At 63.1% G+C, this 55,749-nt stretch carries 56 protein-coding genes and 2 pseudogenes (1 of these 58 only partly in view); 24 read left to right on the top strand and 34 right to left on the bottom strand.

The features are described from left to right. A protein-coding gene (locus SE92_RS33470) for an ABC transporter permease (protein ID WP_063202968.1) crosses the window boundary here: on the bottom strand, window positions 1–115 show its start. It extends 1,022 nt beyond the left edge of the window; only the first 115 of its 1,137 coding nucleotides appear in the window; it begins with the start codon at window positions 113–115; its stop codon lies off the left edge, out of view. Between the two features lie 175 nt (window positions 116–290). Between SE92_RS33470 and SE92_RS33465 the strand changes: the two genes are divergently transcribed. Together SE92_RS33465 and SE92_RS33460 are read left to right on the top strand one after the other, a co-directional pair. Further along, the gene (locus tag SE92_RS33465; protein ID WP_063203898.1) at window positions 291–566 is read left to right on the top strand and encodes a hypothetical protein; all 276 of its coding nucleotides are present in this window, start codon (window positions 291–293) and stop codon (window positions 564–566) included. Next, window positions 567–1,067, top strand: a complete 501-nt coding sequence (locus SE92_RS33460) for a hypothetical protein (protein WP_063202966.1) — start codon at window positions 567–569, stop codon at window positions 1,065–1,067. A gap of 10 nt (window positions 1,068–1,077) precedes the next feature. Here SE92_RS33460 and SE92_RS33455 read toward each other — a convergent pair whose 3' ends face one another. Continuing rightward, entirely contained in the window at window positions 1,078–3,771 is a 2,694-nt protein-coding gene (locus SE92_RS33455; protein WP_063202964.1) for a bifunctional acetate--CoA ligase family protein/GNAT family N-acetyltransferase, read from the bottom strand. 65 nt (window positions 3,772–3,836) lie between these two features. Beyond that, window positions 3,837–4,676, bottom strand: coding sequence for a universal stress protein (locus tag SE92_RS33450; RefSeq protein ID WP_063202962.1), 840 nt, complete (start codon window positions 4,674–4,676; stop codon window positions 3,837–3,839). A gap of 174 nt (window positions 4,677–4,850) precedes the next feature. On the opposite strand from SE92_RS33450, the gene SE92_RS33445 reads away from it, so the two are divergent. From SE92_RS33445 to SE92_RS33435, 3 genes are read left to right on the top strand one after another with little or no spacing between them, the layout of a single operon-like run. After that, window positions 4,851–5,834, top strand: coding sequence for a zinc-dependent alcohol dehydrogenase family protein (locus SE92_RS33445; protein ID WP_063202961.1), 984 nt, complete (start codon window positions 4,851–4,853; stop codon window positions 5,832–5,834). A gap of 24 nt (window positions 5,835–5,858) precedes the next feature. Further along, complete coding sequence (locus tag SE92_RS33440; protein ID WP_063202958.1) at window positions 5,859–7,382, top strand: bifunctional aminoglycoside phosphotransferase/ATP-binding protein; 1,524 nt, start codon at window positions 5,859–5,861, stop codon at window positions 7,380–7,382. A gap of 25 nt (window positions 7,383–7,407) precedes the next feature. Then, window positions 7,408–8,379: a CHAD domain-containing protein gene (locus SE92_RS33435; RefSeq protein WP_063203897.1), complete on the top strand. Its 972-nt coding sequence runs from the start codon at window positions 7,408–7,410 to the stop codon at window positions 8,377–8,379. On the opposite strand, the gene SE92_RS33430 is transcribed toward SE92_RS33435, so the two are convergent. Then, entirely contained in the window at window positions 8,376–10,220 is a 1,845-nt protein-coding gene (locus tag SE92_RS33430) for a PHA/PHB synthase family protein (RefSeq protein WP_063202956.1), read from the bottom strand. The genes SE92_RS33435 and SE92_RS33430 overlap by 4 nt on opposite strands. Before the next feature lie 210 nt (window positions 10,221–10,430). Between SE92_RS33430 and SE92_RS33425 the strand changes: the two genes are divergently transcribed. Next, window positions 10,431–11,159 (top strand): CBS domain-containing protein, encoded by a 729-nt coding sequence (locus SE92_RS33425; RefSeq protein WP_063202954.1) that lies wholly within the window; start codon window positions 10,431–10,433, stop codon window positions 11,157–11,159. A 6-nt stretch (window positions 11,160–11,165) separates the two neighbouring features. On the opposite strand, the gene SE92_RS33420 is transcribed toward SE92_RS33425, so the two are convergent. The 3 genes from SE92_RS33420 to SE92_RS33410 all read right to left on the bottom strand — a co-directional run bounded on the left by SE92_RS33420 (window position 11,166) and on the right by SE92_RS33410 (window position 13,996). After that, window positions 11,166–11,624: a RidA family protein gene (locus tag SE92_RS33420; RefSeq protein ID WP_063203896.1), complete on the bottom strand. Its 459-nt coding sequence runs from the start codon at window positions 11,622–11,624 to the stop codon at window positions 11,166–11,168. Window positions 11,625–11,643: 19 nt separating this feature from the next. Next, on the bottom strand, window positions 11,644–13,335 hold the full coding sequence (locus tag SE92_RS33415) for a benzoate-CoA ligase family protein (RefSeq protein ID WP_063202952.1): 1,692 nt from the start codon (window positions 13,333–13,335) through the stop codon (window positions 11,644–11,646). Between the two features lie 142 nt (window positions 13,336–13,477). Continuing rightward, window positions 13,478–13,996 carry a MarR family winged helix-turn-helix transcriptional regulator gene (locus tag SE92_RS33410; protein ID WP_063202950.1) on the bottom strand — a complete coding sequence of 173 codons (519 nt, stop codon included), beginning with the start codon at window positions 13,994–13,996 and terminating at the stop codon, window positions 13,478–13,480. Window positions 13,997–14,247: 251 nt separating this feature from the next. Here SE92_RS33410 and SE92_RS33405 point away from each other — a divergent pair, with 251 nt between their 5' ends. Both SE92_RS33405 and SE92_RS33400 read left to right on the top strand, forming a co-directional pair. Then, entirely contained in the window at window positions 14,248–15,423 is a 1,176-nt protein-coding gene (locus tag SE92_RS33405) for an ABC transporter substrate-binding protein (protein WP_063203895.1), read from the top strand. Window positions 15,424–15,453: 30 nt separating this feature from the next. Further along, window positions 15,454–15,912 (top strand): cupin domain-containing protein, encoded by a 459-nt coding sequence (locus SE92_RS33400; protein WP_063202948.1) that lies wholly within the window; start codon window positions 15,454–15,456, stop codon window positions 15,910–15,912. A gap of 7 nt (window positions 15,913–15,919) precedes the next feature. Here the strand turns inward: SE92_RS33400 and SE92_RS33395 are convergent, their stop codons facing one another. The 4 genes from SE92_RS33395 to SE92_RS33380 form a co-directional block, all read right to left on the bottom strand. Beyond that, window positions 15,920–17,170: a flavin-dependent oxidoreductase gene (locus SE92_RS33395; protein WP_063202946.1), complete on the bottom strand. Its 1,251-nt coding sequence runs from the start codon at window positions 17,168–17,170 to the stop codon at window positions 15,920–15,922. A 51-nt stretch (window positions 17,171–17,221) separates the two neighbouring features. Next, window positions 17,222–19,573, bottom strand: coding sequence for a bifunctional salicylyl-CoA 5-hydroxylase/oxidoreductase (locus SE92_RS33390; protein WP_063202944.1), 2,352 nt, complete (start codon window positions 19,571–19,573; stop codon window positions 17,222–17,224). Window positions 19,574–19,671: 98 nt separating this feature from the next. Continuing rightward, window positions 19,672–20,508: an enoyl-CoA hydratase family protein gene (locus tag SE92_RS33385; protein ID WP_063202941.1), complete on the bottom strand. Its 837-nt coding sequence runs from the start codon at window positions 20,506–20,508 to the stop codon at window positions 19,672–19,674. Window positions 20,509–20,539: 31 nt separating this feature from the next. After that, window positions 20,540–21,301 (bottom strand): SDR family NAD(P)-dependent oxidoreductase, encoded by a 762-nt coding sequence (locus SE92_RS33380; protein ID WP_063202939.1) that lies wholly within the window; start codon window positions 21,299–21,301, stop codon window positions 20,540–20,542. A gap of 214 nt (window positions 21,302–21,515) precedes the next feature. Between SE92_RS33380 and SE92_RS33375 the strand changes: the two genes are divergently transcribed. The 5 genes from SE92_RS33375 to SE92_RS33355 are packed head-to-tail and all read left to right on the top strand — an operon-like array spanning window position 21,516 to window position 27,225. Further along, on the top strand, window positions 21,516–22,313 hold the full coding sequence (locus SE92_RS33375; RefSeq protein WP_063202937.1) for an alpha/beta fold hydrolase: 798 nt from the start codon (window positions 21,516–21,518) through the stop codon (window positions 22,311–22,313). 12 nt (window positions 22,314–22,325) lie between these two features. Further along, a complete protein-coding gene (locus tag SE92_RS33370; protein ID WP_063202935.1) occupies window positions 22,326–23,615 on the top strand; it encodes an acyl-CoA dehydrogenase family protein in 1,290 nt (429 codons plus the stop codon). A 2-nt stretch (window positions 23,616–23,617) separates the two neighbouring features. Continuing rightward, a complete protein-coding gene (locus SE92_RS33365; RefSeq protein ID WP_063202933.1) occupies window positions 23,618–25,144 on the top strand; it encodes a class I adenylate-forming enzyme family protein in 1,527 nt (508 codons plus the stop codon). Beyond that, window positions 25,141–26,229 (top strand): NAD/NADP-dependent octopine/nopaline dehydrogenase family protein, encoded by a 1,089-nt coding sequence (locus tag SE92_RS33360; protein WP_063202931.1) that lies wholly within the window; start codon window positions 25,141–25,143, stop codon window positions 26,227–26,229. Before SE92_RS33365 ends, SE92_RS33360 begins: the two co-directional genes overlap by 4 nt. 3 nt (window positions 26,230–26,232) lie before the next feature. Then, complete coding sequence (locus SE92_RS33355; protein ID WP_063202929.1) at window positions 26,233–27,225, top strand: 3-hydroxybutyryl-CoA dehydrogenase; 993 nt, start codon at window positions 26,233–26,235, stop codon at window positions 27,223–27,225. Here the strand turns inward: SE92_RS33355 and SE92_RS33350 are convergent. The 6 genes from SE92_RS33350 to SE92_RS33325 all read right to left on the bottom strand — a co-directional run bounded on the left by SE92_RS33350 (window position 27,222) and on the right by SE92_RS33325 (window position 33,509). Then, window positions 27,222–28,268 carry a 2,5-dihydroxypyridine 5,6-dioxygenase NicX family protein gene (locus tag SE92_RS33350; RefSeq protein WP_063202927.1) on the bottom strand — a complete coding sequence of 349 codons (1,047 nt, stop codon included), beginning with the start codon at window positions 28,266–28,268 and terminating at the stop codon, window positions 27,222–27,224. The two genes, SE92_RS33355 and SE92_RS33350, sit on opposite strands and share 4 nt — an antisense overlap. Before the next feature lie 35 nt (window positions 28,269–28,303). Then, window positions 28,304–29,068 (bottom strand): ABC transporter permease, encoded by a 765-nt coding sequence (locus tag SE92_RS33345; RefSeq protein WP_063202926.1) that lies wholly within the window; start codon window positions 29,066–29,068, stop codon window positions 28,304–28,306. Further along, window positions 29,068–29,853 carry an ABC transporter permease gene (locus SE92_RS33340; protein ID WP_063202924.1) on the bottom strand — a complete coding sequence of 262 codons (786 nt, stop codon included), beginning with the start codon at window positions 29,851–29,853 and terminating at the stop codon, window positions 29,068–29,070. Before SE92_RS33340 ends, SE92_RS33345 begins: the two co-directional genes overlap by 1 nt. After that, the gene (locus tag SE92_RS33335; protein WP_063202922.1) at window positions 29,850–30,695 is read right to left on the bottom strand and encodes an ABC transporter ATP-binding protein; all 846 of its coding nucleotides are present in this window, start codon (window positions 30,693–30,695) and stop codon (window positions 29,850–29,852) included. Before SE92_RS33335 ends, SE92_RS33340 begins: the two co-directional genes overlap by 4 nt. 82 nt (window positions 30,696–30,777) lie before the next feature. Continuing rightward, complete coding sequence (gene ilvD / locus SE92_RS33330) at window positions 30,778–32,472, bottom strand: dihydroxy-acid dehydratase (protein ID WP_063202920.1); 1,695 nt, start codon at window positions 32,470–32,472, stop codon at window positions 30,778–30,780. Between the two features lie 53 nt (window positions 32,473–32,525). Continuing rightward, entirely contained in the window at window positions 32,526–33,509 is a 984-nt protein-coding gene (locus SE92_RS33325; protein ID WP_063203894.1) for an ABC transporter substrate-binding protein, read from the bottom strand. A gap of 166 nt (window positions 33,510–33,675) precedes the next feature. On the opposite strand from SE92_RS33325, the gene SE92_RS33320 reads away from it, so the two are divergent. Next, window positions 33,676–34,584 (top strand): NAD(P)-dependent oxidoreductase, encoded by a 909-nt coding sequence (locus SE92_RS33320; RefSeq protein WP_063202918.1) that lies wholly within the window; start codon window positions 33,676–33,678, stop codon window positions 34,582–34,584. A gap of 25 nt (window positions 34,585–34,609) precedes the next feature. Here SE92_RS33320 and SE92_RS33315 read toward each other — a convergent pair whose 3' ends face one another. The 5 genes and pseudogenes from SE92_RS33315 to SE92_RS37495 form a co-directional block, all read right to left on the bottom strand. Continuing rightward, the gene (locus SE92_RS33315; protein ID WP_063202916.1) at window positions 34,610–35,173 is read right to left on the bottom strand and encodes a flavin reductase family protein; all 564 of its coding nucleotides are present in this window, start codon (window positions 35,171–35,173) and stop codon (window positions 34,610–34,612) included. 9 nt (window positions 35,174–35,182) lie between these two features. Then, window positions 35,183–36,412, bottom strand: coding sequence for an acyl-CoA dehydrogenase family protein (locus tag SE92_RS33310; protein ID WP_063202914.1), 1,230 nt, complete (start codon window positions 36,410–36,412; stop codon window positions 35,183–35,185). A gap of 118 nt (window positions 36,413–36,530) precedes the next feature. Next, the gene (locus SE92_RS33305; RefSeq protein WP_063202912.1) at window positions 36,531–37,793 is read right to left on the bottom strand and encodes a CaiB/BaiF CoA transferase family protein; all 1,263 of its coding nucleotides are present in this window, start codon (window positions 37,791–37,793) and stop codon (window positions 36,531–36,533) included. Between the two features lie 234 nt (window positions 37,794–38,027). Then, on the bottom strand, window positions 38,028–38,456 hold the full coding sequence (locus SE92_RS33300; protein WP_063203893.1) for a GNAT family N-acetyltransferase: 429 nt from the start codon (window positions 38,454–38,456) through the stop codon (window positions 38,028–38,030). Between the two features lie 406 nt (window positions 38,457–38,862). After that, window positions 38,863–39,441 (bottom strand): annotated as a pseudogene (locus tag SE92_RS37495) (phage terminase large subunit); the annotation flags it as partial. A gap of 418 nt (window positions 39,442–39,859) precedes the next feature. On the opposite strand from SE92_RS37495, the gene SE92_RS33290 reads away from it, so the two are divergent. Beyond that, a complete protein-coding gene (locus SE92_RS33290) occupies window positions 39,860–40,792 on the top strand; it encodes a hypothetical protein (RefSeq protein WP_157095793.1) in 933 nt (310 codons plus the stop codon). Window positions 40,793–40,988: 196 nt separating this feature from the next. On the opposite strand, the gene SE92_RS36395 is transcribed toward SE92_RS33290, so the two are convergent. From SE92_RS36395 to SE92_RS33275, 3 genes are all read right to left on the bottom strand, one after another. Then, on the bottom strand, window positions 40,989–42,269 hold the full coding sequence (locus SE92_RS36395) for a hypothetical protein (protein WP_157095792.1): 1,281 nt from the start codon (window positions 42,267–42,269) through the stop codon (window positions 40,989–40,991). Between the two features lie 54 nt (window positions 42,270–42,323). Then, a complete protein-coding gene (locus SE92_RS33280; RefSeq protein ID WP_063202904.1) occupies window positions 42,324–42,704 on the bottom strand; it encodes a hypothetical protein in 381 nt (126 codons plus the stop codon). Between the two features lie 269 nt (window positions 42,705–42,973). Continuing rightward, the gene (locus tag SE92_RS33275; RefSeq protein ID WP_063202902.1) at window positions 42,974–43,303 is read right to left on the bottom strand and encodes a hypothetical protein; all 330 of its coding nucleotides are present in this window, start codon (window positions 43,301–43,303) and stop codon (window positions 42,974–42,976) included. 455 nt (window positions 43,304–43,758) lie between these two features. Between SE92_RS33275 and SE92_RS33270 the strand changes: the two genes are divergently transcribed. The 3 genes from SE92_RS33270 to SE92_RS33260 all read left to right on the top strand — a co-directional run bounded on the left by SE92_RS33270 (window position 43,759) and on the right by SE92_RS33260 (window position 46,098). Further along, a complete protein-coding gene (locus SE92_RS33270; RefSeq protein ID WP_063202900.1) occupies window positions 43,759–43,947 on the top strand; it encodes a hypothetical protein in 189 nt (62 codons plus the stop codon). Between the two features lie 57 nt (window positions 43,948–44,004). Continuing rightward, window positions 44,005–44,349, top strand: coding sequence for a response regulator (locus SE92_RS33265; RefSeq protein WP_063202898.1), 345 nt, complete (start codon window positions 44,005–44,007; stop codon window positions 44,347–44,349). 225 nt (window positions 44,350–44,574) lie between these two features. Continuing rightward, window positions 44,575–46,098, top strand: coding sequence for an FAD-dependent monooxygenase (locus tag SE92_RS33260; protein ID WP_063202896.1), 1,524 nt, complete (start codon window positions 44,575–44,577; stop codon window positions 46,096–46,098). A 125-nt stretch (window positions 46,099–46,223) separates the two neighbouring features. Here SE92_RS33260 and SE92_RS35415 read toward each other — a convergent pair whose 3' ends face one another. The 5 genes from SE92_RS35415 to SE92_RS33240 form a co-directional block, all read right to left on the bottom strand. Further along, a complete protein-coding gene (locus SE92_RS35415; protein ID WP_084251935.1) occupies window positions 46,224–47,834 on the bottom strand; it encodes an AHH domain-containing protein in 1,611 nt (536 codons plus the stop codon). A gap of 364 nt (window positions 47,835–48,198) precedes the next feature. Further along, complete coding sequence (locus SE92_RS35410) at window positions 48,199–48,843, bottom strand: imm11 family protein (RefSeq protein WP_084251934.1); 645 nt, start codon at window positions 48,841–48,843, stop codon at window positions 48,199–48,201. Window positions 48,844–49,218: 375 nt separating this feature from the next. Next, entirely contained in the window at window positions 49,219–49,839 is a 621-nt protein-coding gene (locus SE92_RS33250) for an imm11 family protein (RefSeq protein ID WP_063202892.1), read from the bottom strand. 60 nt (window positions 49,840–49,899) lie between these two features. Further along, a complete protein-coding gene (locus SE92_RS33245) occupies window positions 49,900–50,712 on the bottom strand; it encodes a DUF4261 domain-containing protein (protein ID WP_245324774.1) in 813 nt (270 codons plus the stop codon). Window positions 50,713–50,770: 58 nt separating this feature from the next. Next, window positions 50,771–50,968: a hypothetical protein gene (locus tag SE92_RS33240; protein ID WP_157095791.1), complete on the bottom strand. Its 198-nt coding sequence runs from the start codon at window positions 50,966–50,968 to the stop codon at window positions 50,771–50,773. A gap of 324 nt (window positions 50,969–51,292) precedes the next feature. Here SE92_RS33240 and SE92_RS33235 point away from each other — a divergent pair, with 324 nt between their 5' ends. Further along, a complete protein-coding gene (locus SE92_RS33235) occupies window positions 51,293–51,493 on the top strand; it encodes a hypothetical protein (RefSeq protein WP_063202888.1) in 201 nt (66 codons plus the stop codon). Next, complete coding sequence (locus SE92_RS33230; protein WP_063202886.1) at window positions 51,490–51,717, top strand: hypothetical protein; 228 nt, start codon at window positions 51,490–51,492, stop codon at window positions 51,715–51,717. Before SE92_RS33235 ends, SE92_RS33230 begins: the two co-directional genes overlap by 4 nt. Here the strand turns inward: SE92_RS33230 and SE92_RS33225 are convergent. After that, window positions 51,711–51,980, bottom strand: coding sequence for a DUF6894 family protein (locus SE92_RS33225; protein ID WP_063202884.1), 270 nt, complete (start codon window positions 51,978–51,980; stop codon window positions 51,711–51,713). The genes SE92_RS33230 and SE92_RS33225 overlap by 7 nt on opposite strands. 133 nt (window positions 51,981–52,113) lie before the next feature. Beyond that, complete coding sequence (locus tag SE92_RS33220) at window positions 52,114–52,362, bottom strand: hypothetical protein (protein WP_063202881.1); 249 nt, start codon at window positions 52,360–52,362, stop codon at window positions 52,114–52,116. Window positions 52,363–52,717: 355 nt separating this feature from the next. Here SE92_RS33220 and SE92_RS33215 point away from each other — a divergent pair, with 355 nt between their 5' ends. Then, complete coding sequence (locus tag SE92_RS33215; RefSeq protein ID WP_063202879.1) at window positions 52,718–53,488, top strand: EAL domain-containing protein; 771 nt, start codon at window positions 52,718–52,720, stop codon at window positions 53,486–53,488. Between the two features lie 235 nt (window positions 53,489–53,723). Here the strand turns inward: SE92_RS33215 and SE92_RS33210 are convergent, their stop codons facing one another. After that, on the bottom strand, window positions 53,724–53,951 hold the full coding sequence (locus SE92_RS33210) for a hypothetical protein (RefSeq protein WP_063202877.1): 228 nt from the start codon (window positions 53,949–53,951) through the stop codon (window positions 53,724–53,726). 129 nt (window positions 53,952–54,080) lie between these two features. Between SE92_RS33210 and SE92_RS33205 the strand changes: the two genes are divergently transcribed. Then, a complete protein-coding gene (locus SE92_RS33205) occupies window positions 54,081–54,275 on the top strand; it encodes a hypothetical protein (RefSeq protein ID WP_063921274.1) in 195 nt (64 codons plus the stop codon). Between the two features lie 14 nt (window positions 54,276–54,289). Here the strand turns inward: SE92_RS33205 and SE92_RS33200 are convergent, their stop codons facing one another. Continuing rightward, window positions 54,290–54,481 (bottom strand): Myb-like DNA-binding domain-containing protein, encoded by a 192-nt coding sequence (locus SE92_RS33200; RefSeq protein WP_063202873.1) that lies wholly within the window; start codon window positions 54,479–54,481, stop codon window positions 54,290–54,292. 656 nt (window positions 54,482–55,137) lie between these two features. On the opposite strand from SE92_RS33200, the gene SE92_RS33195 reads away from it, so the two are divergent. Next, window positions 55,138–55,458: a hypothetical protein gene (locus SE92_RS33195; protein ID WP_063202871.1), complete on the top strand. Its 321-nt coding sequence runs from the start codon at window positions 55,138–55,140 to the stop codon at window positions 55,456–55,458. A 12-nt stretch (window positions 55,459–55,470) separates the two neighbouring features. Beyond that, window positions 55,471–55,749 (top strand): annotated as a pseudogene (locus tag SE92_RS33190) (general stress protein); the annotation flags it as partial.

Raw genomic sequence — 55,749 nt, 5'->3', positions numbered from 1 at the left:
CCGACCGGGACAATGTCTCGAGCGTGACCACATTCGCGGCGGTCCAGGGCCCTTCGGGGCGCAAGTTCAGCGCATCGCCGGACGGCGTTGCGAGCAACAGCGGTTCGTGGTTCACGCTTCCACCTCATCGGGACAATCGGTCCCCATTCAGACGGCATTTCTAGGTCAGCATATGGCCGCCGGCTTGACCTGTCTCAAGCCCCGGACCGCGCCCGCCGATTGACGCAAATCAAGCGCAATCACGTGTGCGGGTCCTAGGCTTGCTTGCATTCAACGGGGATATCAAGTCCATGTTCAACAGTGACAGGATGAGCGAAGAATTGCGGGCGCTGAAGGTCGATGTCACACGCTTGCTGAGCACCGCCGGCGAGGAGATGTTCGAGAGTTCGAAGGATCGCGCCGAAGCGCTCGCCGATCAGATCCGGGCCGCGTTGAGCGAACTCGGCGACACCGTCGACGAAGAGCAAGAGCAGCTTCAGGGGCTCATTGCGGACCGCCCGATCACATCGCTCGCCTCCGCCTTCGCGCTCGGCGTCGTTGTCGGCTTCATGCTGAGGAGACACTAAGTGAATACCGAGAATGTGGTCAAACACCTGCGCGCGCTGTGGCGCACCGACAGGATCATCGCGGACATCAGGCTGCGCCATCTGCTGATCGGCCTCGGCTTGCGGGCGTTTGCGGCGCTGATCGCGGCGTTCGGACTTCTGATGCTGGAGCTGTCCGCCTATTTCGCGCTGGTCCAGATCTGGAGCGCGATTGCCGCGGCCGCCATCCTCGGCGCCGTCAATTTCGCCATCGCGGCCGCACTCTTCGCGATCGCCGGCCGGGCTCCGTCAGGCCGCGACATCGAGCTTGCCAACGAAATTCACGACACCTCCATCGAAGCCCTTCAAGTCGAGGCGCGCGCGTTCCAGGCCCAGGTGTCAGGCGCGGTGCATCATCCGCTCAGCACGATCGTGCCGGTGCTGGTGCCCTTGATCGCCATCATCATTCGGAACTTGCGGACGACCGCCAAGGCATCCGCGAAGACATCCGCCGCGACGAGTTCGGCTGAAGCGCGCTCTTGAAGCGCGCTCGTCAGAGCTTCAATTTGACGTCGCAGATATCAGGCTCGGACGGATCAGGCTTGACCTCGAAGCCGAGGTCGCGGCACATCTCGAGCATCACGGCGTTCTCCTTGAGCACGTCGCCCGATATGACCTTCAGACCTTCCGACCGCGCGTAGTCGATGATCAACTGCATGAGGGCCCAGCCGAGCCCCCTGCCCTTGAGATCGGACCGTAGCAGGATGGCGTATTCGCCGCTCTCGTAGATCGAATCCGAATGCAGCCGGACCACGCCGACCATTTCGCCAGTAGCCTCGTCGAAGGCAATGAAGGCCATCGCGCGCGCATAGTCGAGCTGGGTCAGGCGCGCGATGAACTCGTGGGTGAACTCCTTCATCGGTGCGAAGAAACGCAGGCGAAGGTCGTGCGCCGTGACGTGGCGCAGGAATTCGTGGATGGTCGGCTCGTCCTCGGGGCGCATGGGCCGCACGAAGATGCGCCAGTCGTCCTTGACCTTGAGGCGGCGCTCCCATTGCGAGGGATAGGCGCGAACGGCGAAATTGGCCGGGCCGGAGCCGGCGAACTTCCGTTGCGGCGGCCCGACCGCGACGCGGGCGTCGACTGCGGTCACGCCGGTTTCGTCCGCCAGCAGCGGATTGATGTCGAATTCGCGGATCTCGGGAATATCGGCCGCCATCTGCGCCAGCTTGACCAGCACCATGGCGACGGCGTCTTGCTTGACCGCCGGCACGTCACGATAGGCCTTTAGCAGCCGCGATACACGCGTGCGATCGATCAGGTCGCGAGCGAGCTGCAAATCCAGTGGCGGCAGCGCCAGCGCCTTGTCGTTGATGATTTCCACCGCCGTGCCTCCGCGACCGAACACGACGACGGTGCCGAACGTGGGATCATCGGCGAGGCCCAGGATCAGCTCGCGCGCCTTCGCCTTGACGACCATCGCCTGGACGATGACGCCGCCGATACGCGCCTCCGGACGCAGCTTCTTCGCCCGCGCAAGAATGTTCGCGGCAGCCCCTCGCACGGCTTCAGGCGTGGTCAGATTGAGAACGACACCGCCGACATCGGATTTGTGGGTGATGTCCCGCGACATGATCTTCAGCACGACGGTGCCACCCTGTGCGAAGATCTCGTTTGCATAGCCAACCGCCTGCTCGACATCGGATGCCGCATAGGTCGGCACCATCGCGATGTCGTAGGCTTCGAGCAGGTTTTTGATCTCGACAGGCTCGAGCCACTCACGACCGTCCGCGATCGCGGCGGTGACGACCTGCCTCGCGCCCCGGGCATCCGGAACGAACGTGTCGGGCATCGCGGGAGGAACCTGGCTCAACTCCTCCACCACTTCGCGGTGCCGGACCAGATACATGAAGCCGCGGACGGCATCGTCCTCGGTCGGATAGTTCGGCACACCGGCGCTGGAGAGTGCCTGAATGATGTGCTGATCGGCTCCAACCCAGGCTGCCAATACAGGCTTCGCCCAGCTGCGGTGCTCTTTTCGATACTTGGCGACGAGCTCCGTCACGGTCGTGGCGATCGCGGCGGCCGAGGCGATCGCCGTTTGCACGTTGAGGACCAGGACTGCATCATTGTCACGATCGGCCAGCAGCACCTCCAAAGCCGCCGCGTAGCGCGATGCGTCAGCGTCGCCGACGATGTCGACGGGATTTGCACCGGACCAGGTCGGCGGCAGAACCGCATCGAGCGTCTTGCGCACCTCCGGCGAGAGGGTCGCCGGAATTCCGCCGAGTTCGACCAATCGATCGACGGCGAGCACGCCGATGCCGCCGCCATTGGTCAGGATGGCGAGACGCTTTCCCGTCGGCGATTCGACGCGGCCGAGTGTCTCGGCACAATCGAACAGCTCACGCAGGTCGGAGACCCGCAGGACACCCGCGCGGCGAAACGCCGCGTCATAGACCGCGTCGGCGCCGGCGAGCGCGCCGGTATGCGTGGCCGCGGCTTTCGCACCCTGCGCCATGCGACCGGATTTCACCACGACGACAGGTTTCACGCGCGCGGCGGCACGCGCCGCCGACATGAACTTGCGCGCATCCTTGATGGACTCGATGTAGAGCAGGATCGCGCGCGTCTTGTGATCCATTGCGAAATAATCGAGCAGATCGGCAATATCGACGTCGATTTGATCGCCAATCGACACGATGCCGGAGAAGCCGACGCCGCGCTGCGCAGCCCAGTCGACCATGCCGGCAGCGATCGCGCCCGATTGCGAGATCAGCGCGAGGCTGCCCGCCCCCGGCATATGCGCGGCAAAGCTGGCATTGAGGCTGACGCCGGGCATCATGATGCCGAGGCAGTTCGGTCCGATCAGCCGCATGCCGTATTTGCGGGCCGCCACGATTGCGGCCTCGTGCAGAGATCCCGGTCCGTAGCCGAGCCCGGCCGAGACGATCAAGGCGCCCGCCGAGCCACGACGCCCGGCCTGATCGATGATGTCCGGAATCTCACGCGCCGGCGCCGTGATGACCACGAGCTCGGGCACGAAGTCCAACCGGTCCAGACTCTTCACCGCGGCAACGCCGCCGATTTCGGCATGGCGCGGATTGACGAGGCCGAACCGCCCCTTGAATCCGGTCTTGTGAATGTTCTCCAGAACGGCACGTCCGACCGAGACCGGACGCGCGCTCGCGCCGACGAGCGCGACTGAACGCGGCGCCAGCAGATTGTTCAGACGATAGGTTGACATGAAAGCAAATGCGCCCGGTCAGCGACGGTTCCGATGGTTGACGATCAGGCTGGAAAGTAACGCGCCTAGTGGGAGATCATAACCCAGCATGGTGGCTGGCCAATGACGGTCTTTGTCACACCGCCCCACACGATCTCGTTCAGGCGCGAATGGTGATAGGCACCCATCACGATCACATCCATGCCGTGGGAATTCGCCCAGTTTCCCAGGACCTTGCCGATTGAGCTGCCGCTGCCTTTGGTCGTTTCGAACGAGGCGGGAACGCCGTGTTCCCGCAAATGATCGACGAAAGCGGTTCCGGATTGCACGATCGCTTCGGTCTTGTCATCCGCCACGGTCACCACGCGGACAGAGGCCGCCGCCTGCAGAACCGGCAGCGCGTCGCCGACCGCTCGCGCCGCACGGGCGGAGTGATCCCAGGCGACCATGACGTTCTCGAACTCCGGCCGCAACTGCTCCGCATGCTGCTCCGGACAAAGCAACAGCGGCCGCCCGGATTCGAACAGGAAAGCTTCGACAAAGCTCTCCGTTCGGCTGTCGTGCGGCTTCACGGGAAACAGGGTCAGATCGCTGAAACGGGCGTGCTCGGCCAGGACCGCCGCGATCTGGTCTGCCGGCACCTTGCCCGTTCGGCTCTGGGCGCGAACGTTCGCGCGGGACGCCGCATGGGTGAAGGCGTTCAGCAGCTGCTGCACGTCGGCCGCCTCACGCGAGCTAGCAGCCTCCGCGGAATCGCGATTGTAGGGCAGCATCACCTTCGGCCGCTCATAGACCTCTTCCTCGAGCGCCAACGCGGTGATCCTGGCGCCGAGGGCGGCGGCGACGGCCACACATTTCTCGATCGCAACCAGGGCCGGCCCGCGCGGCTGGCCGACAAGCGGCAGAAAGACATCCTTGATGGGCATCGGGATTCTCCTTGGCCGCCACAATAGGCCGGCTTTCGTCGAGAGGCTTGATCCTCGTCAAGCCAAGGGAACTCGGTCCGGTCGGCCGGAAACAGGCGTTGACCGACGTCAAGGACTGGTCGTCCAATCATTCTATGGATAATTCAGTCGGAGCGGTTGGCCCCGGAGAAGCTCATGCGTGCGATGGTGTTGCCGGCCCCGCGAACGCGGCTCCAGATGGTGGAGCGGCCCGACCCGATACCCGGCGAGGGTCAGCTCCGAGTGAAGATCAGCGCCTGCGGGGTATGCCGGACCGATCTTCATCTCGTCGACGACGAGCTACCCGATATTCGCTACCCAATCGTGCCTGGCCACGAGATTGTCGGTCGGGTCGATCTGGTGGGTCTGAATGTCACGACGCATGCGCCCGGTGATCGCGTCGGCATTCCCTGGCTCGGTTTCACCTGCGGACGATGCCGCTTCTGTCGTGAGGGCATGGAAAACCTGTGTGACGCACCGCTGTTCACGGGCTACACGCGCGACGGCGGCTACGCGACCCACACCATCGCCGACGCGCGCTACGCCTTTCCCCTCGGTGAGGCCGGCAACGACGTGGAGATTGCTCCACTGCTGTGCGCGGGGCTGATCGGCTGGCGCTCGCTGGTGCTGGCCGGTCCCGCCGACCGGCTCGGCCTCTATGGCTTTGGCGCGGCCGGCCACATCATTGCGCAGGTTGCGATTTGGCAGGGACGATCCGTGTATGCGTTCACGCGACGTAGCGACACCGCTGCACAGGACTTTGCACGTCGTCTCGGGGCCGTCTGGACGGGGCCCTCTGACGAGGTGCCCGACGAGCCGCTCGACGCCGCCATCATCTACGCGCCAGCCGGCGAGCTAGTCCCGGCCGCGCTGCGCGCGGTCCGCAAGGGCGGCCGCGTCGTGTGCGCCGGCATCCACATGACCGACATTCCAGGCTTTCCGTATGATTTGCTCTGGCAGGAACGGCAGCTGGTCTCGGTCGCCAATCTGACCCGGCAGGATGGCCTCGATTTCCTCAAGATCGCTCCACAAGCTGGCGTGCACGCGGAAACGACGGCATTCCCGCTCGATCAGGCCAACGAGGTGCTGAACATGCTGCGGGCCGGTCAGGTTCTCGGCGCAGCCGTGCTGACGCCGTGATGGTGCTTTCGGATGCCCGTTCCCATGACAGATGAAACGACGACTCAGGAGCGGATCTTTCGGACATTGACCGGTCATCCCGGCGTGACGCGGATCGATACGCATGGCGCCGCGGTGTTCCTCGACGGCAAGCGCGCGTTGAAAATCAAGCGTGCCGTGCGATTTCCCTTCCTCGATTATTCGACGCTGGAGAAGCGCAAAGCCGCCTGCGAGGAGGAGATCCGGATCAACCGGCCGCTGGCGCCGCAAATCTATCATCGCGTCGTGGCGATCACGGAAGAGCCGGACGGATCGGTGCAAGTCGACGGTCCCGGCCGGCCGATCGAATATGCGGTGGCCATGTCGCGCTTCGACGAAAGCAGGACGCTGGATCATCTGGCAAAGGCCGGCCCGCTCGATACGAGACTCGCTTCGGCTGCCGCCGACGCGATCGTGGCTTCCCACGGCGCGGCGCCCCGCGCCGATGGCATGGCATGGGTCGCCTCAGTCCCCGCCCTGATCGACGGCAACAGTGGCGGTCTGCGAGCCGGCGGCCATTTCGACGCGAGAGACATCGAAGAGCTCGCAAAAGCCTCACACGAAGCATTCCTGCGTGTTCGTCCCCTGCTCGCAGAGCGCGGCGCGAAAGGCTTCGTGCGCCGTTGCCACGGCGATCTGCATCTCGCAAACATCGTTGTGATCGAGGACCGGCCCGTCCTGTTCGACGCCATCGAGTTCGATGCGCAGATGGCAACCGTCGATGTGCTGTACGATCTCGCATTCACGCTGATGGACTTGCTGCATCATGACCAACCGGTCGCGGCCAACCTGGTCCTGAATCGCTATCTCGCCGCAACGCCGGCCGACAATTTCGACGCGCTCTCGGCGCTGCCGCTGTTGATGTCCATCCGGGCAGCGATCCGTGCCCAGGTTGCGCTGGCGCGGCTGAAGCCGCCGCATTCCGATGACGCCGGCATCCTGGACCAGGCGCGGCGTTATTTTGACCTTGCCAGGGCGCTGATCCACCCTCCTGCGCCGCGCCTGATTGCGGTGGGCGGATTGTCGGGCACCGGCAAGACGGTTTTGGCGCAAGGGCTTGCGCCGGTCATCGCACCGCTGCCGGGAGCCGTGTTGCTGCGCAGCGACCTCGTCCGCAAGCAGATGTTCGGCGTGGAGGACACCCACCGCTTGCCGCCGTCGGCCTACACGCCAGAACACGCGGCCCGCGTCTACGACACGCTGGCCCAGCTTGCCCGGCGGGTGCTGGCGCAGGGCCATTCGGCGATCATCGACGGCGTATTCGCCCGGGAGGACGAACGGGACGCGATCGCAGCACTGGCGCGCGAGAGCAACGTGCCGCTGAACGGCCTGTTCCTCGTTGCCGACCTTGCGACCCGGCAGATGCGGATCCGAAGCCGACGGGGAGACGCCTCCGACGCCACGCAAGAGGTTGCCGCGCTGCAAGAGCACTATAATATCGGCCACGTCGGTTGGGCGACCATCGATGCATCCGGGACACAGGAGCAGACGCTCCAACGCTGCCGGGACGCGATCGCTGAAAGCGAATAGGGCAACCTGATTGGCGCGGGCAAAGATGGCACGACCTAGCACGTCCTCGACGGCCGCTCGCGTCAAGCCGGCCACGCGGCGCAATGCTCTGCCCGTCCGCCTCAGCCCCGGCATGGCCTGCGACACCGCGTTCCGGCTCATTGCGCGCCGTCACCTCGATGCCGTCCTCGCCCAGCACGACGGGACTTGCCGCGGCGACCCAGACGCGCTGCACCAGATCCGAATCGCATTGACGCATCTGCGCACCGCCATCCGCTTCTTCTCGCCGATGGTCGACGACACGCTGCGTCCGAATGTCTGGGCCGAGCTGAAATGGCTCAACAGCCAGCTCGGCATGGTGCGGGACCTCGACGTGGCGATCGAGCGGGTCGTCGCCGAGACAGGCGACGAGCTCGCCGTCGTTGCCGAGCTCCAGCATTGGGATGAAAAGCGCGCCGAAAGCCACCGCCTGCTGGCGCGCGCACTGCAATCCGCGCGGTATCGCCGCCTTGTCGAGCAGACCTCGAGCTGGATCGAGAGCGGTCCCTGGTCGACCCGGCGTAGCAAGGAAGCCATTCGATTGCGCCGCTGCACGCTCGTCGATCACGCGACGGTGCGGCTGACGGCGTGGGAGACCAAGCTGCTCAAGAAAGCACGAAAACTGCGCAAGCTCGACGTCGAGAAACGCCACAAGCTGCGGCTTCTCAACAAGCGGATGACCTATTCCATCGAGTCGCTCCAGGACCTGTTTGCCGGGGACTCACTGACGAAACAGAAGTCCATCCTGAAGAAATTGCGCAAGGCGCAACGGTCGCTCGGACAATTGAACGACGATGCTCGAGGACAAGCGCTGGCAGCGTCGTTGAACGGCGCCGGCCTCGATGCGAGCAATCGCTTCCTCAACCGCAAGCGGGAAAAGAAGCTGTTGCGGACGGCCTCGGCGGCCTACCGGAAACTGGACAAGACCAAACCCTTCCGCTCCGCGGACCTCACACCGAGTTCCGAGCCGGAAGCTTAGGTGTGGACGTAATCCCCTGGCGCATCAGGCAGGCCGGAAGATTCTCCGATTCCGATGTGCGGCGGATCGCAGGGCGCACCGGAGCGCGCCGCCAGCCAATTGGCCCATTCCGGCCACCACGACCCTTCAACGTGCGGCGCCAGCTTCAGCCATTCGTCTGCACCAACGAAAGGCGCGTCCTCGGCTTTGGTCAGCACCTGATAGCTGTGGCCCGGCTCCTCCGGGGGCGCGACGACGCCGGCATTGTGGCCGCCGCTGGTCAACAGGAACGTCACGTCAGCGTCGACCTGGTAGTGGATCTTATAGACGGATCGCCACGGCGCGACGTGATCGGCGAGCGTGCCGACCACGAACATCGGCGCGTGAATATCGGACAACGAAACGCTCCTGCCGCCGACGTGATAGCGCCCCTCGGCGAGATCGTTATCGAGGAACAGCTTTCGCAGATATTCCGAATGCATGCGATAGGGCAGCCGCGTTGCGTCCGCGTTCCAGGCCATCAGATCGTTCAGCGGCGCGCCCTCGCCCATCAGATAGTCGTGTGACAACCGCGACCAGATCAATTCGTTGGAGCGCAGCAGCTGGAAGGCGCCGGCCATCTGCGTCGTGTCGAGATAGCCCCGCTGCCACATCATGTCTTCGAGAAAGGCGACCTGACTCTCGTTGATGAAGAGCGTCAGCTCTCCGGCCTCCGTGAAATCGGTCTGCGCCGCAAGAAGTGTGACGGTGCCGAAACGGTCGTCACCGTCGCGCTCCATCGCGGCGGCAGCGATCGACAGCAACGTTCCGCCCAGACAATAGCCGAGCGCATGGGTCTTCCGACCCGGCATGACCAGTCCGATCATATCCAGCGCCGCCATGACGCCCAGCCTCCGATAATCGTCGAAAGCGAGATCGCGGTCCCTCGCATCCGGATTGCGCCAGGAGATCGCGAACACGGTGAAGCCCTGACCTGTCAGATATTTGACCAGCGAGTTGTGCGGCGAGAGATCCAGGATGTAGTACTTCATGATCCAGGCCGGCACGATCAGGATCGGTTCGGGTCGCACCTGCGCGGTGGTCGGAGAATACTGAATCAGCTCGATCAACTCGTTGCGATAGACGACCTTGCCGGGCGAAGCTGCCACCGTCTTGCCGACCACGAACTGCTCGCCGCCCGCAGGCTTCGAGTTGGAGAGCAGGCGCGTCAGGTCGCTGCACCAATTCTGCCAGCCGAAGACGAAGTTTTCTCCGCCGCTCTGGAACGCCTTCTCCAGCACCTTCGGATTGGTCGCCGCGAAATTCGACGGCGCCAGCATGTCCAGCATCTGGCGCATCGAGAACTCGACGATGGCTTCATTGGCGTGCGACACGCCGCGCACGCCGGTCGCGGCATCGTGCCACCAGCGCTCGGAGAGCAAGAACCCCTGCGCCAGCAGATTGAACGGCGCGGTTTCCCATTGCGGTCCGCTGAAACGGCGATCCCGCCCCTGCGGCTGGATCACGGACCACGGCTTCTGCTCCGGTGACGCCGCGTGCGCGGCCGCTTCGGCCAACCGGCCGGTGTCGCGCAGGATGTTGCGGGAAAGCTCCATCTGGCGCTGCGGCGCGGCAGCGAGATGCGTCCCCCAGTCGAGCCAGGCGAGCGACAAGGCCAGCGGCGAAATGCCACCCGTGAACCGCGCCAGCGTCGCGTGGAACGCGCGGTCGAGCGGATATGGCTCCGATGCAGGCAACGGGGCGGCCGCAGCTGGCGTCTCCGGACGCTTTTCGAAGCCCGCCAGCGAGGCTGCTGTGGGATCGACGGGGAGAGCCTGCACCGCCGGCTCCTCGGCTCGTGGAAATATCTGCACGACGCTCATGGCTCAATGTTCCCGAGGGCTTCTGTTTGACGTGGGCGCCAGGATATGGCGCGGCCGTGCATAAGCGTTGAGCTGCATCAAATCCGGGCCAGGATCACAATTGCTTCATTGGAGTGGACGGCTTCGCCCGATTGACCTGAGTCAAGCCGTCGCTCGGCGGCCGGGCTAGTTTTCGCGCATTGAAATTCGACAAAGCCAGCGGAGTTACCCATGCGCGCCCACCAGATCATGACCCGGTCGGTCATCTCGGTCACCCCCGACACCAGCATCGTCGAGGCGGCGAACATCATGCTGAAGCGGCATGTCAGCGGCCTCACGGTGGTCGACCAAACCGGCAAGCTCGTCGGTGTCGTCTCCGAAGGGGATTTCATCCGCCGCAGCGAAATCGGCACCGGACGCAAGCGCGGTCGCTGGCTGCGGTTCATCCTCGGTCCGGGCAAATCCGCCAGCGACTTCGTCCACGAGCACGGCCGCAAGGTTTCGGAGGTGATGACCGACACGCCCGTCACCATCACGGAAGATACGGCGCTCGCCGAGATCGTCGACCTCATGGAGCGCAACAACGTGAAGCGGCTGCCGGTCGTGCGTGGCGACAAGGTCGTCGGGATCGTTTCGCGCGCCAACCTGCTGCAGGCAGTGGCAGGGCTCGCCCGCGACGTGCAGGATCCAACGGCGGACGACGACCACATTCGCAGCCGCATCATCGACAACATGGAGAAGAACGACTGGTGTCCGTTCGGGCTGAACGTCATCGTCCGCGACGGCATCGTCCACCTCAGCGGCGTCATCACCGAGGAGCGCACGCGGCAGGCCGCGATCGTCGCAGCCGAGAACGTGGAGGGCGTGAAGAAGGTGCACGACCATTTGTGCTGGGTCGACACCATGTCGGGCATCTACCTGAACTCGCCCGAAGACGACGAGCTCTCCAAGGCAAGCTGACGCCCGTCAGCGCGGAATGACGGCGGTGGCCTCGATCTCGACGCGCGCCGCCTTCTCGACGAGGCGCACCACCTGGACCAATGCCATCGCAGGGTAATGCGCCCCGAAAATCGCTCGGTAGATCTTGCCGAGCTCCTTCAGGTTGGACAGGTACTCGTCCATGTCGACGACGTACCAGGTCAGCCGCACGAGGTGCTCGGGCCGCGCGCCGGCCTCTGTGAGGATTGCGGCGATGTTGCTCAGGGTCTGCTGCACCTGCGCGACGAATCCATCGGCGAGACGCTCCTCGGCATCCCAGCCGATCACACCACCCGTTACGACGATGCGCCCTTCGGCAGCCATGCCGTTGGCATACCCCTTCGGCGTCGGCCAGCCCGACGGCTGAAGCACCTGCACCTGTGAGCGGGTGTCATCCTCGGCTGCGGTCGGCAGCACCGCGAGCTGCGGGCCTTTCGGCGTCGTCACGGACAATTCTCCATCCTTCTTATTCCGCCGCGACGCCCGAGGACGTCACCGCGGCCTGCGCCAGTTGCCGCAGGGCAAAGCGCTTCAATTTTCCCGTCTCGGTCTTCGGCAGTTGCGTCACGAACTGGATGGCGCGCGGATATTTATACGGCGCGATCTCGCGTTTGACATGCTCCTGCAACTCGGCCACGAGCTTTGCATCCGGTGTCACGCCGGGCGCCGCGACGACATAGGCCTTCACGATCATGCCGCGCGCCTCGTCCGGGGCGCCGACCACGCCGCACTCGGCGACCGCCGGATGCGTGAGCAGCGCCGCCTCGACGTCGGTGCCAGCGATATTGTAGCCGGCCGACACGATCATGTCGTCGGAGCGCGACTGGTACCAGAAATAGCCGTCGCTATCCATCAGATAGGTATCGCCGGTGATATTCCAGCCATTCTGGACGTATTTGCGCTGGCGCTCGTCGGCGAGGTAGCGGCAGCCGGTCGGCCCGCGTACCGCAAGCTTGCCCATCGTGCCGGGCGGCACATCACGGCCGTCGTCATCGACGATCTTGGCCTCATAACCCGGCACGGGCTTGCCCGTCGCACCCGGACGAATTTCGTCTTCCGTCGCGCTGATGAAGATGTGCAGCAGCTCGGTCGAGCCGATGCCATCCATCAGCTTGATGCCGGTGGCCTTGAGCCAGGCGTCGAAGGTCGGCTTGGGTAGCGTCTCGCCGGCGGAGACGCATTTGCGCAGCGAAGAGATGTCGCGGCCGGCGAGCTTGCCGCTCATGGCGCGATACGCCGTGGGCGCGGTGAAACAGACGGTGGTCTTGTATTGCTCGATCGCCGTCAAAATGTCGTCCGGCGTCGTCTTCTCCAGCACGACAAAGGAGGCGCCGATATGCATCGGAAACAGCACGCCGCCGAAGCCGAAAGTGAAGGCGAGCGGCGCCGAACCGACGAAGCGGTCTTTCTGCTCGGCCCGCAGGATGTTGCGCGCATAGCCGTCGCAGACCGCGAGCATGTCGCGATGGAAATGCATGGTGCCCTTGGGATCGCCTGTCGTGCCGGACGTGAAGGCGATCAGGCAGACGTCATCAGAGGCGGTATCGACGGCCCTGAACTCCGCGCTCGCATCGGCAATGAGCGCTTCGAGCGAGTCCGCCGCGCCGTTGCCCCAATAGACAACCCGCTTCAGCTTAGGCGCCGCAGCTTTCGCTCTCTCCATCTCCTCGGCAAGCTTGCCGTCGCACAGTGCGAGCGCGATCTCCGCTTTCTGGATCGGGTACGACAGCTCCTTGGCGCGGAGCAGCGGCATGGTGGCCACCACGATGCCGCCGGCCTTGATCACTGCGAGATAGGTCGCAACCATCATCGGATTGTTGGCGGAGCGCAGCAGCACACGGCCGCCGGCGACGAGACCAAGCTTGCCGACGAGCACATTGGCGATGCGGTTCACCAGAGCTTGCAGCTCGCGGTAGGTATAGCTGACGGAGGGGCTGATGACGCAGGGCGCATCGCCATGGCCCTGCTCGACCCAGCGGTCGAGGAAGTAGCTCACGCAATTCAATCGGGGTGGATAGTTCAGCTCCGGCCGCGTGAAGATGAATTCGGGCCACAGCTCGCGCGGCGGCAGATGCTGCTGCGCAAACTTATCGACATGGGCCGTCGCGGCGTTGCCGTCATGGGAGCCCGTCACTTGAACCTTGGCGGCGTTGGCCATCGCACGCTCCTTTCAGCATGGATTGCACCCGGCAGCACGATCTGGAAAACATTTTAGGCTTAAAACAATTCGGCGCAATAGCGGATTTTGGGCATCCGGTGCTTTTTCCGGCGGCAAAAGGGATTGGGCGGCCGGTCCGCCCTTACGGCCGGCGGCGCGCGGCCGACTTCTGCGCCGACGCTTTGGTCTTGGCGAGCAACCGCATCAATTCGCGCACATCCTTCGGCGAGAGATCGGCGAACAGATCGGCTATCCAGGTCTCGTGCTCCGCGGCCATCTTGCGGAACTCGGCGCGACCGAGTTTCGTGAGGCGGATCACCTGGACTCTGCGATCCGTCTCCGAAGTACGGCGGTCGAGATGGCCGGACTCAACGAGGCGTTCGACGAGACCGGTGACATTGCCGTTCGACACCATCATGCGCTTGGAGACATCCGACAGCGTCATGCCATCAGGCACCTTGTCGAGCTGCGCCATCAGATCGAAACGGGGCAGCGTGACGTCGAACCGCTGCCGCAGCCGGCCACGGACCTCGCCCTCGATCAGGGTCGTGCAGGTCAGGAGGCGCAACCACAGCCGAAGCTCTTCGGCATGATCTTCCGGAGTTTCGACGGCCTTGGTCTCGGAATCGAGCATCGCGGTGCAGTCACTCTCGGCGGGCATTGGCGCCGGCACGGATTCCCCCAACATTTTGAGCTTCAAATAAATCGGAGCCGGCCGCAAGTCCAAAGCTGCAACAATCGACCGCATGTGAATTTCTTTAGGCTTCAAACAATTGGCGCGCCGCTTGCATGCATGCTGACCGCTCGGATGGCGACGCCTTGAGCTTGCTTGCCGCGGCGGCCATCATCGGCATAAGCTTGGATTGGAGTACGCGGCCTGCAACGCTCGCCGACAGTCACGAGGGACAGATCATGAAGACGCAAATGACCTTGGCCGCAGCCGCCGTGCTGCTCGGCACCGCGGTGACCCCTGCCCTCGCCGAGGAGAAGATCAAGCTGGGCGTGATCGTGACCCTGTCGGGGCCCGCAGCCGCGCTCGGCCAACAGGTTCGCGACGGCTTTGCGCTGGCGGTGAAGGATCTCGGCAGCAAGATGGGCGGCCGCGATGTCGAGGTCGTCGTGGTCGACGATGAACTCAAGCCGGATGCGGCGGTGACCAAGGTCAAGGGGCTTCTGGAGCGCGACAAAGTCGATTTCGTGATCGGCCCGATCTTCTCCAACATCCTGCAGGCGATCCACCGGCCGGTGACGGAATCGAAAACTTTCCTGATCAGCCCCAACGCGGGTCCGTCGACGTTCGCCGGCAAGGACTGTAATCCGTTCTTCTACGTGACCTCGTATCAGAACGACCAGGTGCACGAGATCCTCGGCAAGGTCGCGCAGGATCGGGGCTACAAGCGGATGTACCTGATGGTGCCGAACTATCAGGCCGGCAAGGATTCGGTGGCGGGCTTCAAGCTCGACTACAAGGGCGAGATCGTAGAAGAATCCTACATGCCGCTGAACACGCTGGATTTCCAGCCGGAGCTGTCCAAGATTTCCTCGCAGAAGCCCGATGCTCTGTTCACGTTCATGCCGGGCGGCCTCGGCGTCAATCTCGTCAAGCAATACCGGCAGGCCGGCCTTGCCGACAGCATCCCGGTGCTCTCGGCATTCACGGTGGATGAATCGACCCTGCCGGCGCAGCAGGATGCAGCCGTCGGCATGTTCGGCGGCGCCAACTGGGCGCCCAATCTCGACAATCCCCAGAACAAGAAGTTCGTCGCTTCCTATGAAGCCGCCTACAACGTCGTGCCCGGCACCTACGCCTTCCAGGCCTATGACGCTGCGATGCTGATCGACAGCGCGGTTAAGGCCGTGAAGGGCGACCTCTCGGACAAGGACGCCGTCCGGGGCGCGCTGAAGAAAGCCGACTTCACCTCCCTGCGCGGCGCCTTCAAGTTCAACACCAACGGCTATCCGATCCAGGATTTTTACCTGACCAAGGTCGCCAAGCGTCCCGACGGCAAGTTCCAGACCGAGATCGTGCAGAAGGTGTTCGAGAACTATGGCGACCGCTACGCCAAGGATTGCAAGGCGGCGAACTAAAGCCGCGCGTCGCGTTAAGGGAGGACTTCAATGAGCAGTGAAATCACCGGCATCACGCGCGCCAATGAGGGCATTCAGGGGATTTCCTGGAACATCCTCGGCCAGACCTACGTGCCGAAGAGCAAGACCGAGCACAGCTTCTCATGGCATGCGACCTTGCCGCCCGGCACGTTCGTGCCGCCGCACATCCATCCCGACCAGGATGAGTATCTCTATATGCTGGAGGGCAAGCTCGATTTCGTGCTGGGCAATTCGGAGGCGCAGGCAACCGCCGGCGACCTGATCCGCCTCGGCATGGGTGTGCCGCACGGCATCTTCAACAAGTCGGAGCGGACCGCAAAAGTGCTGTTCTGGGTCTCACCGACCAAAAAACTGTTCGACCTGTTCTGGGGCCTTCACAACATGAAGGAGCAGAAGCCGGAGGACGTGGTGGCAATGGCGGCCGAGTTCAACATCCACTTCCTGCCGCCGCCTCCCGGCGCCGGCTAGCGGCTGCTCAGGCCCGCACGGCCGCAAGGCCCGGGACGGCGGCAAAGCCCGCCTTGGTGGCATAGCCGCGCACGATGGCCTCGCGCTGGGAATAGCTCAGCACGTTGTCGACATTGTCGAAACCATCAGGGGCGAGCTGCTCGACGGCATCGATGACGCCCTCGGGACCGCCGCGCCGGTTGGAACGCACGATATCGGCCGTCATCGGCAGGCGCTTCTTCTCGTATTCGAGCAACGCCTGGCGCGGATGCTCGGCGCGCACCAACGCATCGGCAAGGCAGCGCGCATCGAGGATGGCCTGCGAGGCGCCATTGGAGCCGACCGGATACATGGGATGTGCGGCATCCCCGAGCAGCGTCACGCGTCCGGATGACCAATAGGGCAAGGGATCGCGGTCGCAGGTCGGATATTCGTAGAATTCTGGCGTGGCCGAGATCAGGCTCTTGACGTCGATATGGGGAATTGAGAAGCGCGCGACATGGGGCATCAACTCTTCGCGGCGGCCCGGCCGCGACCAGTCTTCTTTCCGTGGCGGCGGCGCATTGCCCTCGCCGACCTTCACCAGCACGGCCCAATTGGTCAGGCGGCTCGCCGGGCTCGATCCTTCCGCGATCGGATAGATCACCACCTTGGCATGGAGGCCACCGGCCACAATCATCGACTTCCCGGTCAAAAACAGCGGCCAGTCGCGCGCACCGCGCCACAGCATCAGGCCGTTCCAGCATGGCGGCCCCTCGTTCGGGAACAGCGTATCGCGAACGCGGGAATGGATGCCGTCGGCACCGATCAGGATATCACCGCGCGCGGTGTGGATATGCGCGCCGGCGCGATCGAAGAAGTAAGCGGTGACGCCGCCCTCGTCCTGCGTGAAGGCGCCGAGCCGGCAGCCGGTGTGAATGGCGTCCGCTCCAAGCCGCTCCTCGACGGCACGATGGATGACGCTCTGGAGACGGCCACGATGGATCGAGAATTGCGGCACGTCGTGGCCGGCGTCGATGCCGCGGGCTTCGCGCCAGACCTCCTGGCCGTGGCGATTGAGATAATAGAGCTGATCCGTACGGATCGCGACGTCGTCGAGCTTCTGAAGCAAGCCCAATCCGGCGAGCTCCCGCATGGCATGCGGCAGCGTGTTGATGCCGACCCCGAGCTCCCGAATGGTGTCGGCCTGCTCGAAGATCTCACAGTCGAGGCCGCGCGAGCGCAGCATCAATGCCGTGGTGAGACCACCGATACCGCCACCGACGATAATCGCCTTCATCGCCCTTACTCCACTCGAAACACAGGCAATGGGTTAACGTCGCACGGGCGGTCACTCCGCCGCAAGCGGCTTTGTCGCCTCCGCCTTGAGCTCGGCCCGGGTCTTGGGCTTAGCCTTAATTCGCAGCTCGTCCAGGTCCAGCCGGTCGCGCACGCTGTTGCGGAAGATCTGATCCTTTCCGGGCAGATATTGCGGCGGGCAGAACGCGTTCTCCGCCCCGTACCAGGCCGCCGCCTTCATGGTGAAGAACGGATCGACCAGATGCGGCCGGCCGAGGGCGACGAGGTCTGCCCGGCCGGCGGCCAGGATGGTGTTGGCCTGGTCCGCTGTCGTGATGTTGCCGACGCACATCGTGGCCACGCGCGCCTCGTTGCGGACCTGATCCGAGAACGGCGTCTGGAACATGCGGCCGTAGATCGGCTGCGCATCCCGCACGGTCTGGCCGGTCGAGACGTCGACGAGATCGACACCCGCCTCAGCAAAGGCGCGCGCGATTGTCACCGCGTCGTCGCCATTGATTCCACCTTCCGCCCAATCGGTCGCGGAGATGCGCACCGACATCGGCTTGTGCGATGGCCACACCGCGCGGAGCGCTTCGAAGATCTCGAGCGGGAACCGCAGACGGTTTTCGAGCGAGCCGCCATACGCGTCGGTCCGGGTGTTCGTCAGTGGCGAAATGAAGCTTGCGAGCAGATAGCCGTGGGCGCAGTGCAGCTCCAGCATGTCGAAGCCGCAGCGCTCGCCGCGCTCGGCCGCCGCAACGAAAGCGTCCCTCACCGTGTTCATGCCGGCGCGGTCGAGCTCGCGCGGCACTTGGCTGTCGGGGAAATAGGGCAGCGGGGAAGCCGAGACCACGTCCCAACCGCCTTCGTCCAGCGGACGATCGATGCCGTCCCACATCAGCTTGGTCGCACCCTTGCGGCCGGCGTGGCCGAGTTGCAGGCAGATCTTGGCAGCCGAATTGCCGTGGACGAAATCCACGATGCGCCGCCAGGCGGCCTCCTGCTCGTCGTTCCACAGGCCCGCGCAGCCGGGCGTGATGCGGGCCTCGCGGCTGACACAGGTCATCTCCGTGAAGATCAGGCCGGCACCGCCGACCGCACGCGAGCCGTAGTGGACAAGGTGGAAGTCGGTCGGCACGCCTTCCTTCGCCGAGTACATGCACATCGGTGACATCACGGCGCGGTTGGCAATCTCCATCTCGCGCAGCCGGAACGGCTGGAACAGCGGCACCGCCGGCTTTTGTGTATCGACGTCGAAGCCGTTGTCGCGAACCTGTTTGGCAAATGACTTCTCGACTTCGGCCACGAAATCGGGCGCGCGCAGTTTGAGATTATCATAGGTGATCGCCTTCGAGCGCGTCATCACCCCGAAGGCGAACTGCACCGGGTCGAAATCCCAGAAGCGATCGACGTGCTCGAACCAGACCAGCGAGACGTCGGCGGCGTGCTGGGTCTTCTCGACCTCCTCGCGGCGGCCGTGCTCGTAGACATCGAGCGCCGCCTTGATGCTGGGAGCTTTTTCCATCGCTTCGGCAAGCGCAATGGCGTCCTCCATAGCGAGCTTGGTGCCGGAGCCGATCGAAAAATGCGCGCTTGCCTTGGCATCGCCAAGCAGCACCATATTGTCCTTGACCCAGCGCTTGCTGCGGATCATCGGGAAATTGCGCCACATCGAGCGGTTGGTGAGCAGCTTGTGCCCATCGAGAAACCAGCCAAAAATCTCGGACATCCGCGCGGCGGACTGCGTCTCGTTCAGCCCGGTCAGTCCTGCCCGCTCGAAGGTCTGGGGATCGGTCTCGAAAATCCAGGTCGAGTGTCCGGCCTCGTATTGATAGGCGTGGGCGATGAACGGACCCCACTCGGTCTCCTGGAAGATGAAGGTGAAGGCGTCGAGCGGCCTGGTCGAGCCCATCCAGGCGAATTTGTTGGTGCGCAGATCGACTTCCGGCTGGAAGTGCTCGACATACTTTTCGCGAAAGCGGCTGTTGATGCCGTCCGCGAGCAGGATGAGATCGGCATCAGCGAAGCGGGATTCATCGTCCACGTCGGCTTCGAAATGCAGGACGACGCCAAGCTCGCGCGCCCGCTCCTGCAAGATCAGCAGCAACTTCTGCCGCGAGCAGCCGCAAAAGCCGTTACCGCCGACCCGATGCACCGTGCCGCGGAAATGCACGGCGATATCGTCCCAGTACGCGAACTCCTGGGTGATGCGGCGATAGCTCGGCAGATCGTGCTTTTCAAAATTGTCCAGCGTGGCATCGGAGAACACCACGCCGAAGCCGAACGTGTCGTCGGCCCGGTTGCGCTCATACACGGTGATGTCGGCGCCGGGGCGCTGCTTTTTGAGCAGGATCGCAGCGTAGAGACCCGCAGGTCCACCACCGATGATCGCGACTTTCATGGGAGCCTCGCCAATTCAACCGGCCACGAAAACTATTTTAAGCCTAAAATAATTTCGCGCAAGTCCCCGTTGCAGGCGAGGCCAGCCGAAAAGCCGGCTTAATCGCCCCTGAAGACCGGCTTGACCTTGTTCGCGAAGGCCTCGAAGGCACGCGCGAAATCGGCCGTCGTCATGCACAGGGCCTGGGCAACAGCCTCCGCTTCGATCGCCTCCTCCACCGACATCGCCCATTCCATGGCCAGCATCCGCTTGGTCATGGTGTTGGCGAAGGTCGGCCCTTGCGCGATCTGCTTGGCCAGCAGCTGCGCCTGGGGCAGCACCTGCTCGGGGGTGACGATACGGCTGAAAAAGCCCCAGCGCTCGCCCTCCTCCGCGGTCATGAAACGGCCGGTGTAGAGCAACTCGGAGGCGCGGGACTGCCCGATGATCCGCGGCAGGATCGCGCAGGCGCCCATGTCGCAGCCCGCCAGCCCCACCTTATTGAAGAGAAAGGCCACCTTGGCCCCGCTCGCGGCAAGGCGCATGTCGGAGGCCATGGCGACGATCGCACCGGCCCCGGCGCAGATGCCCTCGACGGCCGCCACGATCGGCTGCGGGCAGGCCCGCATCGCCTTGACGAGGTCGCCGGTCATCCGCGTGAAGGCGGTCAGCCCCTTGGTATCCATCTTCACCAACGGGCCAATGATCTCGAATACATCCCCGCCGGACGAGAAATTACCACCGGCGCCGGTGACGACGATGGACTTGACCTCGTCGTCAAACGCGCAGGCGCGGAAGAAGTCGGTGAGCTCCCGATAGCTCTCGAATGTCAGCGGATTCTTTCGTTCGGGCCGATTGAGCGTCACGGTGGCAACGCCGTCGACCACGGCCAGCAAGAAGTGCTGCGGCGAATAGTCCGCGAGCGGCACGGTGACGGGATTGACTGGTCTGCTCATGCGATCTCCTTGGTGTCTTTGTTCTGCGCCGCTAGATTTCGCCGCCTGCGACTGCGATGGCCTGTCCGGTGATGGCGCCGGCTCCCTGCCCGCACAGCCAAAGCACGGCGTCCGCCACCTCTTCTGGCGAGATCAGGCGTCCCTGCGGGTTGTGCTTGGCAAGCTCGGCGATAGCCTGCTCACGACTTCGCCCCGTCTTCTTCATGATGTTGTCGATACTGCCGGCGACGAGGTCGGTGTCAGTGAAGCCCGGGCACACCGCATTCACGGTCACGTTGCTGCCCGCCAGCTCGAGGGCAAGTGAACGAACCAGACCAACGGCTGCGTGCTTGGCTGCCGTATACGCGCTGACATAGGCATAGCCTTTGAGCCCCGCGGTCGACGCAATCACGACGATGCGGCCATAAGGGCGATCCTTCATGCCCGGCAGCACGCCGTGGATGGCATGGACCACGCCCATGAAGTTGATGTCCATCATGCGCGTGAACAGGGCGCTGTCCGATTTTGCGAATGGCGCAGATTCAGCGCTGCCCGCATTCGCGATCAGAATATCAATCGGCTTGCGCGCATGGGCCTCGGCGATGGCGGATTTGAGAGCGGCCTCGTTCGCGACGTCGGCGACAGCGCCAAAATGCGCGTTGCCCGCCTTGACGGCCTCGTCAAGGACCGCACCATTGCGGCCGACGATCGTCACGGTGGCGCCGGCGTCGACGAGAGCCGCCGCGATCGCGCGGCCAATGCCGCGACCGCCACCGGTCACCAGCGCGTGCGGCGAATGCGGCAATCCGGACATGCGCGGGCTCCCTCAGATCTGCGGAACGTGCATCCGATATATTTTAACCTTCAAATTTTTGCAATAAAGGCGCCGCTCACCGCTCGCGAATGCCGCAGCACGAAACCCGGCCCGGAAATTGCTTTAAGTATAAAATTATTGCTTCCCATCGCCGAAAGGCCTGTTAGCATCAACAGGCCCAGCAGAAGGATGTCGCGTGTCGCAGCCTGTGACAATGATAACAAAGGACGGACGCTTCGCCTACGAAGCCGCGGGCGATCCGAACGCGATCCCTTTGATCTTCCTGCATGGCATCGGCGGCGCGGCGCGCGCCTGGCGGCGGCAGCTTGCTACATTCGGCGACCACTTCCACGCGATCGCTTGGGACATGCCGGGCTACGGCGGTTCGGCACCGCTCGCCAGCGTCAGCATCACTGCCCTGGCAGAGGCGCTCCAACAATTCATCGAGCAACTCGGTGCAACCAGACCCATTCTCGTCGGTCACTCCATCGGCGGCATGATCGTCCAGAAATGGCTGGCGCAATCCCCGAAATTGGCACGCGCGGTCGTGCTGGCGCAGACCAGCCCCGCTTTCGGCAAGGCCGATGGCGATTGGCAGAAATCGTTCATCGCAGCGCGGCTCGGCCCGCTCGATCGCGGCGAGACGATGAAGTCATTGGCGCCCTCGCTTGTGAAGGAGCTGGTCGGCGACGATCCGGACCCGGAGGGGATGGAGCTTGCGCGCGAATGCATGGCGAGCGTGCCTGAAGCCAGCTATCGCGCCATGATGCTCGCCTTGATCGGCTTCGACCAACGCAGCACGCTCAAGGACATCTCGGTTCCGACATTGTTGCTATCGGGGTCCAAGGACAACAACGCGCCCGCGCCGATGATGGCAAAGACGGCGACCTACATTCCGAGGGCAGAATATGTCGAGCTCGCCCACGTCGGCCATCTCGCCAATCTCGAGCGTCCTGATGCCTTCGACGAGGCGCTCGGCCGCTTCCTGAATTCCGTCACGACCAAATCGTAAGGTGACTGCGCGATGACCATGCAAGTCAGCAAGACGATCGGCACGACCGGCAAGGTCGCGCTGGATGCACCGATCTTCGACCCCGTCGCATTCCGCCTGAGCGAGGAGCAGGCCGGCATCATTGCCCGCGCTCGCGAAATCGGGCAGAGCGTGTTTGCCGATCGCGCCGCCACCTACGACCGCGAGGCGATCTTTCCGACCGAGAATTATCGCGACCTGCATCGCGTCGGCCTCCTCGGCATTGCCGTTCCCAAGAAGCACGGCGGGCTCGGCGCGAACTACCAGACCTATGCGTTGGCGGCCGCCGAGATCGGCCGCTATTGCGGCGCGACCGCGCTGACCTGGAACATGCACGTCTGCTCGACCCTATGGTCGGGCCCGCTCGCCGACGACCTAGACATGGACGCGGACACCCGCGCCGAGCACGAGCGGCGACGGGCTGTCCATTACAAGCGCATCGTCGAAGACGGCGCGATTTATTCACAACCCTTCTCCGAGGGTGGCGCTGCGGCCGCAGGTGGCGTTGCCTTCGGCACGGAAGCAAAGCCGGTCGAGGGTGGCTGGATCGTCAACGGCAAGAAGATCTTTGCATCGCTCTCCGGACACGCCGACTATTACGGCGTGCTCTGCACCGAGATCGAGGAAGGCGAGAAAGCATCTCGCCGCAACACCCTTTATCTCGCGATATCGGCCAAATCGGAAGGCGTCTCCGTCGTCGGTGACTGGGACCCGCTCGGGATGCGTGGGACGGTTTCTCGCACGCTGCTGTTCAAAGACGTATTCGTGCCGGAGGATTCCGCGCTGATGCCGCGCGGCGTCTACTTCCAGGCCGCGATGCGCTGGCCGCACATGTTCCTGACGCTGTCGCCGACCTATATGGGCCTCGCACAAGCCGCTTATGACTTCACCGTGCGCTATCTGCGCGGCGAGGTGCCGGGCATGCCGCCCGTCAAGCGGCGGATGTATCCGACCAAGCAGATCGCGGTCGCGCAGATGCAGATCAAGCTCGAACAGATCAAGGGGATCTGGTTCCAGGCCGTCACCGAGGCCTGCGCCAATCCTAGCAAGGAACAGGTGTTGCGGGCCTATGCCGCGCAATACTCAGTGATGGAGGGCGCCAATGAGCTCGCGGCGCTCGCGATCCGCACCTGCGGCGGCCAGGCCATGCTCCGCTCGCTGCCGCTGGAGCGGATCTATCGCGACAGCCGCTGCGGCTCGCTGATGCTGCCCTGGACGGCCGAGCTATGCCTGGACCGCATTGGGCGCGAGGCGCTGTACGAGGCCGGTGAGACGGACGACTGACGGTGGATCTCTGCAGTCTGATCGATCGCAACGCGGCGTTTTCGCCAGACAAGACGGCCATTGTCTTCGAAGGCGAACGGCTGAGCTATGCGGCGTTCGCCGCGCGCATCGAACGGACCTCAACGGCGTTGAAGCAGGAGTTCGGCGTCGGCCGTGGCGATCGCGTGGCGATCCTCAGTCTGAACCGGCCGGATTATCTGGTTCTGCTCTACGCTTGCGCGCGGCTGGGGGCGATGCTGGTGCCGCTGAACTGGCGGCTCGCCGTCGCCGAACAGCTCTTCATTCTCACCGATGCAGGCGCCAAGGTGCTGGTGCTCGAACAAGCATTTGCGGACGTCCTTTCCGAGCTCGCACTGGGGACGTCCGTTGTCGGCCTCGACTTTGCACCGCCTCGCGGCACGACGTTTGAAGGACTGCTGACGCGCAGTGACGGCACCAGCCGGAACCCGCACACGGATCTCTCATGTCCTCTGCTGATCGTCTACACATCTGGGACGACCGGACGGCCGAAAGGCGCGGTGCTCCGCCAGGAGGCGCTGTTCTGGAACGGCGTCATGAGCCAACACATGCACAACATGACGTCGGACGATCATGTTCTGACCGTGCTGCCGTTCTTCCACGTCGGCGGTCTCAACATCCAGACCACGCCCGCGCTGCAGCTGGGCGCGACCGTTACGGTGCACGCGCGCTTCACGCCGGATGCCGCGCTTGCGACCATAGAACAAGAGCGGCCGACGCTCACCGTAATGGTGCCTGCCATCATCCAGGCGGTGAGCGAGCATCCGGCCTGGACAGCCACTGATCTTTCATCACTCAAAGCCGTCGCCACCGGGTCGACCATCGTCCCACCGCACCTGATCGAGCGCTTCGTCGCACGAGATGTCCCAGTGCTCCAGGTCTACGGATCGACTGAGACCTGCCCGATCGCCATCTACACGCGGCTCGGCGGCGATCTGTCGCGTCCGGGATCGACCGGCCTTGCCGGCCTGTGCTGCGAAGCCAGGGTGGTCGACCATTCCGGCGGCGAGGTGCCCGCGGGCACACCGGGCGAGATCGCGGTGCGTGGCCCCAACGTGTTCTTCGAATATTGGGGCAACGAGACCGCCACGCGCGAGGCATTGCGCGACGGCTGGTATCGCACCGGCGACATCGGCCTGTGCGACGCCGACGGCTATTTCTGGGTGCGCGACCGCAAGAAGAACATGATCATTTCCGGCGGCGAGAACGTCTACCCGGCCGAGGTCGAGCGCGTCCTGCTCGAACATCCCGACGTCAGCGAGTGCGCCGTGATCGGACGACCCGACCCACGGTGGGACGAGGTCCCGATCGCCTATGTGATCCTCCGATCCGGCGCCCGGCTCGAGGCGGATGAGCTCAGAACGCACATCCAGGCGCAGCTGGCCCGCTACAAGGTGCCGCGCGATATCGTCTTCGTCACCGACCTGCCGCGCACGGCGCTAGGCAAGGTCCAGCACTTCCTGCTGAAGCAACTCGATGCGCAGTCCCGCGCGCAAGGAGAAGCGTCTTGAAGATCGCAGTTCTGGGTGGGGGCAACGGCTCCTTCGCGGCCGCGGGCGATTTTGCCCTGTCGGGGCATGAGGTGCGGCTTTGGCGCCGCGATGCCGCACAGGTCGCGGCACATCGTGCGGCCGGCTCGGGCATCCTGGTGAAGGATCACAACGGCCGCCACGACGTGAAGCTCGCGCTGGTCACGAACGATATGGCCGAGGCCGTCGACGGCACCGAGCTGATCGTGTGTCCGGCTCCTGCCTTCGCGCAAGCGGATATCGCTCACCTGCTCGCCCCGCATCTGCGGGATGGTCAGGTCGTCTTCTTGCCGCCGGCGACATTCGGCTCGATGATCTTCGCCCAGGCGGCGCGGGATGCGGGCAACCATGCAACGGCGAGCTTTGCCGAAACCGGCACGCTGCCCTGGCTCACCCGCAAGCATGGACCGTTCGAGGTGGCGATCACCATCCGTGCCAAGCGGCTTCCGGTCGGCGTGTTCCCGCTCGACCAGGCGCCCCGTGCGCTCGACGTGATCGGACGCGCCTTTCCCGATGCAATCGAGCCGTGCGGAGACGCATTGTCCGGCGCGCTGATGAATGCCGGACCGATCATCCATCCGCCGCTGATCGTGATGAATGCAGGCCCGATCGAGCATTTCGAGCGCTGGGACATCCACAAGGAAGGCACGCAAGCGGCGATCCGGCAGGTCACGGACGCGCTCGACGCCGAGCGGATCGCAGTGCGCGAAGCGCTCGGCTATTGCGCGCCGCATTTTCCGCTCGCTCATCATTACGCCAGGGAAGGCGAGATCTGGATGTACGGCCGCGGCTCGCATGACCGGTTGACCGATTCCGGCGATTGGCGCGAACGGATCGTGTTGACCGAGCACCGCTATATGCGTGAGGACCTGCGGCTTGGGTTGTCGCTGCTGGTGTCCGTCGCCGGCCTGGCTGGCGTGGCCACCCCATTGGCCAAGGCGTTTTTATCGATCGGCGGAGCAGTCTGCGGCGAGGATTTTTCGCAGGGCGGCCGGACCCTCAAGACGCTGGGGCTCGACAATCTCGGCAAAGCTGAATTGCAGACGCTGCTTCGCAATGGATTCTGACCGATGACCGATCGCGCCAATATCGCTTGTCTCGGCGCTGGCCGCATGGGCCGCGGCATCGCCGTCGCGTTCGCCTATGCGGGGCACCGGGTCACGATGATCGACGTCAAGGCGCGCTCCACGGAGGACTTTGCCAGGCTGGAAGCGGACGCGCTCGGAGAGGTCAGGAAGACCTTCGCCAGCCTGTCGAAGCTGGGACTGCTGACCGACGCAGATGTCGATCCGCTGATCGCGCGGGTGACGGTGGTGCCAGCGAGCGAGAGCGGCGCAGCATTGGCAGAAGCCGGAATGGTCTTCGAAGGGGTTCCCGAAGTCGTCGAGCTCAAGCGCGAGGTGCTGGGGGCGGCTTCAAAGCAGGTCAGCCCTGACACGATCATCGCATCGACGACGTCGACGATCCTCGTCGACGATCTCTCCGGCGCGATCGTGAACCCAAGCCGCTTCCTCAACGTGCACTGGCTCAATCCGGCCTATTTGATTCCCCTGGTCGAGGTTTCGCCCGGCAAAGCCACCGATCCTGCCATCGTCGACGAGGTCAAAACTCTGCTCGAAGGCATCGGCAAGGTCCCGGTTGTCTGCGCGGCGACGCCCGGCTTCATCGTCCCACGCATCCAGGCGCTGGCGATGAACGAGGCCGCTCGCATGGTCGAGGAAGGCGTCGCCAGCGCGGAGGAGATCGACAAGGCGATCCGCTACGGCTTTGGCTTCCGCTACGCCGTGCTCGGCCTGCTCGAATTCATCGATTGGGGTGGCGGCGATATCCTGTATTACGCCAGTCGTTATCTCGAGGGCGCGCTTGGCAGCGACCGCTATCGTGCTCCCGATGTTATTTCCCGCAATATGCATGAGGGCCGGATCGGCCTGCGCACGGGCGCCGGATTCCTGGATTACTCAGGGATGGACGTCGATGCCTACCGCGTCAAGCGGCTCCAGGCCATGGTCGACCTGCTCCGCCACTTCGAGCTGGCCCGCCCGCCGGTGCTTGACCGCAACTAGCCGAAGACATCCTGGAGCACGCCCTCCCGGACCACGGCAACGCCATCGAGCTCGATCGTCGTTCCCATCATCGGCAGATCGAAATGCCCCGCCGTGTAGCGGCCGGCGAATTCGTTGGCGCCGGTCGAGAACAGGAAATTGCCGGAGACGGCACGGATCTCCGTCCCGTTGGTGTCGCGCTGGTCGTACATCGACAGCGCTTCGTAGCGCGCGCCAGGGTTCATACCGAAGCCGACATGCGAGACCGCATAGGCCTCGCGGTCGCCCCAGGCGGCAAGGTAGGCGCGCATCATCGCGGCATCCGTCCCCTCGCCTTCCAGCTCGACGACATAGTCGTCCTTCAACGTCATCTTCACTGCCGACGCCAGATAGCGCTTGAACGTGAGATTGATGTCGCCTGGCGCCATCACCAGCGTGCCGTTGATGGTCCCGCTCTTGGGGAAGCTGACGACGATGCCGCCGGGCCAGTGGGCCAGCGTGCCGGGCTTGTCGGTCCAGCCCCACACGCCGACCGTGGAAGCACCGACCATGTCGACGTCGAGCGCCGTGCCGGCCTTCGAGGTCACCCGCATCCGCTTGGTCCCACGCAGCATCTTCGCCGCGGCCCGAACGCGCTTCTCCAGCGCGGAGTCCGGCACCATGCGCTCCAGCGCTTCGGGATGCTCGTTGGAGATCACCAGGATGCGCGCGCCGGCCTTCAGGATCTCCGGCGTTTCCACCGCATGCATCAGTCCTTCGATGGTGCAATCGACCACGAAGCCGGCCTGCTGCAGCGCGGTGATGACCGGACCCAGCCTTTGGATCGCCTCGCTCGCCCCCGTCGAACGAACCGGGACGATATTCCGGTTACGCGGCGTCGGCATCACCACATGAAACGGCCGCGCACCCATGCGCAGCAGCGCGAGTTCCGCCAGATGCACATTCAGCGCGCGCGACTGCGTCTCCGAGAGGATCGCCGCGGTATCGCCGGCCTTGACGGCGCACCGCTCAAAGATCTCGCAAAATGCGTCGATCCATTTTGCCTCGATGCGATCAGCCAGCATGGCACACTCCCGGTCTTGTTTCTTGGTCGTTCAGATCAGGCTTCTGGAAAGCCTCGCAAGAGGTATGATCGCAACGCGCCCAACAGGGCGTTCAGGATCAACCCCAACAGCGCGATCGTGATCAGCGGCACGAACATATCGACGGCCTGAAAAGTCCGCGCCGCGGTCACGAGCGCGTGCCCCAATCCGTCCGTCGACGTGATCATTTCGGCCAGAAACACCACGATGCAGGAAATGACAAGTCCGATCCGGCACCCGGTCAGGATCGACGGCATCGCGGCCGGCAGCACGACCTTGAAAAGGATCTCATACCGCGGTGTTCCCGCTGCCATGGCCGACCAGATCAGCTTCTGCTCGACGGTCGACGCACCGTAGTAAGTCGAGAGCAGAATGGGAAACAGCGCGTCCGCAGTTACCAGGGTGATTTTCGAACCGTGACCAAATCCAAGCAGGAGCAGGAGCGCCGGATACAGCGCAACCTTGGGCAGTGGAGCCAGGACGCGGACGATCGGCCTCACCACGGCATTGATCGTGGGGCTTGCCGCGGCGGCAATCCCGATGCTGACGCCGAGAACGACCGCAATGGCGAACCCGGCAAACAGCCGGATGAGGGTCGCCGCGATCTCCTGCTGGAATGTCCAAGACGCGAGCTGCTGCAGCAGCCGGCTTAAGACGAAACCCGGCGGCGGCAGCAAGACCGCGGGCGCAAAGCCGAACGACACCAGCCCCTGCCACAACGCGATGACCAGCGCAATCGGGGCGATTCCGAGAAGGACGTTTGGGGAGAGAAAGCGCGCCATCACGAGAAGCTCAGCGGAAGATCGAACTGCGGCTCGGACCAGCGCACCAGCCGGGCCCGAACCTTCTCGAAAATCGTATCGAAGCAAATTCCCATGGCGCCCACGATGATGATCATTGCGAACACGGTGTCGTATTGGCCCATGTCGAGCGCATTGAACAGGATGTTGCCGGCGCCGGACTGGCGCGCGATCATCTCGCTTGTGATCATCGTGATCAGCGCCAGCACCAGCCCCGTGCGGCATCCGGTCAGGATTTCCGGCAGCGCCGCGGGCAGCACGATCCGGACCAGACGCTGTGCCGGCGACAGCCCCATCGCGGCACCCGACCACAGCATCTTCTCTTCGACGGCCTTGGCACCCTCGAAGCTGTGATAGATCACGGGAAGGCTGACGCCGAGGAAGATCACCAACGTCTTGGTGATGTCGCCGACGCCCAGCCAAAGCATGATGATCGGCATCAACGCGGCTTTTGGCACCGGATAGATTACCATCAGGAGCGGATTGAAGAAGGCTGCAACGCTCCGGCTGCGGCCCATCAACAGGCCCAGCGGAATCGAGATCAGCACCGCGGCACCAAACCCGAGCGCCATGCGGCGCAGCGAGGCCAGGATGTTGATGAGGGACTCCTTGTCGCCGAGAATGTCCGGGATTGCACGGATCGCCTCGATCGCCGTCGGGAAGCTGTCATTCTTCAGCGCAAGCGAGGCAACCTGCCACGCCGCCAGCAACCCGAGACAGGCGAGCACCGGAGCGGCGCGTCTGGTCAAGGCGGCCGTGGACATCATAAGGCGAACCCGGCTTCGTCGCTTTCATCGAACATGCGCTCGATATCGACGACATATTTCTGATAGCGCGGGTCGAGCAACAGCTCGCTGCGACGGCGCGGCCGCGGCAGATCGATGTCGATGACCTCGCGGATGCGGCCGGGAGATTTCGACATCATCACGACTTTGTCGGAGAGGAAGACGGCTTCGTCGACCGAGTGGGTGACGAACAGCACCGTCTTGCGATCGCGTTCCCAGATGTTCAAAAGATCGTTCTGGAGGCGGGTTCGCGTATGGGCATCGAGCGCGCCGAACGGCTCGTCCATCAAGAGCACTTCGGGATGGTAAGCAAGCGTCCGCGCCAGCGCGACGCGCTGCTTCATGCCGCCAGACAGCTCCTTCGGGTAGAAATTCTCATAGCCCTTGAGCCCGACCATCTCGATCAACGCCCGGCTCTGGGCTTCCGCCTCGGTCGAGCGCACGCCTTGCTGACGCGGGCCGTACATCACATTGCCGAGCACGGTCTTCCACGGAAACAGTGCGAATTCCTGGAAGACTGGGCCTCGGTCGGGACCGGGACCCGTGATGGCCTGGCCTTTCATTCTCGCCGCACCGCTGGTGGGGCTGACAAAACCGCCGACGATATAGAGCAGAGTCGACTTGCCGCAGCCGGACGGACCGAGGATAGAGACGAAGGCGCCCTCCTCGATCGTCAGCGAGATGTCCGAAAGCGCAATGTGGTCCTTGCGCGCCGAGGTCTGAAAGACCTGCGAAACGCGGTCGATCTCGATGATCGCAGAAGCCGGCTCTCGTGATGTCACCGGTCTCACCCGTTCGCTCGATCTTGCAGGCACTGCCGTCATTCCGTCGCTCGCCTTACTGTGTAGCACGGGCTTAGCAAGAAGCCTGCCAGACAAACGAACATTTTCGCAGGCGCGCGATGCCTCATTCGAACCACGGCCATTCCGCCGGACCTTCGTGGGTCACGGCTCCGCCGGGCGCCTGCCCAACCAGTCGCGCATATTTTGCAAGCGCGCCGGCCCGATGCCGCGGCGGACGCTGCTTCCAATCGCGGCGCCGTGCGACGAGTTCCTGCTCATCGAGCAGGACGTCCATCCGTCGGTTAGCGGCGTCGATCCGGATCCTGTCGCCGTCGCGAACCAGCGCCAACGGACCGCCGACAAATGCTTCCGGGGACACGTAACCTATGCACATGCCGCGCGTCGCGCCGGAGAACCGACCGTCGGTGATCAGCGCCACCTTTTCGCCCATGCCCTGCCCATAGATCAGCGCTGTGACACCGAGCATCTCACGCATGCCAGGGCCGCCGACCGGGCCCTCGTTGCGGATCACGAGCACTTCACCTGCCTTGTAAGTGCGATCCCGAACCGCTTTGACGCACGCTTCCTCGTCTTCGAACACGCGCGCGACGCCTTCGAAGAATTGGCTCTTCAGGCCGGCGACCTTGATCACCGCGCCATCAGGACAGAGGTTGCCCTTCAGCACCGCCACGCCGCCGTCAGGCATGATCGGCGCACGAGACGCGTGAACCACCTCTCCGTCCGGCGCATTGGCCGCGCCGTATTCTTCAGCAAGCGTACGGCCAGTGATGGTGATGCAGCTACCATCAATATGGCCGCTCGCGATCAGCTCTCGAATGATTACAGCGGCGCCGCCGATATCGTAGACGTCCTTTGCCGTGTATTTGCCGCCGGGCCGCAGATTTCCGATCAGCGGCGTTCTGGCAAAGACCTTGCCCACATCGTCGATCGTGAATGCAATGCCGGCCTCGTTCGCGATCGCCGGCAGATGTAGCGCGGCGTTGGTGGAGCCGCCCGTCGCCGCAACGATCGCCGCGCCATTCTCGAGGGATTTCCGCGTCACGATGTCGCGCGGCAGCGGCCCGCCGCGCGCGAGCATCTCCATGATCAGGCGTCCGGCGCGTCGCGAAATCTGCGCGCGCTCGGCATAGACACCGGGCACCATCGAGACGTTGGGAATGGTCAGTCCCATCGCCTCCGAGACCATGCCCATGGTGTTCGCGGTGAATTGGCCAGCGCAGGCGCCGATCGTCGGCAGGCAGGCCCGTTCGATCCGCTCCAGCGTGGCGCCGTCGATCTCGCCGGTCATGAAGCTGCCGACAGCCTCATAGGAATCGAGCACCGTCAGTGTGCGCCCGTCCACGCGCCCCGGCAGCGAGCTGCCGCCATAGATGAAGATGGACGGCACGTTGCAGCGAACCATGCCCATCATCACGCCCGGAAGCGTCTTGTCGCACCCGCCGTATCCGATCAGCGCGTCGTAGGCCAGCCCATGGACGACAGCCTCGATCGAGTCGGCAATCAATTCGCGCGAAAACAGCGAGAACTTCATGCCCTCGTGGTTCATGCTGATGCCGTCGGAGACCGATACGGTCGAGAATTCGCGCGGCGTGCCGCCGGCTTCCTCGATTCCGGTTTTGGCCGCAGCCACCTGGAAGTCGTGGGTCATGTTGCAGGGTGTCTGCTCGCCCTTCATGCTGACGACACCCACCATCGGCTTCGCAATCGCAGCGTCGTCGAGCCCCATGGCGCGCATGAAGGCCCGATGCGGCGCCCGGTCGAGGCCGTCGGTCGTCACCCGTGATCGCAGTTTCTTCATGCGTTCGTCTTCGTGCCGGATACCGCGAGCCTCTCGTTCGGGTCGTTCGCTCGCTATTGCAGCGGGGCGACGATCGTCGGATGCTTGAACTGCGCGACATCCAGTTTCGGCAGCATTCCGGTCTCGGCGTAGATGTCCAGCATCTTCTGGATCGCCGGGAAGTTCGGCGCCGCGCCTGGATCACGGCCGAAATCGTTGTCCTTGAGCAGGTAGGTCTCGAGCACCGGAATCGGCGCCTTGAGCACTTCGTTGACGACCTTGAGTGTTTCCTCGCGGTTCGCCAGCGCCTTCTTCATGCCCGAGGTGATATCCCGGACATAAGCCTTGACCACCTCAGGGTTCTTGTCGACGAAATCGGCGCGGCAGGCTTCCAGGATATGCACGATATTCGGCATGGCTTCCGACAGGGAGAACAGCTTTCTCGTGCCGCCCTTCGCTTCCGCGCGCGCGGCGAACGGCTGGTTCATGTTGACCGCATCGACGCGGCCCTGTCGCAGCGCATCCTCGGAGACCGCGAAACCGACCTCGACCAGCTTGATGTCCTTGGCGGGATCGACGCCATTCTGCTTCAGCAGCAGATTGAACGGACCTTGCGTGCCGCCGCCGATCACGGAAATGCCGACCGTCTTGCCCTTGAGGTCGGCGATTGTCTTGATGGGTGAGTCATCCTTGACCGCCCAATAGACCGAGAAGCCGCCGGGCTTCTCGAACACGTGCTGCGCGACGATGTAGGCTTTGAGATTTCCGCCGACCACACCATTGGCAAGCGACAGCGGCGCCTGCGTTGCGCAGTCCAGCGCGCCAGCGGCCAGAGCCTGCGTCATCGGCGCAGTGCCCTGAAACTGGGTCCATTCGATGTTGTAGGCCTTGCCGAGATTGGGAAATTCAGCCGGGCGGCGCATCATCCAGTACTTGGATTCTTCGGCCGGAATGGTCCAGCCGACGCGGATCGTCTGCTGCGCCCATGCAGCGCTCGCCCCCGTGCTCACGGCCGCCGCCGCCCCCAAAGCAAGGATCCACTTCGAAACGGTTCGCATCGTGCCCACTCCGCTGCTCCGGCGCCGAAGGGCGCCACCCAACCCGACCGCCCTAAATGTTTCATGGTTCAAACAATCAGGCAAGCCATGCGAACGGGGCGGTTTTGCCGGCTGATGCGCAATGTATGGTAAGGCGGCGTCGCGCAGCGACAGAAGGAGGCAACCTATGGCTGATGTGAGCAAGGCAAACCCGCAAGGCGCCGAGCGACTGGGCTATCTTGGCCTGGGGCTGATGGGGGCGCCGATGAGCCGGCGCCTGCTCGAGGCTGGCTATCAGGTGACGGTCTGGAACCGTTCGGAGGGCAAGGTGGCTCCGCTGGTCGAGGCCGGCGCCAAACGCGCCGACACGCCTCGCGCGCTCCTGGCCAATTCGGATATCGCATTCATGTGCGTGACGGATGCAAAAGCAGTCGAGGAGGTAATCTTCGGACCCGAAGGACTGGGAGCGGCTGCCGGCACCGGCAAGCTTGTCGTCGACTTTTCGTCGATCCATCCTGACGCGGCACGCGATCTCGCAAAGCGACTGAAGGACGCCAATGGCGCTAGTTGGATCGATGCACCGGTTTCCGGCGGCACGAAGGGAGCCGAGGAAGGCACGCTTGCGATCATGGCCGGCGGAGAAGCTGCTGATATCGAAAGGGTGCGGCCGTACATCCTGTCCATGGCGCGCAGATTCACCCACATGGGCCCGACCGGCGCCGGCCAGACCACAAAGCTGTGCAATCAGGTGATCGTGGGATGCACGATGGCCGTGCTCGCGGAAGCCACGCGCCTCGCGGTCAACGCAGGAATCGATGCCAAACGGCTGCCCGAAGCACTGGCCGGCGGCTTCGCGGATTCCATTCCGCTTCAGCTCTTCGTGCCGCGGATGGCCCAAGGGATACACTCACCACCCCTTGGCCACATTGCCACGATGCTCAAGGATCTCGATACGGTCGCCGATGTTGCGCAGGCAACGTCGACGCCGGTGCCGATGGCCTCGCTTGCAGGACAACTGTTCAGGTTGGCCAAGGCCGCACGCGGTGCGGACGCGGACGCGTTGGAGATCTACAAACTGTCGGCGGCGGAGCGCTAGGTCGTCGAGCGCGACCTGAAGCACGCTAGGGTGCCTTCTTGCGCTCGTCGTCCGCGAGAAAACGGCCGAACGCGCCGCGCGCGAACAGCAGCGGCTCCTGCGCATTGTAGGTATAGGCCTCGACCGCGCCGAGAAAGATCACGTGGTCGCCGCCATAATAGCGATTCACCGAGCGGCACTGAAAGTTGGCAACGCTCTCGGCGAGCACCGGCGCCTTGCCGAGGCCGGGGGTCCAGTCCACGCCGGTGAATTTGTCATCCGAGGACTTCGCGAACTTGCTCGCAAGAGCCTGCTGCGACGCGCCGAGCACGTTGACCGTGAAATGGCTGGCGTTCTGGAAAATGGTCAGGCTCGAGGAATAGACGACGAGGCTCCACAGCACCAGCGGAGGATTCAGCGAAACGGAGGCGAACGAATTACATGTCAGACCGTAAGGCTTGCCGTCAGGCGCCGCGGCTGTGATGATCGTCACGCCCGTTGCATAGGTTCCGAGCGCGTTGCGGAAGTCTCGGGGATCGATCGACGAGCTGTCACTCGCGAACTCGTTGGCTGGATCAGGAGCGGCCGGGTGCTTCGGCAGATCATTCATCAGCCGGCCTCACAGCGTGAGATTTTCGGACGGCAGGCCCAGCGCCACGCGTCCATAATTGGTCCCCGCCGCATCGAAGTTGAATGCGAGATGCGAGTTGATGGCATGGGCATCGCGGAATTGCCGCTGCAACACACCGGTCGTGAACAGACCGCGTGCCCCGCTCGCGGCAAACAGCATCGAGACCGCGTCCGTACACAAGTTCACGGAGAACGATCCGTCGCGCCGATATCGGGTCTTGGTTGCCATATCAGGAATGTGTCCGCGCCGCGCGTCCTGCATGGCATCGAGGCATGCCGACCGCATGATCAGGCGCGCGGCGTCGATCTTCGCCGAGGCCTCCGCGATCTTGATCTGAGTGCTCTGAAAATCGCTCAACTTGGCGCGGTTGTAGGTCGAAATACGATGACGTGCGACCTCCGTGTAATCGTCGAGGCAGGCCTGCGCATTCCCCAGCGCGACGCCGGAGAGGACGTACGGGAACAGTGAGAATACGGGGAGTGCATACAGCGGATTTGGATTGGTCCTGCTTCCCGGTGTCGGGCCGCCTGAGAGATCGCCGACGGCGACCGTCATATGGTCCGCCACGAAGGCGTCCCTGACCTCCACGTCGCAAGACCCCGTCCCGCGCAGTCCCGCGACATTCCAGGTGTCCAGGACCTTGTAGTCGCCTTTTGGCAGCAGAAAGATGCGATACTCGATGCCGTCTGCCTCGTCGTCAGAGTAGACCACGCTTGCCAGCATGTTCCATTCGCAGGAGGCAACGCCTGAGGAGAACGGCCAGCTCCCGCGCAGCTGGTATCCGCCCTCAACTCTCGTGGCGCGTCCGGCAGGGAAAATGAACGAGGATGCGATCAGCGCGTCCGGATCACGACCCCAGACCAGATCCTGAGCCTTCTGCTCGAACATGCCGAGCATCCAGTGATGGCTCGCCAGATTGGCGAGATTCCAGGCTACCGATGCGTCCGCTTGTCCGAGCAGCTCCGCGCAGTCGACGAGGGCGACATAGTCAAGCTCGGTGCCACCAATCCGTGCCGGTTGCAGCATCCGAAACAGGCCGGCATCGTGCAGATCCCGTTCGGTCTCCGGCGGAAGATGTCGCAGCTCCTCCGTTCGCGCCGCCCGCTCGCGTAGTCGCGGCAACAGAGCCCGAGCCTTCGCGATCATGTCCGCATGGGCGCGTTCGCCGGCTTCCGCCCCGGTGGGCTGCCCCATGCTCGGCTTTCGACCAGGCGCCATTCGTGTCCCTCACTTCGCGTATTTATGCGGCCGCCCCTTCGCCAAATCAAGCCAATGCGGCTGGCGTCGATCAGCGTGCCGGCGCAGCCTGGGCGTCATGGAGAGTGACCGCGCGGGCCTAGCCCGTCGGGGGCTTGCCCGCGCCAAAGATACCCTTCCGTGTAAACTCCGCGATCCGGCGCTCATCATAACCGAGAATATCGCGCAAGACGTCCTCGGTATGCTCGCCTAACAGCGGGGCAGCAACGGGATCGACCGCACCGGTCAGGCTCATGGTAATCGGCGGCTCGATGTTGGGCACCCATTCGGCGGTACGGTGCGGAATCCGGTTCAAGCGATGGCGCTCGCGCGCTTCGGGCGCGTTGAATCCCTCCTCCACCGTCCGGAGATAGCCAACCGGAATATTGGCCTGCTTCATTTTCGCCATCCAATTCTCGAGCGTATCGCCGGCAAAGACCTCCGCGATGGCTGCGCGCAAGAGCTCCTTGTTCTCGGAACGGGCCTTGCGCGTGGCGAACTGCGGATCGGTAATGAGATCTGGCCGGTTCAGCACCTCGACGACAAGCCGGCGATAGAGCCGATCGTTGGCGCAGGCCATGTAGAGCGGCCCATCCGAGGCCTCGTAGACACCGACGGTGGGAGAGCCGCTCGGCGAATTGCCGAACCGGCCGGGATTTTCCCCGTTGATGAGATAAGCCATGCCGTAGAAGCCGGTCATCCCCATCGCGACGTCGAACAGCGCAACTTCGACATGCTGCCCGCGCCCGAGCCGGTCCCGTGCGAGCAGCGCCAGCAGGATGGCGTTACAGGCAGACATCCCCGTCGCCATGTCCACGATGGGCGGGCCGGTACGAACCGCCGGGCCATCGGCAAATCCGTTGAGGGACATGAAGCCGCTCTCCGCTTGCGTGATGGGATCGAAGCCGGGGCGCGAGGCGAACGGTCCGGAGCGTCCGTAGGCGGAGATCGAGCAATAGACCAGCCGTGGGTTGAGCGGCGCGACCGCCTCATAGTCGAGCCCAAACCTCTTCATGACTCCGCTTGAAAAATTTTCCACGACCACATCAGCCTTGCGGATCAGATCCAGCGCAATCTCGCGGGCCTCCGGCACCGAAAGATCGAGCGCAATGCCACGCTTGTTGCGGTTCAGGCTCAGATAGGCCGCGCTTTCGCCGCCAATTTCGGCGTGCTCATAGGCGCGCGTGTCGTCGCCGCCGTCAGGATTCTCGATCTTGATGACGTGCGCGCCAAAATCGGCAAGTGTCTGCGTGCAGGCCGGGCCGGCGACGACACGCGTGAAATCGATGACCAAGAGGCCATCGAGCGCAGTGAGCCCTCCCGTCCGCGGCGAACGTTCCGGCAATTGAGGCTTGTTGGGCATCGATGGCGCTCCCTTAACATCGGCTTGTGGCCGCCGAATTTCCTGCAAGAGCAAACTTAAAGCCCGGCGCCGCCAACTTCGCAAGAGCCTCGCTCGCATCGGCCCAAAATGCAAAAGAAGCCCGGCAGCCATCGGGCTGCCGGGCTTCCCGATGACCAGCGTAGACAGGCTCCGCCGCGCCCCTATGAGCCATCGCAGGCTGCGTTCCGCATCACGGGAAACGCCACGTGGCCCTTAGCGCAGCCACTTTCGCCAATAGAGTGTATGCGACCAGGCCCAGGGGACCTCGGGCTCGTAGAGCCGATAGCCTGCCTGGATGAAATTGTTGGCAGACACGGGGTTGTCCGTCGTATCCGAAACGACATTGTCCCATCCCATGCGCCGCCCTTGTGCCTCGATGGCTCGCATCAGCCTGATTTGCAGCCCGTGTCCCCAATGCCGCCGCAAGACTCCAACCCTGGAGACATAACCGCAATTTCGAATATGCGTGGAAGGCACCACACCGGCAAAAGCGACCGCGTCATCACCGCGATAAGCGAGCCACCACGCACCAAGATCGAACCGGGGCATTGCCGCGGCACCGAAGAACGTCGATTGGTGCAGATCGGCCAGGGTGTCGGCAACGTCATCATCAGACGCATCAACGATACGGATTTTGTACATGGCATACTCATCGGCGAAAGATAGACGCGTACCGTCGTGCGATGACGCGGTCATCGAAGAAGGCTCACTTGCCCAGTGCGACCTTGACGCCCAGCCAAATGGCTCCCATCAATCCTGTGGCAACCACGGTGATCACGGCCTTGAACGTGTAGTTCTGTGCTTGTTCCACGCTTTTCCGCCAGCGGCGCAGGTGTAGAAAATCCGCCCTAAGCTCGCTACCGACCCATTGCACGATCCACATCGTGAAGGCATCCGCCGCGGCGCCGGCGCCGCCGATGTCGATGAAGGCGCGCAGCGGCAGCAGGGGATCGGCGGAGACCTTTCCGATCCGCCCCTGCGCACGCGCCTCCGACAGCAGCGCGGCGAAATAGGCGCCCTCGAAGGCGCGGGCATACTCGCCCTCCCAGATGTGATCGTAACGCTCGGGGTAGAGCTTCTGATCCAACAGCCGCTCCTCCTCGAGCACGTCAGGAAACCAGGGATTGTCGCGCCAGTTCGCCTTGACGATGACGGCACCGTCGGGCTTGCGCCCGCGCAGAAAATCGTCGATCGCATCGCTCTTGCGCCGCGGATTCCAGCTCGCCCAGAGCTCGGAATCCTTGGCACGGATCGTCGGCCGCAGCAGCGCGAGGCTGCGTGCGCTGAGGGATTGCGCCTCGTCGATCCAGGCGATGCGAAAGCCTTCCAGCGATTTGATCGACTCGGCGGTGTGATCCTGAAGTCCACGGAAGATGATGAGCCCGTCACCGGGCGTCTCGATCTTGTCGCTGAACAGCTTGAAGCCGTGGCCGAGGCGAAGGCTCGCGATCTTGCCTTCGATCAGACGCTTGGACGATTGCGCCAGCGTGCGCTGCGCCTCGCGAATGCAAACCGCGAGCGTGCCGCGCTCGGCCTGGCAGGTCTCGACCAGGAGCTCGCCGAAGAAATGCGATTTCCCAGAGCCGCGTCCGCCATAGACGCCCTTGTAGCGCGCAGGTTTCAGCAAAGGCTCGAAGATCTTCGCCGTCGGAATTTTCAGGATGGACAATGGCTACGCTCGCTCGGCCTAGGGCAGGCCGATGCGCCTGCGCCACATCGCGGACCAGTCTTCGGAGTCGGGGGTATGGGATTGTCGTTGCAGTGCCTGATCGAAGCCGGCAAAGACACCGCGTCCGGGAGCCGAAGTCCAGGTCTTATACCGCTCGTCGAACTCGCTTGTTGGAGAAGACGAAAACGAAGCGTCCCGCGTGCAACATTCGTCGCAACGCATCTTCCCAGGACATATCGATCTCCACTTCATCGAATGCACCGAAGCCACTAAGTCGAGCCAAAACGCGTCGCTTGCTCAACCTATGGGCGATCTACTATTCTGACATTGACGACATCGGACAAGCCCAACGTCAACTCTTGTGCAGGGTGGTTTCTTGAATCAGAATCGGACGAAACTCTTCACCTTGATGTTGATGCTTGCCGCGCTTCTGTTGCCATGCCCCGGGCCAGCCGCGTACGCTCAGGAAGCCGCCAGAAACGCCTTCGATAAATGGCGCCCCAAAGCCGGCGTTTATGCCGAGCCGGGCAAGACATTTCGGGCATCCTGCGACGAAGGCGGTGGCCTTACGATCAATCTTCGCGAGAAGTCGGTCAGCGGATATGAATGGGGCTGCGGCGTCAAGAAGATCACCGATCTTGGCCCGGACTCACTGAAGGTCGAAATGGTCTGCAATGACTACAACCTGGCGCAGAACGTCAACCCTCGCGATCCCGACTGGGAGAACAGGAAATTCAACGAAGTCATGTTCGTCAAGAAGATCGACGATGTGACAATCTCCGTTCAGAAGAGCCTGAACGGAAAGCTCAAGGACGCTCCCTGGCGTGAGGCCTACTGCCCTCTGAAGACGCAGCGCGCGCTTGCAGAAGCCACGCTGAGAGCCAAGGCGGACGCGAAGCAGAAGACCGACTTGGAGCAAGCTCTGAAAGACGCTCACCCGCGGGACGGCGTCTACGCGGCGGCCGGCCCCAACTTCGAGGAGCGCTGCGCGAAGTTCAACGACACGATCGTTACGTTCTCCGAAAAGTCGATCACGACGGCCTCAAACATCTGCAAGATCGAACAGACGCGGGTTCAGCTTCCCGACACCGTCAGGATCGGCGCCGATTGCGCCTTGCAGGCGGCTCCTGACCCGAACGCCGTCAGCGTACAGAATGTAGACACCACTCTGGACCACGAGAACCTGATGTTCAAGAAGATCGACGACAAGACGGTCGTTCTGTGGATCATCAAGGACGGACACTTCACCGGCGATGGCCGAAAGCTGTCCTATTGCAGCGACCAGGTGCAGCGCGCCTATGCCGGGTAGAACCGGGCCGGCAAGCCGAGCAGGAACCAGGGATCACCGAAATGAAAAACCCGCGGCGGAATGCTCCCGGCGCGGGCTGAACCAAACTCTTTCGATGATGTCATTCTGCCGGTGTTTTGCCCGACGTGTCAAAGGAGCAATCCCAGTTCAATTCGAGATGCCCAATTACGCCGTGCTTCATGCGCGCTAGCTCGCCCTAAGGCAGGCCGGTACGCCTGCGCCACATTGCAGACCAGTCTTCGCTGTTCGCGGTGTCGGGTGGGCTTTGCGGAGCCTGATAGACTCCAGCCAGGACGCCGCCGGCAGATGTCGGCCGCGGTCCGAACCGTCCTTCGAAGTCACTTTGCGGTGAGAGTGGAAACGACGCTTCAGGAGAAACAAAGGGCACCGAAACACCACCGCTCGAGTCGAACACGGATCGATCCGATTCCCTGGTTGGCATCCTGGTCAAGACCCGCACGTCTTCGCGACGGGTTCGAGGCACGCGATCTGCCTCTTGCAAATACCGCAAATGCTCCGGGAGGTAGGCCGGAAAGCCAGGATTGAGATCAACTTGCCCTTGCGCGCCAGCAGAGGCTGCAGGATCGATAAATCCGCTTGGAGGACTGCTGACCGACCGCTGGTAGGCGGCAAGTCCCGCACGATCGTCGGCTGCATTCCACCGATGGGCAAAGCTGGCGGGCCCATCCGCCAACGCCTGGATGATAGCCGGTTCGTTTGCAAGATAGGTTGCACCAGCGCCATCAACCCCCACGCGGGGAGTATAAGGGATGCCGTTCTGCGCGGCGATCATCGCATTTCTCAACACGCGTGTCGGCGTCGGACCTTGCTTGTAGAATTGAACGAGCAATGCATTTCGGGTGGATGGATCCAAACGTTTCCAAGCGTTCACCCCGGTCGTCGGATCGCCCTGGACGCTCATGTTGGATTGGTAATTCCGGACGCCTTCACGCAAATATGCGCCGATGGTTGACGCCATGAGAGCTTGGTCGCTGCCCTTCTGCAAAGCAACACCGACCGAATAAAGGTCCTTCGCATATGGCGCGAAGGCGGGATCATCCGGGTTCTCGAGAACTGCCCGAATGGCGTTCTGAAATTTCATTCCGGCAGGACCATAATCGATAAGCAGAGGATTTCTGACCTTCTTTTCAAGATCCTGTCCGACCGTCATCGCATTCGGATCGGCGTTGTACCAATCCAGAATACTATCCGAGGCTCCTTGCGTGGGGTGAAAGGGGTTCCTTGCCATCCCCTCGAGGAACATCCCATTTAGGAATGTATGTGCGTAAGCCGTAGAGCCAGCCTTCTTTCCGTAATTCTTCAGAGAGGTTGTCTGGTCAGATAGCTCTTGAGCTAAAGCGCCAGCGATCGCTTCGGCTGACACTCCGTACCTCGCCGCCGCAGCGGTGATCTGAGAAGTCATCATTCCGACCAGAGTCAATTGGTCTTGGGCATATGACGGAAGCTTGCTGGCCATCGCGGTCTCTCAATCTTCTTGTTAGGTCTGGGGCTCAACTTTGTTGAGTGGGCTCTACGAAAGAGAGAAGAAAAGAAAAGAGATTCCTGCCCAATCGAGGATGACGCAAGCCAGAACCACCGAGCTCCATAAGCCAACACGGGTTATGCGGTGAATGCGTACAAGGATCGCGATAAGGACCACGACAAGCGGCGAAAAATAAATGAGCAAAAGGACGATAAACAACCTATCGAATTGATGCGGATGCGGCCAAAAGACCGCTGCCATTACAACCGCCGACATCGAAAGGCCGAAGATGATGCCCAGGGACAGGACGATTCTATAAGTCGCAGGCGGAAGACGGAGAAAGTATGTTGGAAGCACGCATACGATTGAAGCGACAGTCGAGTAATTGTTAATCGCAGGGAGCGCCTCGAAGAATGACTCAGTGTCCATGATCGATCTCCGCGGACTGATTGCTCCCGCGCTTGGCTGGCGTGATCAGCAGTCCTGCCGACGTTGATATCTCATCCGTGAACCGCTGGGATCCCGTTGTCAGCGGCCGTCGCTGTGACCGCGGCTCTCCTTCATCCACGTTGGCCCCTCCGCAAAGTCGGACAGCCTCGCCTGAATCACGAACAATTCCGACGATTCAAGGCCGCGATTGTGCAGAATTTCATGAAAGGCGCCATTCCTATCTCTGGTGAGGTTCTATAGTTCACCCCTCACCCTCGTTCTCCACCGCCGGCGGCGTCGTGCGGAAGCACGATGACGCGCTCGACCCGGTGGATCGTTTCCGCGCCCTCTTCGCCGCTCTCGATCGGTTGCGCCGACTTGCCCCAGCCGCGATCGAGGACGGCGTTGGCCGCCGAGAGGCGCACAGCCGGCGTCGCACTGTCGTTGCGCATGATGCCGACGAGCACCTTCAGGGCCGCCTTGGTATGGCCACGGGCCAGCGAGCGGATTTCGGCGGGCGGGTGCGCCCTGGGCGACGTCCTGGTAGCCGGCGGTCGGACCGGCTCGCTTGCAAGCTCGCCTGCGATTTCGTCATTCATGACACCATCTCCCACAACACGATTGCGACCAGGCCCGCGAGCGCGAGCGATATCAGATAGGCGGTCATCGTCCCTCCCAGACAAGAAAATGCGCGGCAGATCGCGCCAGGCGAGGCGCGATCGTTTCGGGCGCGAACCCTATCTCCGTGTCTTCCGGAGACCGCAGCGGCGCGGACAATGGGCCCTGCGCCGCGGGCCGGCACGTTCGCGCGTGCACGGCCAGCATTGGTTCGGACGGCGGCGCGCCGATCGGCGCTCCAGGTTTGACGAGTGCGTGGCCGCAATGCGCCGCCGCCGTCCGATTCTGCAATCGAGACGAAAAAACCCGCAGCGGATGATGTCCGCGCGGGTGAACCAAACTCGTCTCGATGATGCCATCATGCCGGTGTTTTGCCCGACGAGTCAAACGAACGAACGCGCTCAACAGGCGTTAGTGGATTCGGAGGACCACCACGATGCCCAGGACATCTCGACAGACAGCGCGCCGCGACACAAAGCCCCGCAGCGACAAGGAGCGCGATCTGCAGGTCGCGATCATTGAAGATGCCGGCCAAACCGAAGACAGCGACCGCGACCTCGTGCACGGCGATGGCGGCACTATCGACCTTCCCACCAAGCCAGGCGATTTGTCGAAGGACGATTAGGTCGGAAGGAACTTCCCCTGCGACCGACACGTTGGTCCCAGTCGGAAGGAACTAGCGATGAGCCACACTGTCCTGATTGTAGACGACGATCCCGCCGTCCTCGAGGTGGTCGTGGCCATGCTGGAAGAGCTCGGCTGCGAGGTGATCAGCGCCCCCAGCGGCGCGGACGCGCTCGACCGTCTCAGGCAAAACCAGAAGATCTCCATCCTCATCACTGACATCAACATGCCCGGCATGGACGGTCATGAGCTGGCCGAGCTCGCGCGACGGCGCAAGCCGGAGCTGAAGATCCTGCAACTCTCCGGCCGCGAGCCGCGGCGCGGCGGCCTGCCGATGATCAGGAAGCCATTCTCGTTCGAGGAACTCGCCGACATCCTGCAGCGAACCGCCGGCGTCTGCTGAACCTCCGCCGGCAAAAAACAAAACCCGCCGCGGATCGCTCCGCGCGGGCTGAACCAAACTCTTCGATGATGCCACTATGCCGGTGTTTTGCCCGACGTGTCAACGCGGCGAAACGCGGACGAAGGAGTTCTTCCTCCCAACTCGATATGTGGTGCGCAAGCGGCTTGCTTCAAGTCCCCGTTCCTGCCGTAGAACCCCCGACCCATGACAAGCCGAGGGGTCAACATGCCTGTCCTGCTTCCGACGTCCCGTTCACGCCGCGCGTCAAGCGCCGGCCCGCACAACCAGACCGACCATGCCGTCGTCATCGCCGGCGGCGGCCCGACCGGGCTGATGCTGGCCGCCGAGCTCGCGCTCGCCGGCGTCGATGTCGCAATCGTCGAGCGGCGCCCGGATCAGGCGATCCTCGAGACGCGCGCCGGCGGCTTGCACGCGCGCACGCTCGAGATCCTCGATCAGCGCGGCGTCGCGGACCGCTTCCTGCGCGAAGGCGAGATCCTTCAGCTCGCCGGCTTTGCCTGGACCAGGCTCGACATCAGCGATCTCCCCACGCGGCACAATTACGGGCTGAAGCTGCGACAGAGCCGCATCGAGCAGATCCTGGCCGATTGGATCGAAGAGCTCGCGGTCCCCGTCTATCGCAACCGTGAGGTCACGGGTTTTACGCAAGGCAAAACCGGCGTCGACGTGACGCTCTCTGGCGGCCCGACGCTGCGTGCAAACTATCTCGTCGGCTGCGACGGCGGGCGCAGCCTGGTGCGCAAGAGCGCAGGCATCGACTTCCCCGGCTCGGATCCGACGCTGAGCAATTTGATGGCCGAAGTCGAGATGCGCGAGGCGCCGGCATTCGGCCTGCGTCACGACGCGCTCGGCTTTCACGGCCTCAGCCAGACCGAGAGCGGCCGCGTGCTGGTCGTCGTGACGGAAGCCACGCTCGATCGCGCCGGCGCGCCCACCTTGCGCGATCTCAGCGACGCGCTCGTCGCCGTCTACGGCACCGATTTCGGCGCTACCAACCACGCCTGGATCTCGCGCTTCACCGATGCGGCCCGGCAGGCCGTGTCCTATCGCAAGGGCCGCGTGCTGCTCGCCGGCGATGCCGCGCACATCCATCATTCCGTCGGCGGACAGGGCCTCAACCTCGGTGTGCACGACGCCGTCAATCTCGGCTGGAAGCTGGCGCAGGTGGTGAAGGGCATCGCGCCCGAGAGCCTGCTCGACAGCTACCATGCCGAGCGCCATCCGGTGGCCGCGCGCGTGCTGAAGAACACCATGGCGCAGATCGCCCTGCTCCGCCGCGGCGACGAGGGGCGCAAGGCCGCGCGCGAGGCGCTCGCCGAGCTGCTCGCCATGGACGAGCCGCGCCGGCGCTTCGGCGCGATGATGAGCGGGCTCGACATCGCCTACGATCTCGGCGAAGGCCACGCGCTGCTCGGCCGGCGCATGCCCGATCTCGATCTGACGATCGAGGGGCGGAAGCTGCCCCTGTTCACGCTGCTGCATCGCGCGCGCGGCGTGCTGCTCAATTTCGGCAAGCGCGGCGACATCGACGCGGCGCATTGGGCGGATCGCGTCGATGTCGTCGATGCGGACTATGATGGCGTGTGGGAGCTTCCGGTCGTCGGGCGGGTTGCTGCGCCGGGCGCCGTGCTGGTGCGACCCGACGGGCATGTGGCCTGGGTGGGAGGCGAGAGCCGGCAAGGGCTCGAGGAGGCGCTGACGAGGTGGTTCGGGCCGGTTGCAGCGTAGTGCGCGCACTTCGCTTAAGATAAAGCCCTCGGCGCCCCGCGGGCTTTATCGAGTTTTTCCGAGGATGACATTCCTGCCGGTGCTTTGCCCGACGAGTCAAACGAACGATCTTGAACCGAAACTCGTCACTGTGGTGGAAGCAACGGCCGTATCCAGCGCGAGAACCACTCTTCAGCGTCGTTGCTCGAACTTCTGGAACCATCCACCCCGAAGATCGGCGGCGGAATAAGGTAGCTCGGTTCGTCGGCAAACACACCGATCGGCTTGCTCGACTGCCGCTGACTTGCGCCCATCTGCACTCTCCAACCACCATACCGGTCGTTGAAATCTGCGGGAGGAAAGTGCGGAACCGACGTGCTTCCCGACGCAAACGCGCTGTCGGCATTCGATGCGTTCACGCCGCTGAGATGCTGGACGTCCTCAAGCTTGGCGGCTCCTGCAATGGGTGGATTCTGCGCATTTCCTGACAGGTCTGGTGTGATGCCGCTCGGCGTTACGGTCCAGTGTCCAAACCGATCGTCGAAGACGTCCGCAGTTGTCGGAGCCTGATCGAGCGGCCGGCCCGCGGCTTGCGATGCAGCTGGGCCACTTCCCGTCGCAAGGCTACCGTTGCCGGCACTGGGCATATCATTCGGGCCTGGTCGAGATAGTCTGTCCTTCTCGCCGCCAGCAGGCTCTCCACGAGCCGCCGTTGCGCCTAGTAACCCTAAAGCCGCAATCGGAGCGAGAGCCGGCAACAGGGGCAGCAACGCGGGTGCTGCCATTGCTGCCGCGAACAATGACATGCCACCCAAAACAGCCGGCCGATCTGCCGGATCGCGTGGCATGTTATGCGGATCCGGACCCGTCAAGAGCGATCCATCCGAGAACTTAAGCAGGTCGCCTGTTTCGGAGTTGAATTGCAAGACCTGTGGTGGCGGCGGCATAGCTATGCTGGGAGGCAGTTGTCCAAGCCGCCGCTCATCCGGATTTGGCGCGGAACTTGGCGGCAATAGGCCCATGAAGCGGGGATCACTCCGGGTGAGTCCTTCTGGCTCGTTAAGCCATCCGAGAAAAGGCGGGAAGAAGGGCGGCGACGAGGGAATGTCGGCCGGGTTGACAGAAGTCGTTGGCGGGACGCGAAAATCATCATCGACAGGCGCAAACTTGGCGAAGGGCGTTCCGCGCAGATGTTTATTGCCTGACGTGATATTGAGATTTGGATTGCTCCTGATTGCCTCGATCGTCAGTTCTTCTCTTCGCGGGTTGCTTAGTATTGCAGACCATAGCGGTAGATGATCTTGTCCGGTCTGCGAGCCCGTCTGTTCTTTGTCCCTGATCCTTTGAAGTGAATCCGGATAACCCTTAACATATTCCTCGCTGGCTTTGATGACGTCATTGATACCCTTTTTGACTTCCTCCATTGTCTTCCCAATGGGCACGTTTGTGTAGAGATCACCGTTATCGAAGCCAATGCGCATCGCATCCATGAGCGTTCTGATCTTCGCCTCGCGAACGTCCGGCTCGGGGATATTGGCGATTCGATCAAGGACGCATTCGATGGCACCGTAGTAGAGCGGCATGTGCCCTCCCGGGTGCGCCGATACTCCCATTTCCGCGGCGAGCTGATGAGTCACCGGAAGATAGATTCCATTTGCGAGGGAGTAGACTCCGAATGTCTGTTTATCGATGCCGCGAAACGCTTCATGATCGGCGAACTGTTGCGGGATCATGTGGTGAAAGGCAAAAATCGACATATGGCCCCGATGCTCGATGGCTCTTGGTGAGTTGAGTTGATTGATTTTCGCGAGAGCTCGCCAAATCTCGGACGCAGTTCAGCCACTGCGTGCGAGTCACACAGTCGCCAACCGGGCTCGCCGGTCCGGGTGGTTACGAGGCTGAACAGAAACTGGTGAGAGTCGCGGGATATCGCCGTTCAGGCGTGCTCAAGTGATGTCCGGCGAGGATCAGCTCGGCCGAACCAACCTCCACCCTCCCAACGACGAGCGAGACCGGGTGGCAGAGATTTCAGGCGTGGCTCCGTCTGACTTGTGCGTGGGAAGCGTCTCCACCACTAACAGACGCTATGACTCGGCCGACCATTAATCGGCGGAGAGCTCGTCAAATTCGTCCGGACGCGATCAGAGGGAGATAGGAAACTTCTTCGAACAACATGCCCCTGAGGCCTGCTGCCTTCCAGGCATCTTTCATCGCTTGGTCAAAAATGACACATTGTCTGGCGTACGCCATTCGAAACGCGTGCGCATCGCCAACCAGCTCGTCCTTGAAAACGAGTTCAACATCTCCGAAAAAATCGTAGTACTTTTGACCGAAGTCTCGGTAGATCGGATCGTTGCAAATACCGATGGTCAACCGCGATCGCTCCTCATCCAGTGCGTCGAGAGAGCGACGCACGTCGCAGAACCAGTAGCGAGGTCCGTCCCAGACCCCATTTGGAACATGCACGTCGCAGACAACAAAGGAAAAAGCCTCGGGGTCGACGGCCTCAAACACGGTCTTAGCCCGGTCAGAGATAAGCCAGAACGAATACCAGAGTTCACAATCTCGAGGCCGACGCCTTCGCGGGTTGAATGTGACGCGTGGCGTCGGCCCCGCGAAATCCGACAAGTGTCCCGGCTCTAGCGAAGAAGGGTCGTTCGTAATTTGGAAATCACAGGGGTTGCCGGTTCGATAGAAGTCCATTCTGTAGAATTTTCGCTTCTGCAACGAGGAGCGTTTGTCCTGCTTCGGCTGTTCATTGCTCATCTTCTATGCTGCCAGTTGTCTGGGTCCCTGTGAAAATGAGTCCCTCAGTTCTTTCATCCGAACGGCAACTCCAGCCCACTACCACACAAACTCGCCACCTCTTTGCGTCATAGCGGCGCTTTCGCGTCTCTCGCTGGTTCACCAGACGTACATTGCCCTCGAATCATGAGACGCGATTGAACTGCGTCGTCGTTGTGATGACTCCATGCAGAGTACCGACCACAAAAATAAAGCCCGCAGCGCGCCGCGAGCATCATTCAAATACATCTCAATGATGCCACTCTGCCGGTGTTTTGCCCGACGTGTCAACGAGCAAGCATTCTAGCAGGACTTCTCGACGAATGACTTCGAGATCGGCGACCGAAGCGCACGACGTCAATACTTCGTCGCGTCGGTGAATCCAATGCCCTTGATGCCCGCCTCCTTACACGCATCCTTCAGCACTTGATCGCAGACGACCATGGGATAGAAGCGAAGCCTGAAGACGTGAGCCGCGCCGACGCTATCCTCTTTGAAGATGAGGCTGCTTGTCTTGCTCAAATTGTAAACCTTGCGATCGGGCGTGGGATACTTGATCTCAAGAACCGATTTCGCTTCGTCCACAGCATCGAGAACCCTGACAATATCACAAAGCCAATAAGGTGGCGCCGTAGGGCCATCCTGGTATCGGGTCTCGCATCTGACGAAACAAACGCCCTTCGGGTCCAATCTCTCGAGAAGATTCTTCATCCGCTCGGAAACGAGCCGGTAGTCGTGAAAGAGCTCCCAGTCCGCGGGAGCACGGCCGAGAGATTTGTCGACGACAAGCCGCGGTGGTTCAGGGAAGGGCACGAAGCCCCGCTCCCGCGGCGGAATGAGGACTTGGCGTCCGCCCGTCAAAGCTGCGAGGTTTTCTATCTCACATGCCGGCGCGGTGCGGAAACCGCCAATGCCGACGACACAGAACTTTCGCTCCTTTGCCTTGATCTGGCGCCGCTTTGGGGGAGAACCAACCATCAGTCTTCACTCGTCTACGAAGCTTTGCCCTGTCGGGCGCTGTGTGCCGATGTCGCTCACCTATACGGAATCGTCGGTACAGTAAAACACCGGCAGCCCGCCAAACGCATCAGAATTCTTGTAACGCACCTGGATGCGCTCGCTCGCACTCGCCCCGATCGTATCGCCGTCCTTCACGACGCTACCATGCTCGATCAAATACACAGCAAGCCCGGTCACTTTGTCGAACAATGCCGAAAGCGTCAGCTTGCCGGTCACGAATTCGATCTCGCGACCGACGAACGCGGATAGCCCCATCGTGACGGCGCCGATCTTCGCACCTGAACGGAACGGAAGAGTGTCGACCCACAGGCCGAAGGGATAGTTGGGATACGGCGCGAAGCAATCGCGGGACGCCTCGAGCCAGAGATCGGCGGGCCGTGCCACACGGCCGGCCCACGCAACGCCGCAGCACTCGGGCATCGTCGCAATCAGCGCACCGATGACGGCGGTCGTGACGCGCGCGGCTTGAAGCGGCTGCTCACCTTTTCCGAGCATCGACACGATCAGATGACCGCGATGCCGGGCGGCCACCGCTTTGCCCTCCGGCCACGTCGAAGCGGCGCGCGCCCACAGTCCCTCGTCGTGTGGAATAGGTGCCGGCATTGACATGACCGCAACGAGCGCATTGCCGCAGCGGATGAGCGGCGAGTTTGCTTGAGCCTGCCACGCAGCTGCGTCGTCCCTCGGCTCCCGCGCCAACTCCGGATGCCGGGCGTGAAGGATCTCGGCGACCGCTGACATGTCCGGCGTCGCCGGGTTGTCCAACAAGACCAAAGAAAGAAGCGAGCTACTCATCAACAGATCCGCAAAAATCCAGGCTGCAACCGGCACGCGGCCGCTTCAGCCGGAGGTTGAGATACGTTTTACATAGAACATAACAAGAACATCGTCAACGGCGTTCTTGAAGCTCTCTTCGCTTTGCAAGCCAGAGCACGCCGCTAGGCGGATCCGCAAAGGGCTCGTGGGTGCTGCGTCCGAGAAACGTATCGGGCGGCGGCTGCTGCAGCAGTTCGCGGGCCTTGCGCATCAGCTCTCGCATGATGTCCGCCTGCGCATGACCGGCTGGCACGGACGGATACACCGGCATCGGTGTGCTCCCTTCGCTTTGCAGGCGGAAGCACTCATCGGTGCCGACGCCAACGGACAAAGCCTTCGGCCGGTGATGTCATGTCAACGAACTGAGCTCGCTTTGGCTCAGTGCGGACTTTCGTCCCTACTCACTCAAGTTGAGTAAGTGGCTCATACCACTGAACTTACACGCCAAGATTTAATCTGCGTACGTATCAAAAGATACAGACTCTGCGCCGCGCCGGGCCTAGCCTTGACCCATCACTGCAAGGCCCGTGGCACGAGATCGGTGATGAGAACGCCGGTTCGCGCTCCCGCCCCACTTGAACAAGGGACATGCGCCATGCTGACGCGTCGCCGTTTCAAACAGACCCGAACTCTCACCCAACGTCTCGCCGACGAAGCGACGCGCTGCCGCGAGGAAGCCCGCGCGCTGTCGCCGGGGCGCCGCCGCGAGATGCTGCTGCGCCGGGCGCGGCAGGACGAGACCGCCATGCAGATCGATGCCTGGCTGCGCTCGCCCGGCCTGAGGGCGCCGACATGAGCCAGCAATATCGCGCTTATCTCGTCGGCGAGGATGGCGTCTTCCGCTCCGCCGAAGCGTTCGAGGCCCCGACCGACGAGTCCGCTCTCAGTTTCGCACGGCAGTTCACGCGGCACGGCAAGGTGGAGGTCTGGCAGCTCGGGCGCAAGATCGCGGTGCTCGAGTCCGGGCAATCTTGGCCGCCACCGCAGCAGCAATCCCGGCCGACGCTGACGCGTCAATGATCGCCGGAAGGCGTTCGTGTGTTGAACGTCTCGATCGCGAAGCTGAATGTCACCTGCATGACTGGCCCGCCGGCATTGCGAACCTCGATCGCCATCCTCTGCGGTCTGCCGGTCGCCGGTGCGGAAGCGATGGCCTCGCGCGCCATGTCGCCGACCGACTTGGCCGCCTCGGCCTGGACCGCGCGCACGTTGGACAGCTCCAGCCCCTCTTCGTCGAGCGCGGCTCCGTGCTGGTCGCATAAGTCGAAGTAATATCGCGCCATGTGCGTATTCCTTTACCCCTAAGAGGCCCGGGAGGGGGCAAAGGTTGCTCGTCCATCGAAAAATTCTTTTGGACCAACGAGTTCAGGGAACACGGCGCGCAGGTCGACGACCACATCTGTTGCCCGCCGGGCGCTACTCTTCCGCGAGCTTGCACGCGATATAAGCGTCCACCGTCTCGGCGAACGAGCGCTGCACGCCGACCGCGACATCATGCTGGTCGAGCGCGTCGCGCTGGAGCACGCGCAGGCCGCGCCCGCGGCAGCTCACCGGCGCCGTGTTCAGATACTGGTCGATGGCGCCTTTGGCGAGCGGGATGGCCTTGGGATCGCCCCGGGCGATCAGGAGCCTGAGCAGGCTCTGGCATTCGGCCAAACCGGGCATGGCTTTCGAGCCTCTCAGCGTTGCTGCGATTTCGGCTTCGGCCGCTTCACCGGCTGGGTGTGGGTGCCGAACAGCGCCAGCAGAAACGCGACTTCTTCCTTCGAACCGATCTGGATCATGATGATCTCCTTTTCGCTTCGTTGGTCGAGGCGTGGGGACGCGGAGTTCAGGACAATCGGGTTTCAGCTCTGTTTCAGGCGTGTTTCGTCGGGGCCTGACGGCGATGGACGGCTTGCTTGTGTCCACAATTGAACATGGGAAACGCCCTGCCGGCGGACCTCGGCCACGCTTCGCTGTTCCTTAACGCCCTCTCCATAACGTCCCGCCAGGTGAAGGGCCTGAGGGAGTTTTAGAGATGGTCGTGAAGTGCGCGGGATGTGCCGACGGGACGGAGTTGCCGTTCGAATTCAGGATGGCGTTCCAGCCGATCGTCGACGTCAGCGAGAACAGGGTCTGGGGCTATGAGGCGCTGGTGCGCGGCCCGAACGGCGAGAGCGCGCACAGCGTGCTCAGCCAGCTCACCGACGCCCAGCTCTACCGCTTCGACCAGGCCGCCCGCGTCATGGCGATCGAAACCGCCGGCCGGCTGTTTGCCGATCCGCACACGCGACTCTCCATCAACTTCATGCCGAACGCCGTGTATGAGCCGCGCGCCTGCATCCAGAAATCGCTCGAGGCCGCGCGCCGCGCCAATTTCCCGGCCTCCAATCTGATGTTCGAGTTTACCGAGAACGAGCGGATGAGCGATCCCGCCCATGTCGAGAACATCGTGCGCGCCTACAAGGCGCTCGGCTTCTGGACGGCACTGGATGATTTCGGCGCCGGCTATGCCGGCCTCGGCCTGCTCGCCCGGCTGCAGCCGAATCTGATCAAGATCGACATGGAGCTATTGCGCGACATCCATCTCAGCAGGCCCAAGCAGGTCATCATCGCAGGCGTGGCGCAAATCGCGCGCGAGCTCGACATCACGGTGCTGGCCGAGGGCGTCGAGAACGAGGCCGAGCTCACCGTCCTGCGCGCTGCCGGCATCGCGCTGTTTCAAGGCTATCATTTCGCCAAGCCTGGCTTCATGTCGCTGCCGACGGTGCGCGGATTCGAGCGCATCGACGTGTCGCTCGCGGGGTGAGCCGAGCCGGCCTTTCCTGTTTTTCCCGGGCAGCAAACCGGGACGTCAAAAGCCCGCGCGGATCGCTCCACGCGGGCTTTTTGCCGCTTGCGCGGCCTCCCTCGAAAGTCCGGCACCGTGAGCCCACGATGCCGATTGTCGTCTCAGTGCATGTGGCCGATCAGATAGACGCCACCGCCGAGAACGATCACGGCCGGCACGGCCCAGAGCAGAAGTACGGGCATCGTTCCTCTCCTTAGTTCGTGGTGCAGACCTTGACGGTCTTCATGCCGGCCTCGGCCTCGGACCGGGTCTTGTACACGGTGTCACCGCTGACGACCGTCGTCTCGGTGGTGGTCGGCTTCGATTCCGTGATCGTGCACTTCTTGGTTTTGACGTCTTGCACCACATAGAACGCCTGCGCGAACGCGGGCGCGGCAAACGACGTCAGCACGGCAGCGGCAATGATGGTCTTGATGTTCATATTGTCCTCCTCCAGCAGTCCGGTGCTCCGGATCTGTCTTCCTCAAACCAAGAATATTGCCACTTGTTCCCGGTCACTTGGCCTGAACCAACCGCCGCCTGCCGCGTTGACGCGCAAATGGAGGCTGCGATGCTGGATGTGAGACTTGTGACGACGTCGCTCGCGATGCTGATCGCCTTGGTGTCCGTGGCGCTGGCCGAGCCTGCCAAGGACGAAGCCAAGCCTGCCGTTCAGAGCACAGCCGACGCACGCCCGATCCGCGTCATCCTTCCCGCCCCCTGGCAGCCGGCAACGACCCATGCCGAAGTCGCCACGGCGAAGTGACCCGCAATTGAAAGCTATTTGCCGCGCTTCGACGTGACCAGCCGGAGCACGATGCCATGCTGCCAGGCGCGCACCCGCACCGCCGCTTCGCTCCGGTTCAGTTCGCGGGCAATTTCGTCGGGCCGCCGCCCCGCCTCGGCGAGGGCCTTCAGCCGCTCATGCTCCTCTGCCGTCCACTTCTTCAACAGCGGGTAGCGGGATTGCATGATGGACTTGAGTTCTCGTCTGCTTGAAGCTTCGAACGCGGCAGCGGCCTCAGACATCTCCGGGGTTGGACGTGAGGAGCGAAAATGCCGAGGCCGCCGGCGCGCCGACTCAAACACGCGCGCCTGCACCTATTGTCCGCCGGCGATCGCGCCCTGCCCTATCAAATGATGCTTTGCCCTGAATAAACTCGGCGCGCGCCCGATTGGCGCGCGGTGTTCGGCGACGTTGCTAGCTCCAGATCTCGTCCCCGCATGGGTCGCACCGAAAGACCATGACTTGCCTGTCTCGCTTGACGTCCAGCACGGATGTGACGAACCGCGCCGGCGTGCTGCACTTCGGACAGGGTGGGCCGGCCTGCGGGCGGCCGGACGGAAGCTGCGCTGCTTCGTTCTTCTCGGTCATGACGGCCCCGGCGTGAAAGACAGGTTCCTAAGTACCAAAGTGGACAGTTGTTCCATGAGTCGCGGAAGTCAGAAGAAGGTTCGGTTACGGCACATGAGTGTCGAGCGCGCGGATCTGTTACGAACGCAACGTCGATTTGGATCTCACCGAGGCGCGCTTATTGCGAGGCTGCCGCACTCTGCAGCTTCTGCCAAAGCAACCATTTCGAATCTCACTTGTTGTCGCCGGCACATTCACCGCCGGAGAACAAAAAATGAGACGTCTTACCTTACTAGCCGCAACCGTGCTGATGCTCGGAGCCGTGCCCGCAAGCGCCCAGTCGCAACCCGCGCAAAGCGGGCCGGGCAACAACGCGGTCAACAGCTCGGACCACAACAATTCGAACAAGCCGGTCGAGGGCCGCAACAGCTTCACCGAGGGACAGGCGAAGTCGCGGATCGAGGGCGCCGGTTACTCCAACGTCTCCGGCCTGCACAAGGACGACCAGGGCGTCTGGCGCGGCAAGGCCGACAAGGCCGGCAGCAAGACCGACGTCAGCCTGGACTTCCAGGGCAACGTGAACCCCGCCAAGTAAGGAAACATGCACATGACAACCACCATTTCCCGCCTTTACGACACCTATGCCGACGCCGAGCGCGCCGTGACCCGGCTCGAAGGAGCCGGCGTGCCGCACTCCGACATCAGCATCGTCGCCAACAATTCCGACAATTGGTACGGCTCACGCTCCGGCAAGGTCGATCGTGATCGCGACGGCGTCGACGATCGCGCTGAAGGCGCCGGCACCGGTGCCGGAATCGGCGCGGGCCTCGGCGGCGCCGCGGGCCTTCTCGCCGGCCTCGGCCTGCTCGCGATTCCCGGCCTCGGT

Origin of the sequence: Bradyrhizobium sp. AT1 (genome assembly GCF_001590795.1) — a bacterium.
Lineage (GTDB): Bacteria > Pseudomonadota > Alphaproteobacteria > Rhizobiales > Xanthobacteraceae > Bradyrhizobium.
Note: the sequence above shows the minus strand (reverse complement) of the source record. Positions and strands in the feature narration are given on the sequence as shown.

Excerpts from the sequence above, each read along its gene's own strand:
- SE92_RS33465 (WP_063203898.1), top strand. The coding sequence starts at position 291 with ATGTTCAACAGTGACAGGATGAGCGAAGAATTGCGGGCGCTGAAGGTC.
- SE92_RS33455 (WP_063202964.1), bottom strand. The coding sequence starts at position 3,771 with ATGTCAACCTATCGTCTGAACAATCTGCTGGCGCCGCGTTCAGTCGCG.
- SE92_RS33450 (WP_063202962.1), bottom strand. The coding sequence starts at position 4,676 with ATGCCCATCAAGGATGTCTTTCTGCCGCTTGTCGGCCAGCCGCGCGGG.
- SE92_RS33445 (WP_063202961.1), top strand. The coding sequence starts at position 4,851 with ATGCGTGCGATGGTGTTGCCGGCCCCGCGAACGCGGCTCCAGATGGTG.
- SE92_RS33440 (WP_063202958.1), top strand. The coding sequence starts at position 5,859 with ATGACAGATGAAACGACGACTCAGGAGCGGATCTTTCGGACATTGACC.
- SE92_RS33435 (WP_063203897.1), top strand. The coding sequence starts at position 7,408 with ATGGCACGACCTAGCACGTCCTCGACGGCCGCTCGCGTCAAGCCGGCC.
- SE92_RS33430 (WP_063202956.1), bottom strand. The coding sequence starts at position 10,220 with ATGAGCGTCGTGCAGATATTTCCACGAGCCGAGGAGCCGGCGGTGCAG.
- SE92_RS33425 (WP_063202954.1), top strand. The coding sequence starts at position 10,431 with ATGCGCGCCCACCAGATCATGACCCGGTCGGTCATCTCGGTCACCCCC.
- SE92_RS33415 (WP_063202952.1), bottom strand. The coding sequence starts at position 13,335 with ATGGCCAACGCCGCCAAGGTTCAAGTGACGGGCTCCCATGACGGCAAC.
- SE92_RS33410 (WP_063202950.1), bottom strand. The coding sequence starts at position 13,996 with ATGCCCGCCGAGAGTGACTGCACCGCGATGCTCGATTCCGAGACCAAG.
- SE92_RS33405 (WP_063203895.1), top strand. The coding sequence starts at position 14,248 with ATGAAGACGCAAATGACCTTGGCCGCAGCCGCCGTGCTGCTCGGCACC.
- SE92_RS33400 (WP_063202948.1), top strand. The coding sequence starts at position 15,454 with ATGAGCAGTGAAATCACCGGCATCACGCGCGCCAATGAGGGCATTCAG.
- SE92_RS33395 (WP_063202946.1), bottom strand. The coding sequence starts at position 17,170 with ATGAAGGCGATTATCGTCGGTGGCGGTATCGGTGGTCTCACCACGGCA.
- SE92_RS33390 (WP_063202944.1), bottom strand. The coding sequence starts at position 19,573 with ATGAAAGTCGCGATCATCGGTGGTGGACCTGCGGGTCTCTACGCTGCG.
- SE92_RS33385 (WP_063202941.1), bottom strand. The coding sequence starts at position 20,508 with ATGAGCAGACCAGTCAATCCCGTCACCGTGCCGCTCGCGGACTATTCG.
- SE92_RS33380 (WP_063202939.1), bottom strand. The coding sequence starts at position 21,301 with ATGTCCGGATTGCCGCATTCGCCGCACGCGCTGGTGACCGGTGGCGGT.
- SE92_RS33375 (WP_063202937.1), top strand. The coding sequence starts at position 21,516 with ATGATAACAAAGGACGGACGCTTCGCCTACGAAGCCGCGGGCGATCCG.
- SE92_RS33370 (WP_063202935.1), top strand. The coding sequence starts at position 22,326 with ATGACCATGCAAGTCAGCAAGACGATCGGCACGACCGGCAAGGTCGCG.
- SE92_RS33355 (WP_063202929.1), top strand. The coding sequence starts at position 26,233 with ATGACCGATCGCGCCAATATCGCTTGTCTCGGCGCTGGCCGCATGGGC.
- SE92_RS33350 (WP_063202927.1), bottom strand. The coding sequence starts at position 28,268 with ATGCTGGCTGATCGCATCGAGGCAAAATGGATCGACGCATTTTGCGAG.
- SE92_RS33345 (WP_063202926.1), bottom strand. The coding sequence starts at position 29,068 with ATGGCGCGCTTTCTCTCCCCAAACGTCCTTCTCGGAATCGCCCCGATT.
- SE92_RS33340 (WP_063202924.1), bottom strand. The coding sequence starts at position 29,853 with ATGATGTCCACGGCCGCCTTGACCAGACGCGCCGCTCCGGTGCTCGCC.
- SE92_RS33335 (WP_063202922.1), bottom strand. The coding sequence starts at position 30,695 with ATGACGGCAGTGCCTGCAAGATCGAGCGAACGGGTGAGACCGGTGACA.
- ilvD (WP_063202920.1), bottom strand. The coding sequence starts at position 32,472 with ATGAAGAAACTGCGATCACGGGTGACGACCGACGGCCTCGACCGGGCG.
- SE92_RS33325 (WP_063203894.1), bottom strand. The coding sequence starts at position 33,509 with ATGCGAACCGTTTCGAAGTGGATCCTTGCTTTGGGGGCGGCGGCGGCC.
- SE92_RS33320 (WP_063202918.1), top strand. The coding sequence starts at position 33,676 with ATGGCTGATGTGAGCAAGGCAAACCCGCAAGGCGCCGAGCGACTGGGC.
- SE92_RS33315 (WP_063202916.1), bottom strand. The coding sequence starts at position 35,173 with ATGAATGATCTGCCGAAGCACCCGGCCGCTCCTGATCCAGCCAACGAG.
- SE92_RS33310 (WP_063202914.1), bottom strand. The coding sequence starts at position 36,412 with ATGGCGCCTGGTCGAAAGCCGAGCATGGGGCAGCCCACCGGGGCGGAA.
- SE92_RS33305 (WP_063202912.1), bottom strand. The coding sequence starts at position 37,793 with ATGCCCAACAAGCCTCAATTGCCGGAACGTTCGCCGCGGACGGGAGGG.
- SE92_RS33300 (WP_063203893.1), bottom strand. The coding sequence starts at position 38,456 with ATGTACAAAATCCGTATCGTTGATGCGTCTGATGATGACGTTGCCGAC.
- SE92_RS36395 (WP_157095792.1), bottom strand. The coding sequence starts at position 42,269 with ATGGCCAGCAAGCTTCCGTCATATGCCCAAGACCAATTGACTCTGGTC.
- SE92_RS33280 (WP_063202904.1), bottom strand. The coding sequence starts at position 42,704 with ATGGACACTGAGTCATTCTTCGAGGCGCTCCCTGCGATTAACAATTAC.
- SE92_RS33275 (WP_063202902.1), bottom strand. The coding sequence starts at position 43,303 with ATGAATGACGAAATCGCAGGCGAGCTTGCAAGCGAGCCGGTCCGACCG.
- SE92_RS33270 (WP_063202900.1), top strand. The coding sequence starts at position 43,759 with ATGCCCAGGACATCTCGACAGACAGCGCGCCGCGACACAAAGCCCCGC.
- SE92_RS33265 (WP_063202898.1), top strand. The coding sequence starts at position 44,005 with ATGAGCCACACTGTCCTGATTGTAGACGACGATCCCGCCGTCCTCGAG.
- SE92_RS33260 (WP_063202896.1), top strand. The coding sequence starts at position 44,575 with ATGCCTGTCCTGCTTCCGACGTCCCGTTCACGCCGCGCGTCAAGCGCC.
- SE92_RS35415 (WP_084251935.1), bottom strand. The coding sequence starts at position 47,834 with ATGTCGATTTTTGCCTTTCACCACATGATCCCGCAACAGTTCGCCGAT.
- SE92_RS35410 (WP_084251934.1), bottom strand. The coding sequence starts at position 48,843 with ATGAGCAATGAACAGCCGAAGCAGGACAAACGCTCCTCGTTGCAGAAG.
- SE92_RS33250 (WP_063202892.1), bottom strand. The coding sequence starts at position 49,839 with ATGGTTGGTTCTCCCCCAAAGCGGCGCCAGATCAAGGCAAAGGAGCGA.
- SE92_RS33240 (WP_157095791.1), bottom strand. The coding sequence starts at position 50,968 with ATGCCGGTGTATCCGTCCGTGCCAGCCGGTCATGCGCAGGCGGACATC.
- SE92_RS33235 (WP_063202888.1), top strand. The coding sequence starts at position 51,293 with ATGCTGACGCGTCGCCGTTTCAAACAGACCCGAACTCTCACCCAACGT.
- SE92_RS33230 (WP_063202886.1), top strand. The coding sequence starts at position 51,490 with ATGAGCCAGCAATATCGCGCTTATCTCGTCGGCGAGGATGGCGTCTTC.
- SE92_RS33225 (WP_063202884.1), bottom strand. The coding sequence starts at position 51,980 with ATGGCGCGATATTACTTCGACTTATGCGACCAGCACGGAGCCGCGCTC.
- SE92_RS33220 (WP_063202881.1), bottom strand. The coding sequence starts at position 52,362 with ATGCCCGGTTTGGCCGAATGCCAGAGCCTGCTCAGGCTCCTGATCGCC.
- SE92_RS33215 (WP_063202879.1), top strand. The coding sequence starts at position 52,718 with ATGGTCGTGAAGTGCGCGGGATGTGCCGACGGGACGGAGTTGCCGTTC.
- SE92_RS33210 (WP_063202877.1), bottom strand. The coding sequence starts at position 53,951 with ATGAACATCAAGACCATCATTGCCGCTGCCGTGCTGACGTCGTTTGCC.
- SE92_RS33205 (WP_063921274.1), top strand. The coding sequence starts at position 54,081 with ATGCTGGATGTGAGACTTGTGACGACGTCGCTCGCGATGCTGATCGCC.
- SE92_RS33200 (WP_063202873.1), bottom strand. The coding sequence starts at position 54,481 with ATGCAATCCCGCTACCCGCTGTTGAAGAAGTGGACGGCAGAGGAGCAT.
- SE92_RS33195 (WP_063202871.1), top strand. The coding sequence starts at position 55,138 with ATGAGACGTCTTACCTTACTAGCCGCAACCGTGCTGATGCTCGGAGCC.